47 protein-coding genes are annotated in these 44,238 nt (G+C 67.9%); 26 read left to right on the top strand and 21 right to left on the bottom strand.

Translation table 11 applies throughout. The features are described 5' to 3' along the window. The 5 genes from Pth03_RS38145 to Pth03_RS38125 all read left to right on the top strand — a co-directional run. Nucleotides 1-921, top strand: a 921-nt coding sequence (locus tag Pth03_RS38145; protein WP_203949378.1) for an HNH endonuclease signature motif containing protein, incomplete at its 5' end; no start/stop codon positions are given. A 121-nt stretch (nucleotides 922-1,042) separates the two neighbouring features. After that, on the top strand, nucleotides 1,043-1,273 hold the full coding sequence (locus Pth03_RS38140; protein ID WP_203949377.1) for a hypothetical protein: 231 nt from the start codon (nucleotides 1,043-1,045) through the stop codon (nucleotides 1,271-1,273). 687 nt (nucleotides 1,274-1,960) lie between these two features. Next, a complete protein-coding gene (locus Pth03_RS38135; protein WP_203949376.1) occupies nucleotides 1,961-3,004 on the top strand; it encodes a vanadium-dependent haloperoxidase in 1,044 nt (347 codons plus the stop codon). Between the two features lie 52 nt (nucleotides 3,005-3,056). Next, on the top strand, nucleotides 3,057-3,419 hold the full coding sequence (locus Pth03_RS38130; protein WP_203949375.1) for a hypothetical protein: 363 nt from the start codon (nucleotides 3,057-3,059) through the stop codon (nucleotides 3,417-3,419). 39 nt (nucleotides 3,420-3,458) lie between these two features. After that, nucleotides 3,459-3,887: a DUF6086 family protein gene (locus Pth03_RS38125; protein ID WP_203949374.1), complete on the top strand. Its 429-nt coding sequence runs from the start codon at nucleotides 3,459-3,461 to the stop codon at nucleotides 3,885-3,887. Between the two features lie 11 nt (nucleotides 3,888-3,898). Here Pth03_RS38125 and Pth03_RS38120 read toward each other — a convergent pair whose 3' ends face one another. From Pth03_RS38120 to Pth03_RS38095, 6 genes are read right to left on the bottom strand one after another with little or no spacing between them, the layout of a single operon-like run. Next, on the bottom strand, nucleotides 3,899-4,384 hold the full coding sequence (locus Pth03_RS38120) for an RDD family protein (protein WP_203949373.1): 486 nt from the start codon (nucleotides 4,382-4,384) through the stop codon (nucleotides 3,899-3,901). 23 nt (nucleotides 4,385-4,407) lie between these two features. Then, nucleotides 4,408-5,583, bottom strand: coding sequence for an ABC transporter permease (locus tag Pth03_RS38115; RefSeq protein WP_203949380.1), 1,176 nt, complete (start codon nucleotides 5,581-5,583; stop codon nucleotides 4,408-4,410). Between the two features lie 44 nt (nucleotides 5,584-5,627). Continuing rightward, on the bottom strand, nucleotides 5,628-6,296 hold the full coding sequence (locus Pth03_RS38110) for an ABC transporter ATP-binding protein (protein ID WP_203949372.1): 669 nt from the start codon (nucleotides 6,294-6,296) through the stop codon (nucleotides 5,628-5,630). Beyond that, a complete protein-coding gene (locus Pth03_RS38105; RefSeq protein WP_203949371.1) occupies nucleotides 6,293-7,375 on the bottom strand; it encodes a peptidoglycan-binding protein in 1,083 nt (360 codons plus the stop codon). Before Pth03_RS38105 ends, Pth03_RS38110 begins: the two co-directional genes overlap by 4 nt. Then, on the bottom strand, nucleotides 7,372-7,902 hold the full coding sequence (locus tag Pth03_RS38100; RefSeq protein WP_203949370.1) for a hypothetical protein: 531 nt from the start codon (nucleotides 7,900-7,902) through the stop codon (nucleotides 7,372-7,374). The genes Pth03_RS38105 and Pth03_RS38100 overlap by 4 nt, the downstream gene beginning before the upstream one ends. An 8-nt stretch (nucleotides 7,903-7,910) precedes the next feature. Further along, complete coding sequence (locus tag Pth03_RS38095; RefSeq protein ID WP_203949369.1) at nucleotides 7,911-8,447, bottom strand: hypothetical protein; 537 nt, start codon at nucleotides 8,445-8,447, stop codon at nucleotides 7,911-7,913. A gap of 125 nt (nucleotides 8,448-8,572) precedes the next feature. On the opposite strand from Pth03_RS38095, the gene Pth03_RS38090 reads away from it, so the two are divergent. Next, nucleotides 8,573-9,223, top strand: a complete 651-nt coding sequence (locus tag Pth03_RS38090) for a response regulator transcription factor (RefSeq protein WP_203949368.1) — start codon at nucleotides 8,573-8,575, stop codon at nucleotides 9,221-9,223. Further along, nucleotides 9,220-10,431: a sensor histidine kinase gene (locus Pth03_RS38085; RefSeq protein ID WP_203949367.1), complete on the top strand. Its 1,212-nt coding sequence runs from the start codon at nucleotides 9,220-9,222 to the stop codon at nucleotides 10,429-10,431. The genes Pth03_RS38090 and Pth03_RS38085 overlap by 4 nt, the downstream gene beginning before the upstream one ends. Before the next feature lie 3 nt (nucleotides 10,432-10,434). Here the strand turns inward: Pth03_RS38085 and Pth03_RS38080 are convergent, their stop codons facing one another. After that, on the bottom strand, nucleotides 10,435-11,115 hold the full coding sequence (locus Pth03_RS38080) for a type 1 periplasmic-binding domain-containing protein (RefSeq protein ID WP_203949366.1): 681 nt from the start codon (nucleotides 11,113-11,115) through the stop codon (nucleotides 10,435-10,437). A 173-nt stretch (nucleotides 11,116-11,288) separates the two neighbouring features. Here Pth03_RS38080 and Pth03_RS38075 point away from each other — a divergent pair, with 173 nt between their 5' ends. The 3 genes from Pth03_RS38075 (at nucleotide 11,289) to Pth03_RS38065 (ending at nucleotide 15,768) form a co-directional block, all read left to right on the top strand. Next, nucleotides 11,289-12,494 carry a HupE/UreJ family protein gene (locus Pth03_RS38075; protein ID WP_203949365.1) on the top strand — a complete coding sequence of 402 codons (1,206 nt, stop codon included), beginning with the start codon at nucleotides 11,289-11,291 and terminating at the stop codon, nucleotides 12,492-12,494. Nucleotides 12,495-12,616: 122 nt separating this feature from the next. After that, complete coding sequence (locus tag Pth03_RS38070) at nucleotides 12,617-14,590, top strand: purple acid phosphatase family protein (protein WP_203949364.1); 1,974 nt, start codon at nucleotides 12,617-12,619, stop codon at nucleotides 14,588-14,590. A 92-nt stretch (nucleotides 14,591-14,682) separates the two neighbouring features. Then, nucleotides 14,683-15,768, top strand: a complete 1,086-nt coding sequence (locus tag Pth03_RS38065; RefSeq protein WP_203949363.1) for a WxL protein peptidoglycan domain-containing protein — start codon at nucleotides 14,683-14,685, stop codon at nucleotides 15,766-15,768. 34 nt (nucleotides 15,769-15,802) lie between these two features. On the opposite strand, the gene Pth03_RS38060 is transcribed toward Pth03_RS38065, so the two are convergent. Next, nucleotides 15,803-17,218 carry a sensor histidine kinase gene (locus Pth03_RS38060; RefSeq protein WP_203949362.1) on the bottom strand — a complete coding sequence of 472 codons (1,416 nt, stop codon included), beginning with the start codon at nucleotides 17,216-17,218 and terminating at the stop codon, nucleotides 15,803-15,805. Between the two features lie 207 nt (nucleotides 17,219-17,425). Beyond that, nucleotides 17,426-18,475 (bottom strand): SLAC1 family transporter, encoded by a 1,050-nt coding sequence (locus tag Pth03_RS38055; RefSeq protein WP_203949361.1) that lies wholly within the window; start codon nucleotides 18,473-18,475, stop codon nucleotides 17,426-17,428. Nucleotides 18,476-18,739: 264 nt separating this feature from the next. Between Pth03_RS38055 and Pth03_RS38050 the strand changes: the two genes are divergently transcribed. Then, nucleotides 18,740-19,747, top strand: coding sequence for an NAD-dependent epimerase/dehydratase family protein (locus Pth03_RS38050; protein ID WP_203949360.1), 1,008 nt, complete (start codon nucleotides 18,740-18,742; stop codon nucleotides 19,745-19,747). Between the two features lie 22 nt (nucleotides 19,748-19,769). Here Pth03_RS38050 and Pth03_RS38045 read toward each other — a convergent pair whose 3' ends face one another. The 3 genes from Pth03_RS38045 to Pth03_RS38035 all read right to left on the bottom strand — a co-directional run bounded on the left by Pth03_RS38045 (nucleotide 19,770) and on the right by Pth03_RS38035 (nucleotide 21,763). Further along, nucleotides 19,770-21,029, bottom strand: a complete 1,260-nt coding sequence (locus tag Pth03_RS38045; RefSeq protein WP_203949359.1) for an RNA polymerase sigma factor — start codon at nucleotides 21,027-21,029, stop codon at nucleotides 19,770-19,772. Next, nucleotides 21,026-21,388, bottom strand: a complete 363-nt coding sequence (locus tag Pth03_RS38040; protein ID WP_203949358.1) for a YciI family protein — start codon at nucleotides 21,386-21,388, stop codon at nucleotides 21,026-21,028. Before Pth03_RS38040 ends, Pth03_RS38045 begins: the two co-directional genes overlap by 4 nt. 99 nt (nucleotides 21,389-21,487) lie before the next feature. Then, complete coding sequence (locus Pth03_RS38035) at nucleotides 21,488-21,763, bottom strand: hypothetical protein (RefSeq protein ID WP_203949357.1); 276 nt, start codon at nucleotides 21,761-21,763, stop codon at nucleotides 21,488-21,490. A 48-nt stretch (nucleotides 21,764-21,811) separates the two neighbouring features. Between Pth03_RS38035 and Pth03_RS38030 the strand changes: the two genes are divergently transcribed. Beyond that, entirely contained in the window at nucleotides 21,812-22,555 is a 744-nt protein-coding gene (locus Pth03_RS38030) for a MerR family transcriptional regulator (protein WP_203949356.1), read from the top strand. Nucleotides 22,556-22,587: 32 nt separating this feature from the next. On the opposite strand, the gene Pth03_RS38025 is transcribed toward Pth03_RS38030, so the two are convergent. Next, nucleotides 22,588-23,484: an aminoglycoside phosphotransferase family protein gene (locus tag Pth03_RS38025; protein ID WP_239119692.1), complete on the bottom strand. Its 897-nt coding sequence runs from the start codon at nucleotides 23,482-23,484 to the stop codon at nucleotides 22,588-22,590. Between the two features lie 176 nt (nucleotides 23,485-23,660). Between Pth03_RS38025 and Pth03_RS38020 the strand changes: the two genes are divergently transcribed. Then, nucleotides 23,661-24,290 (top strand): SMI1/KNR4 family protein, encoded by a 630-nt coding sequence (locus tag Pth03_RS38020; protein ID WP_203949354.1) that lies wholly within the window; start codon nucleotides 23,661-23,663, stop codon nucleotides 24,288-24,290. Nucleotides 24,291-24,854: 564 nt separating this feature from the next. On the opposite strand, the gene Pth03_RS38015 is transcribed toward Pth03_RS38020, so the two are convergent. Next, entirely contained in the window at nucleotides 24,855-25,607 is a 753-nt protein-coding gene (locus Pth03_RS38015; RefSeq protein ID WP_505874713.1) for an MBL fold metallo-hydrolase, read from the bottom strand. A gap of 66 nt (nucleotides 25,608-25,673) precedes the next feature. Continuing rightward, the gene (locus Pth03_RS38010; RefSeq protein ID WP_203949352.1) at nucleotides 25,674-26,291 is read right to left on the bottom strand and encodes a TetR/AcrR family transcriptional regulator; all 618 of its coding nucleotides are present in this window, start codon (nucleotides 26,289-26,291) and stop codon (nucleotides 25,674-25,676) included. 36 nt (nucleotides 26,292-26,327) lie between these two features. Between Pth03_RS38010 and Pth03_RS38005 the strand changes: the two genes are divergently transcribed. From Pth03_RS38005 to Pth03_RS37990, 4 genes are all read left to right on the top strand, one after another. Then, nucleotides 26,328-26,654 carry a rhodanese-like domain-containing protein gene (locus Pth03_RS38005; RefSeq protein ID WP_203949351.1) on the top strand — a complete coding sequence of 109 codons (327 nt, stop codon included), beginning with the start codon at nucleotides 26,328-26,330 and terminating at the stop codon, nucleotides 26,652-26,654. Between the two features lie 111 nt (nucleotides 26,655-26,765). Further along, nucleotides 26,766-27,740, top strand: coding sequence for an NAD(P)H-dependent flavin oxidoreductase (locus Pth03_RS38000; protein WP_308442415.1), 975 nt, complete (start codon nucleotides 26,766-26,768; stop codon nucleotides 27,738-27,740). A 316-nt stretch (nucleotides 27,741-28,056) separates the two neighbouring features. Beyond that, nucleotides 28,057-29,259 (top strand): MFS transporter, encoded by a 1,203-nt coding sequence (locus Pth03_RS37995; protein WP_203949349.1) that lies wholly within the window; start codon nucleotides 28,057-28,059, stop codon nucleotides 29,257-29,259. Between the two features lie 38 nt (nucleotides 29,260-29,297). Next, nucleotides 29,298-30,278 (top strand): quinone oxidoreductase family protein, encoded by a 981-nt coding sequence (locus Pth03_RS37990; RefSeq protein WP_203949348.1) that lies wholly within the window; start codon nucleotides 29,298-29,300, stop codon nucleotides 30,276-30,278. A gap of 2 nt (nucleotides 30,279-30,280) precedes the next feature. On the opposite strand, the gene Pth03_RS37985 is transcribed toward Pth03_RS37990, so the two are convergent. Continuing rightward, nucleotides 30,281-30,661 carry a winged helix-turn-helix transcriptional regulator gene (locus Pth03_RS37985; RefSeq protein ID WP_203949347.1) on the bottom strand — a complete coding sequence of 127 codons (381 nt, stop codon included), beginning with the start codon at nucleotides 30,659-30,661 and terminating at the stop codon, nucleotides 30,281-30,283. 203 nt (nucleotides 30,662-30,864) lie between these two features. Further along, nucleotides 30,865-31,368 carry a nucleotidyltransferase domain-containing protein gene (locus Pth03_RS37980; protein ID WP_203949346.1) on the bottom strand — a complete coding sequence of 168 codons (504 nt, stop codon included), beginning with the start codon at nucleotides 31,366-31,368 and terminating at the stop codon, nucleotides 30,865-30,867. Between the two features lie 201 nt (nucleotides 31,369-31,569). Here Pth03_RS37980 and Pth03_RS37975 point away from each other — a divergent pair, with 201 nt between their 5' ends. The 8 genes from Pth03_RS37975 to Pth03_RS37940 all read left to right on the top strand — a co-directional run bounded on the left by Pth03_RS37975 (nucleotide 31,570) and on the right by Pth03_RS37940 (nucleotide 39,598). Beyond that, complete coding sequence (locus Pth03_RS37975; protein WP_203949345.1) at nucleotides 31,570-32,667, top strand: FecCD family ABC transporter permease; 1,098 nt, start codon at nucleotides 31,570-31,572, stop codon at nucleotides 32,665-32,667. Next, complete coding sequence (locus tag Pth03_RS37970; RefSeq protein WP_203949344.1) at nucleotides 32,664-33,452, top strand: ABC transporter ATP-binding protein; 789 nt, start codon at nucleotides 32,664-32,666, stop codon at nucleotides 33,450-33,452. Before Pth03_RS37975 ends, Pth03_RS37970 begins: the two co-directional genes overlap by 4 nt. Then, complete coding sequence (locus tag Pth03_RS37965) at nucleotides 33,449-34,486, top strand: ABC transporter substrate-binding protein (RefSeq protein ID WP_203949343.1); 1,038 nt, start codon at nucleotides 33,449-33,451, stop codon at nucleotides 34,484-34,486. Before Pth03_RS37970 ends, Pth03_RS37965 begins: the two co-directional genes overlap by 4 nt. Before the next feature lie 126 nt (nucleotides 34,487-34,612). Further along, a complete protein-coding gene (locus tag Pth03_RS37960) occupies nucleotides 34,613-35,080 on the top strand; it encodes a Fur family transcriptional regulator (RefSeq protein ID WP_203949342.1) in 468 nt (155 codons plus the stop codon). An 88-nt stretch (nucleotides 35,081-35,168) separates the two neighbouring features. Then, a complete protein-coding gene (locus Pth03_RS37955; protein ID WP_203949341.1) occupies nucleotides 35,169-36,224 on the top strand; it encodes a CobW family GTP-binding protein in 1,056 nt (351 codons plus the stop codon). Beyond that, nucleotides 36,221-37,249: a WD40 repeat domain-containing protein gene (locus Pth03_RS37950; RefSeq protein ID WP_203949340.1), complete on the top strand. Its 1,029-nt coding sequence runs from the start codon at nucleotides 36,221-36,223 to the stop codon at nucleotides 37,247-37,249. Before Pth03_RS37955 ends, Pth03_RS37950 begins: the two co-directional genes overlap by 4 nt. 91 nt (nucleotides 37,250-37,340) lie before the next feature. Continuing rightward, nucleotides 37,341-37,898: a hypothetical protein gene (locus Pth03_RS37945; RefSeq protein ID WP_203949339.1), complete on the top strand. Its 558-nt coding sequence runs from the start codon at nucleotides 37,341-37,343 to the stop codon at nucleotides 37,896-37,898. A 92-nt stretch (nucleotides 37,899-37,990) separates the two neighbouring features. Continuing rightward, the gene (locus tag Pth03_RS37940; RefSeq protein ID WP_239119691.1) at nucleotides 37,991-39,598 is read left to right on the top strand and encodes a serine/threonine-protein kinase; all 1,608 of its coding nucleotides are present in this window, start codon (nucleotides 37,991-37,993) and stop codon (nucleotides 39,596-39,598) included. Between the two features lie 69 nt (nucleotides 39,599-39,667). Here Pth03_RS37940 and Pth03_RS37935 read toward each other — a convergent pair whose 3' ends face one another. Next, entirely contained in the window at nucleotides 39,668-40,417 is a 750-nt protein-coding gene (locus tag Pth03_RS37935; protein WP_203949338.1) for an SDR family NAD(P)-dependent oxidoreductase, read from the bottom strand. A gap of 293 nt (nucleotides 40,418-40,710) precedes the next feature. Beyond that, the gene (locus tag Pth03_RS37930; protein WP_203949337.1) at nucleotides 40,711-41,559 is read right to left on the bottom strand and encodes a helix-turn-helix transcriptional regulator; all 849 of its coding nucleotides are present in this window, start codon (nucleotides 41,557-41,559) and stop codon (nucleotides 40,711-40,713) included. Nucleotides 41,560-42,064: 505 nt separating this feature from the next. On the opposite strand from Pth03_RS37930, the gene Pth03_RS37925 reads away from it, so the two are divergent. Further along, nucleotides 42,065-43,267 carry a PAS domain-containing sensor histidine kinase gene (locus tag Pth03_RS37925; protein WP_203949336.1) on the top strand — a complete coding sequence of 401 codons (1,203 nt, stop codon included), beginning with the start codon at nucleotides 42,065-42,067 and terminating at the stop codon, nucleotides 43,265-43,267. A 34-nt stretch (nucleotides 43,268-43,301) separates the two neighbouring features. Here Pth03_RS37925 and Pth03_RS37920 read toward each other — a convergent pair whose 3' ends face one another. Further along, complete coding sequence (locus Pth03_RS37920) at nucleotides 43,302-43,703, bottom strand: hypothetical protein (protein ID WP_203949335.1); 402 nt, start codon at nucleotides 43,701-43,703, stop codon at nucleotides 43,302-43,304. 61 nt (nucleotides 43,704-43,764) lie between these two features. Continuing rightward, complete coding sequence (locus Pth03_RS37915; protein WP_203949334.1) at nucleotides 43,765-44,172, bottom strand: hypothetical protein; 408 nt, start codon at nucleotides 44,170-44,172, stop codon at nucleotides 43,765-43,767. Nucleotides 44,173-44,238 lie beyond the last annotated feature (66 nt).

Here is a 44,238-nt window from a genome sequence, read left to right as displayed (position 1 = left end):
CCACGGCGGCAGCGCAACGCCGACGCGTTCGCCGATCTGCTCGCCAACAAGATCACCACTGAACTGCTCGTCCTGGTCAACGCTGAATCCCTGCCCACCGACCACCCCACCCCCGCCGACCACCCGGCCGACGAGGACGACACGAACGATGACGGCACGAACGACGACGTGGCCGACCTGGAGGGCCCCGACGGGGCGGACAGCCCGGTCGGGATGGACGGTGCTGGCGGCTCGGACGCCCCCACCGACGATGCCGAGGATCACGGCGCGAACGCCGGCCACCTCACGGACCACGGCGAAGCAAACGGCGCGAACGCCGGCCACCTCACGGACCACGGCAGCGATGACGCCGCCCGTCGGCCGCGTGAAGGATCCGCGCAGGCCTCCTCCGGGACCCGGAGCAGGCGCCATGAGCAAGCGGACACGGCAGAAGCGGCGCGCCGGTTGTTGCGGTGGAAGGTGCCCGGACTGTTGCTGTCTACCGGTCGTCTGCTGTCGCCTGCCGACGTTGAGCGGCTGGCCCGTACCTCCACGCTGGTGCGACTGGTGATGGACGCCGACGGTCAGGTCCTCGACATGGGCCGGGGTGTACGGCTGGCCACCAAGCCGCAGCGCAAAGCCGTGTTCGCCCGATACTCCACATGCTGGATCGACGGCTGCCCGCTCCCCGCCACCCTGTGCCAGATCGACCACGCCGACACCTGGGCAGACGGCGGACTGACCAACCTCAAACTCCTCGGCCCCGCCTGCCAGCACCACAACCGCGACCGCTACCGGCATCCCGAACGCTACCTACGCCGCCGGGAAGGCAAAGACCGCTGGGCCTACACCTACACCGGCCCCCGCTACCGAACCAGACACCGCCGGGCGACCACCACCGGCATGACCACAGGGCCGCCCACCAGCGGAGACCCACTCTGACACCCGCCGCGCATGCGCTGCCGGTGGTGGCGCGCTGTGTGACAGCCGCTCCTCCGCCTGGCTGACCGAGTTCCGCCGCCTCGTGCGCGACTGCGAGACCCTCCCAGCCACCCACGAAGCCATGATCTGGACCGCCGCCACCTGGCAGCTCAGCACAATCAGCGGGCACAAGCACGACCCGGCTCTTGTCACGTGGAACGTCTTCGTGGGCGACGAGAAGTACATGGACGTCAAGCGCTGGGTCTTCTCGGTGCCCGTGCGACTGCCAACGCCACTGGGCCGGGGCAGAACTCGACCGGGGTCCCTGGTCGGATGCCTGAACTCCTTCTTCCTGGTCTCCGTACGTGCTTGAACACGTCTCTCGTACGGCAACGCAACCAAAGGAGATGGCGTCTGAGATCCCGGCTTCCTTTCACAAGGAGCAATTGGCTCGTTCCATGGGCTGGACAAGCATCGTCGCGTCGGATAGTGGCGGGGCCAATTTGCCGGCGGCCACGGAAAGCTCCTGATTATCGGACAAGAAAATTCGAGGCTGACGGGCACCGACTGCGGGGGATCATGGTCGATGACCAGGCAGATCTCCTGATCGCGGTCGTGGCGGTTGACTCGGTGGGCAAACTCGAGACGGCCTTCAGGTAGCCGCTGAATGCCGTCCACGAGGCCAGAAGACGCGACCGGTCCGCGTATCGGCGGGGACCTTGTTTTCGGTTACGCCATTATCGACTTTTCGACCATTTGGTCACTGTAACGGCTGTGACGGGCATAGTAGTTTGCCCACATGCCTAAATCACCTAATACGGGCTGGACGGCTGTCGTGCGACGCAAGGCCGTTTGGTTAGCCGTCGCCGGAGTCGTCGTTGCCGGGGTGCCGGTTGGATCCGGCACGTCAGTCGCGTACGCGTCTGATTCGAAAAAGGCCGACAATGCCGTCATCGTCTGGGACCGCAATGCCCAGACAGCGATCTGGGACATCGCCGGTCAGCAGCCGCAGGTCCAGGCGCGTAGTTTCGCGATGGTCCACGGAGCCGTTTACGACGCGGTGAACGCAATCGCCGGCACTCCCTACCAGCCGTACCTGACTGCACCGGCCGTCAAGGGAAACACGTCGACGGACGCAGCCGTCGCGACTGCGGCCTTCCGCGTGCTGAACGAGTTGTTCCCGGCGCAGCAGGCGAGGTTGAAGACGCAGTACGACGAGTCGCTGGCCGAGATCCCCGACGGTCCCGCGAAGCGCCGCGGAATCACTGTGGGCGATCAGGCGGCCTCCGCCATGATCGCTGCGCGGAAGAACGACGGAGCGTTCGGAAGCCAGACCTGGCCCGTCGGCACCCAGCCTGGACAGTGGCGGCCGACGCCTCCCACGATGGCCAACGATGGGGCGTGGGTCGGTTACCTCAAACCGTTCCTCATCCCCAGCGCGTCCATGTTCCGCACGTCCGGCCCGCCGGCGCTCACCAGCAGCCAGTACGCCCGGGACTTCAACGAGGTCAAGACGATCGGCTCGGTGACCAGCACGGTCAGGACCGTCGACCAGACGCAAGCCGCGATCTGGTGGCATGACCGGCATCTGGCCGAATGGGAGATCAAGCGGCAGCTCGCGACGACGCAGCGACTGAACGCTCTCCAGACGTCGCGGATGTTCGCGATGGTCGATTTGGCTGAAGCCGATGCCACGATCGCCTGCTACAACGAGAAGGCGGCGTGGACCTTCTGGCGGCCGGTCACCGCGATCCAGCTGGCCGACACCGACGGCAATCCGGAGACGGTGGCCGACCCCACCTGGATGCCGTTGCTCGTCACGCCGCCGCACCCCGACTTCACGTCTGGGCACACCTGCTTCACCGCGGCGAGCATGTCGGCGTTGAGGAACTTCTTCGGCCGGGACGACATCCCCTTCAGCGGGTACAGCGCCGACTCGGGTACCACCAGGCACTTCAGCAGCTTCTCGCAGGCGGTCGACGAGGTCATCAACGCCCGCATCTGGGGCGGCATCCACACCCGCACGGCCGACATACAGGGCGCGAAGATCGGCAGGCAGGTCACCGACTACATGGTCACGCGCTATTTCAAGCCGAAGAGGTAATGATCCCCGGCATCACGCATCACCGGCCGAGCGTCGACCAGACGCTCGGCCGGTGTCGCCGCGTTCCGGCGGACTGGAAACTTCGGTCCTGAGTGAAATTGTTCGTCGCCATGACTTCCCGTTCCCGGGTGGGACGTTCCCTGTCGGTCTTGGAGCGGTCGTTAACCGTCGGGTGGCGAGTGGTCAGTCGCCGGCTCTCGTGGTGGTCCATGACGATGAGAACGATTGGCTGGTCGGCGATGGCGAGACGGACGGCGACGACAGCAACTTGATGGTCTTGCATATCAGCCACCTGGTCGCCCGAGACCCCTGCGTGGGTGAAACGGCCACGCTGCCTGCCGGCTTTGTCGCCTGGCGATCATCCATGTCCGATCCATGGATCATTGAGCCATGGATGTACCCGGACGACGAATAGCTCGTCCGACGTGTCGACAACGGATGCGTTGGGAGAACCATGAGCCAGTACTTCCAAGTTGGCGATCACGTCCTCTGGAATCCTTCGAACGGAGTGGCCGGCCTGTTCGTTCGTTCCGCGGAGGCGCTGGCACCCTTGGCGGGTTTGCCGACGGGGCTCGGCCCCATGGAAAACGACGAGTGCGAGGTCGACATGGTCGCCTTCACGTCGTTCGTGGGGGCACTTGTCGCGCGTTACGAGCGTTCGAACCATCCGATTCTGCATTCGCTCATGGATGGCTTCATCGCCACAGCTCTGGTGCTCATCGAACGTGGTGGTGGCGAGCTTCCCGTGGTCCAAGCAGGAGACGACGGCTGGAGGGACATGCAGGTGAGTGCGCATTCCCCGTGGCCACTTGGCGACCAGGCACGTGGCGTCAGCCGATGGGCGACCCTTTCCGAGCAGCACGCTCGGGCCATGCCCTGCTGACCCCGCGCGCCTCAAGGCTTCTTGATCACGATTGTCCGTACGAGCCTGTCGTGGAGGCACTGATGACGGCCGTCCAGGCCCATCCAGGTGAGGTCGACCAGGGCTAGCAGCCAGCCGACGTAAGGGACCAGCGGTGCGCCGAGAAAGAAGAGCGCCCGAATCGCGGCCTGGCCGAACGCCGGTACCTGTCCGGTGGAGACGGACACGACCTTGATCTTCACCACTCGCTTGCCGATCGTCTGTCCCCACTGTGCATGTGCCAGGCCGTAGTACAAGACGCCGAGGAGAATCTGAGCTGCGCCGATCGCCCAGACAATGGGATCGCTGCCCCATGGATTCGCGATTGAGGAGTCGTCGGCGAGCGCGGAGGAGCTCGCGATGAAGATCGCGGCAACGAAGGTGAGCAGGAGCACGACGACCGTGTCGATGACTCCGGCCGTGAGCCGGCGAAGAGGACGTGCTGTCTGACGGACGAGTTGGGGGGAGGGCTCGGTCACGTGGAAAGTGTGCCGTATCAAGATCACGGTGTGGCCAGTGCTTCGGTCGGGGACAGCCGGGCCGCGCGGACCGCGGGGTAGAGCCCGGCGACGCCGCCGATGAGTACGGTGGCGGCGAGTGCGCCCCCTGTCGCCCAGGCCGGTACGACGGCCGGCCAGCTCTGGTAGGTGGCGTATCCGGTGGTGACTGCGACGCCCAGCAGCACCCCGCCCACGCCGCCGAGCGTGGCCAGCAGGAGCGATTCGGCGAGGAACTGGATCCGGATCTGCCCTCGGGTGGCGCCGAGCGAACGGCGCAGGCCGATTTCGGCCCGGCGTTCCAGCACCGAGATGACCATCGTGTTGGCCACGCCGACACCGCCGACGAGCAATGCCACCGCACCCAGGCCGAGCAGCAACCCGTTCAGGGTGCCCTCGGCCGCCTGCTTCGCGGCAAGCGCGTCCGAAGGGCGGGACACCGCCACGTCGCCGGGCGCCTGTGGATTGGCTGTGGCGGCCAGGACGGCGCGTACGGCCTCGACCTGACTGTCCCGCGACCGGGTGTACACGGTCGTCGCCCGCCCGTCGAAGCGGAACGCGTCGGCGGCCATCTGCCAGCCGATCATGACTCCCGTGTCCAGTTCGGGTGCGAGGGCGACCGGGTTGAGCACGCCGATCACGGTGAACCGTTCGCCGCCGACGAGGATCTCCACCTGTGGACTGACCCGGCCGATGCCGAGGCGGTCGGCCGCGTCGGCGCCGAGCACCGCCGCCGGGTACCGGCCGGTCAGGCCGTTCAGCCAGGCTCCGCTGCGCAGGGTCGCGCCGACGGTCTGCGGGAGGCTCACCCGGGCGGCCACCACGGCCAGCCCGTTGGTCTCCACCTTGGGGATCTTGTCCGAGCGGTACACCTTTGCGTTGCCGACCGCCCCGGTCGCCGAGACGGCCGTGACCGGGCCGATCCGCGCGATCATCGCCTCGGCTTCGGCGGGCAGCTGGGCGTTCCGGCCCTCGAAGGTCTGTCCGGGGGAGACGGTGAGCAGGTTCGTGCCGAGTGCGGCGAGCCGACGGTCCAATTCCTCGCGGGAGGAGGACGAGATGCCCACCACGGCGACCATCGCGGCGATGCCGATCGCGATACCGAGTGCGGACAGCAGCGCCCGGGCCGGCCGGGTGCGCAGGCCGGCCGCGCCGACCCGGGCCACGTCACGTGGCGCCATGCGGGCGGGCGAGAGCCGGGGGCGGCCCTGGTACGTGGTCACGGTCACGCCACCCCCGTGTCGCCGACGACTCGGCCGTCGCGCATGAGCACCTGCCGGTCGAGGCCCGCGGCGACCTCCCGGTCGTGGGTGATGACCACCACCGTGGTGCCGGCGGCGTGCAGTTCCCGCAGTACGGCCATGACGCCATCGCCTGAGGCGGAGTCGAGGTTGCCGGTCGGCTCGTCGGCCAGCAGCAGGGCGGGTTCGCCGACCACCGCCCGGGCGATCGCGACCCGCTGCTTCTCCCCGCCGGACAGCTCGTGCGGCTCGTGGCCGAGCCGGTGGCCGAGCCCGACCCGCTCCAAGGCCTCCGATGCCCGCCGCCTGCGCTCTTTGATCGGAACGCCCGCGTAGAGCAGCCCGTCGGCCACGTCGTCCAGCGCTGGTACGCCGGCGGCGAGGTGGAACTGCTGGAACACGAAGCCGATCCGGCTCCCGCGCAGCGCCGACAGCTGCCGGTCAGGCAGCCGCGACACGTCGTAGCCGTCGACCACCACCCGTCCGTAGGTGGGCCGGTCGAGCGTGCCCAGCATGTGCAACATGGTGGACTTGCCCGAGCCGGACGGGCCGACCACGGCGACCAGCTCGCCGGGGCCGATGGTCAGGGTGACGCCGGCGAGCGCGTGGACGTCGCCGGGGTACACCTTCGTCACGTCGGTCAACTCGATCATCGCGGCATCCCCACGGTCATGCCCTCCGTCAATCCGCCGCCGGTGACCTCGACCCGGCCGTTCGCGAACAGGCCGGTCTGCACCTTGATGTAGTGCGTGGTGGACCCCTCGACGACCTCGAGGCCGTAGCCGCCCTCGGCCAACGCCACCAGCGCCGCGACGGGCACGGTCAGAACGTCCTTGCGCTCGGACGCGGTGAAGACCACGTTGACCACGGCCGCCTCGATTCCCGCGGCCGCCCTGGGGTCGGTCAGCGAGACGACGGTCTCGATCCAGGTCTCCGGGTCGCTGCCCGCGTCGACCGGCTGCTCGACCACCGAGTAGACCCGTTCCACGCGGCCGGCCACCTTCGTGCCGTCGGGCATCTGGACCTGCACCTTGACGCCTTTGCGGGCCAGCCGTTGCTTGGACACCTCGAGCCGGGCCGTCACCTCGCGGCTGATCCCGGTGTACTGCAACACTTCCGCTCCGCCTCCGGTGGACTGGTTCACCCCGGCCGTGACGGTGTCGATCCGGATCACGCCGGGCGCGAACAACACTCGTCCCTGCTCGACCTGGCCGGTCTGCGGCAGACCCAGATCCTTCTGCCATTGCTTCACCGCAGTCGCGGTGCTCCAGGTGTAGGTCTTGTCCACCGTGAACCCGCCGTAGCCGAGGGCCTTCAAGTTGGCTTCCAGTTGCCGTACGTCCGTGCCGACGACACCCGAGCCGAGTGTCCGGTACGCGGCGACCGCGCCGTACATCAACACCACCGGCCGGTTGTCCACGCGGTAGATCGGCCGGCCCCGGCGGATGAGGTCGCCGGCCTGCGGCATCTTGGTCACGACGCCCGCGATCCGGCCGGCCAGCGTGGTTGTGACGCCGTAGCCGAGATCGCCGGACACCTCGTCGGTGTCCAGCATCGTCTGCCGGGTCACCTGAGCGGTGGCCGGCGGCAGGTCCGCCACGGTCGGCATGTCCGTGCCATCGCCGCCGAACCCGACCGCGGCTACGGTCGCCGCCCCCGCCGCGAGCGCGACCGTCCCGGCCACCGCCACGGCCCGGCCACGACGGCGGCGGGCTCCAGATCGGTTCGTCACCTCGGCACCGCTTCCGCGCTCGGGCGGTACGACCGGATGTACTCCCTGCAGAAGGCCTTCGCCTGGTCGTACTGCGGATCCTTGCGGACCTGCTCGGAGACGTCGACATGGGCTTCGGCGTCAGGGTCGGGGAAGTTCTCCACCCCGTGCTCCCGCATGCACCGCGACTCCTCGCGGGCCAACTCCGCCTTCACCGCGGCCAGGCCGGCGGGCACGACGGGCTCGTACTGCTTGCACGCCTCTTGCGCCCTGGCCCCCACGTCCGGGCCCAGCGAGTCCTTGTCGAACCCTCCCCCCATCCGGACGTTGCCGTTGACGACCTGCGGGTCGGGCATCGGTACGCCGTGCTCCCGCATGCACCGCGAGTACCTGATTGCCTGCTCCAACTCGCTGAGGCTCGGCGTCGCGCTCGGTGCGACGGAGCCGTCCACCGAGGCCACGCCCCTGCCGTCGTCCGATTTCGAGCAGGCGGCCGCCGTGACCAGCCCCAGTGACAGCAGGCAGACGACCAGGAGTCTTTTCCTCATTGTCGTCGTCATCGTGTGGCTCCAGGGCTCGGCGCGAGCGACGCAGACTTCGCCTCCGACTGCGCCCGACAGAACTCCCTCGCGTCCATGAAGTCCGGGTCGGACCCGACCTCGTCGCTGATCCGGGTAGGGCCGTCGGGGTTCGGGTCGGGGAAGTTCTCCACCCCGTGCTCCCGCATGCAGCGCGCCTCCTGGAGCGCCAACTCCTTTTTGAGGTCCATCATTGGGCCGGTCTCCTGGGCGGGGAGGTACTGCTTGCACGCGTCCTCCGCAGGGAACAGTTTGTCTCCGGCGGCCCCCTTGTCGGCGCGTCCTCTTCTGACGATGTCGCCGTCGACCTCCGGGTCCGTCATCGGCACGCCGTGCTCCCGCATGCACTGCGAAAATCTGGTCAGTAGATCGAGCCGGCTCAGGCTCGTTGTCGCGCTCGGTGTGGCGGAGCCGTCCACCGAGGCCACGTCCTTGCCGTCATCCGATTTCGAGCAGGCGGCCGCCGTGACCAGCACGAGTGGTAGCAGGCAGGCGACCAGGAATCTCTTTCTCATCAGCGATCTCCTCTGGTCCGGTGGGTCCAGTGGAGCAGCGAGCCCGCAACGGCACCGTCACAGCGCTTGTAACGCCGGTGTAATGCCCCATTGCCGAGACTGCTGGGGCAGGGAGGATTGTCAGGGTGCGAGTGCTACTGATCGAGGACGAAGCGCTGCTGGCCGAACAGGTCGCCGATGGCCTGCGCGACCAGGGCATCGCCGTGGACCTCGCGGCCGACGGGGTCGAGGGCCTGCACAAGGCCGGCACGAACCGGTACGACGTGGTCGTGCTCGACCGCGACCTGCCGCTCGTCCACGGAGACCAGGTGTGCACCGCCTTGGCCGCGGGAGGCAACCACGCCCGGATCCTCATGCTGACCGCCGCCGGGGAGGCGGCCGACCGGGTCGCCGGCCTGACGCTCGGCGCCGACGACTACCTGCCCAAGCCGTTCGTCTTCGCGGAACTGGTGTTGCGGATACGCGCGCTGGCCCGCCGGGCCGACAACGCCCCACGGGTCCTGCGGCGCGCCGGGCTGACCTTCGACACCGCCCGGCGCGTCGTCACCCGCGACGGCCGCGTCATCCCGCTGACCACGAAGGAGCTGGCCGTGCTGGAGATTCTGATGGGCGCCGACGGCGCCGTCGTCAGCGCCGAGGACCTGCTGGAACGCGCGTGGGACGAGCACGCGGATCCGTTCACCGCCACCGTACGGGTCACCATCGCCAGAATGCGCCGCAAGCTGGGCGACCCTCCGCTGATCGAGACCGTCGTCGGCGCGGGGTACCGGCTGTGAGGCCGCGCTGGAAGCACCCGTCGATCCGGCTGCGGCTCACCCTGGTTTACTCGGTCGTGCTCGTGGCGACCTGCGCGGCGCTTCTCGGGCTCAACTACGCGCTGCTGTACCAGAGCCTCTACAGGAACATCCATGGCCCGACCCCGGATGAGGTGAAGGCGGCTTTCATCGAACAGCCCGCAGGCGACCCGAAGGTCAGGGCATTGCACCGCGATGATGCCGAGATTGCCCGGTTGCGCGCCGAGACGCTGCTCAACACCGCCGGAACCTCGGCGATCGCGCTGGGGATCACAGCGATGGTGGGGCTTGGTGTCTCCTGGGTCGTCACCGGCCGCATGCTCCGGCCCCTGCGAACACTCACCTCCGCCACCCGGCGGATCTCCCAGGACCGGTTGGACGAGCGTGTCGCGCTCACCGGGCCGAGCGACGAGCTCAAGGAGCTGGCCGACACCTTCGACGAGATGGTGGCCAGGCTGGAGGCCTCCTTCAACAGCCAGCGGAGGTTCGTCGCCGACGCCTCACACGAACTGCGGACCCCGCTCGCGATCGTCCGTACCGGCACCGAGGTGCTGCTGGCCAAGCGGCAGGCCACGCCCGATCAGTGGGAGGCCATGGGCCGGCGTGTGCTGACCGCGACCGGCCGGGCCGAACGCCTGCTGGACGGCCTGCTGGCGCTGGCCCGCAGCGACAGCGGCGTCATCGCCCACGAGGCGCACGATCTGGCCGTCGCCGCGGCCGGTGCGCTGAGCGAGGCGGACGGGGAAGCCGAGAGCGCCGGTCTGTCGATGACCAGCGACCTGCGCTCCGCCCCGGTCGTCGGCGATCCGGTGCTGCTCGATCGCTTGGTACGCAACCTGGTGGACAACGCGATCCGGCACAACCATCCGGGCGGCTGGATCGAGGTGGTCACCGGTCGCCGCGACGGGGAGGCGGTCGTCACGGTACGCAACAGCGGTGAAGCCATTCCCCCGGCGGAGGTCGACCGGCTGTTCGAGCCGTTCCAGCGGCTGACGTCCGACCGTACGGCGGGCTCCAGGTCGACAGGTCTGGGCCTCGCCATCGTCAGGTCCATCGTGCACGCGCACGGCGGTACGGTCACGGCGGCGCCGAACGCCGGGGGCGGGCTGGCCGTCACGGTCACGCTGCCGGCCGGAGACGCTCTTGCCGTGCCTACCGAGCCGAGCGGTCATTCTGCGAACCGGACATGATCGTTAATGCTCGTCGAGCCAGAGCACGATCCCGGTCCGGTTGTTGAGCACAGCCGCGACGCCCGCCCTGATGGCGTCCGCGCAGCGTTCGGCCGTGAACGAGTTGGCGTCGTACGTCGAGGACATGCCGAGCCCTTCGCCACGGAACGACGCGCCGGACCAGTCGACCGCCGTGACGTTGTGGGTGGGCTCGGCCAGCTCCGCGCCCACGACGAGGAACTGCTGCGACAAGTGGTTCGCCGTGACCAGGGCGAGGGGGTCGATGAGGTCGTTGCCCGCGCTGACGATGAGGTCCGGCCCCATGTCGAGGGCCCTGGTGATGGTGGGAACGAGGTCGGAATGGCCCTTGGCGACGACCGTTCTGAGGTCGACGTCCTCCTTGTCGGCCCAGTCCTGGACCGCTGTCACCAGGGCCTTGGTCGGGCGGTCGTCACCAGTGGTGAGCAGCACCACCCGGTAGCCCTCCGAGGGGCGGACCTCGTCCCAGGAGTTGGGCTGCGGCGTGATGGTCGACTCCGGGGCGGGCGTGACGGAGGGGTCGATGAACCCCGGGCCGAGAGCGCCGACGGCGGAGGGCTTGGGATGCGGCCCTGACCAGTCGTGGCCGGAGCCGCATCCGGTGACCAGCGCGGTCACGGCGGCGAGCAGGGCCAGGATGGAGGCGGTCCGAAACGGGGGGCGCAAGATGATCGTCCTCCGAGTGATGGCGAGTGGTGCGCGTACATCCTCCTATCCCAGGTCACGCCTCCATCAATCCGCGGGTGCCGTTCTGGAGTTTGTTTTTCCGCGGTTCGCCAACGCGCCTGATCGTGTTCACCCGTGACGTGCAGCGTGCACTGGCAAACTGAAGGAGCCCCATGTCACAACTGGTCCGCCGCACTTTCATCGGGATCACCGCGGCGGTGATCGTATTGCTGAGCGCCGCACCGGCGTTCGCCCACGGTTTCACCTCGACCGTGTACGTCCACATCACCGGGGGCGGCGTCGGTCACGTAAGGACGGCGCTTGAGCTCGAGTACGACCTCTACGTCGTGTCCACCGCCGACTACGAGAAGGACGATCCGCTCTTCAAGGCGGGAACCGCCGCGTTCGACGACGGCGACACCGAAGCCCAGGCCGCGGCGCTCAACGCCCATGCCGAGTCGGCCGTCAAGTACGTCACCGAACGCTTCACCGTCACCTCGGACGGCAAGGCCTGCACGCCGACACGGGTCGGCGGCTTCACGATGGGCGCGCGGGAAGGCGCGCCGTACGCCGATCTGCTGCTCGACTGGGCCTGTTCTGAGCAGGGCGACGACCACGAGGTGCGCAGCGGGCTGTTCCCCGACGCCGAGGGGTACGTCAAGGGCACCAAGACGATCGTCACCTACGATCTCGACGGCCGCTCGGGCAGCGCCGCGCTCGACGCCGAGCATCCGTCCTTCTCGATCGGTCAGTCGTGGTACGAGCGGTTCTGGGAGTTCTTCCGCCTGGGCGCCGAGCACCTGCTGACCGGGATCGACCACATCCTGTTCCTGCTCGCGCTCATCGCCGGGTCGCGGCGCCTGCGGGAGATCGTGCTCGCGGCCACGAGCTTCACGCTGGCGCACTCGGTCACGTTCATGCTCGCCGCCCTCGGTCTGGTCGACGTGCCATCGAGCCTCGTGGAGCCCGTCATCGCGCTGTCGATCGCCGCGGTCGCCGGCTGGCATCTGTGGCAGATCTGGCGCCGCGGCGGCCAGGCCACCGAGATCGCGACGCTCGGACGCGGTCACTTCAGCCTGGACCGTGCAGGCTGGACCCGCCTCGGGGTCGTGTTCTGCTTCGGCCTCGTGCACGGCCTGGGCTTCGCGGGCGCGCTGGGGATCAACGAGGCGTGGTCGTGGACCCTGCTGTGGTCCCTGCTGGTGTTCAACGTGGGCATCGAGGCCGTGCAGCTGGGGATCATCGCCCTCGTATTCCCCCTCCTGGCCGTGCTGCGTCACCGTGCGCCGAGGGCCGGCCTCTGGGCGACGGGTGTGATCGCCGCGGGTGTGTCCGTCATGGGGCTGATCTGGTTCGTGGAACGCGTGTTCGGATTCTGAGACCGCTCAGTTTTCTTGGAGCTTCACCTCAGCCGCTAGATCGCATTAACGGTCGGTTTACCCAGGGGCGAGACCTTGATGGGCGTTTCTCTCCAAACCCATCGGCAAAAGGAACAACACCGATGACATCGAGCAACTCCGCGCAGGCCCCCGGGCTTGTGCGGCGCCGTGTGGCCGCAGGGGCCACCGCGGCACTCCTGGGCCTGGCTGTGGCCGTCGGCAGCGGTCTGGCGTCCCCCGCCAGCGCTGACGAGCCCGCCACCCTCACCGGCATCATCCTTGGGGTGGGCGCCAACGAGTCCCAGCGCACCGTGACGTGGTACTCCTCGGCCGACACCGCGCAGAAGGTGCAGCTCGTCCCGACGACGCAGATCGTCAATGGCGAGTTCCCCGCTGACGCGGCCACCTTCGACGCCACCGGCGCCGCGAACATCGCGACGAGCGGCGGCTTCAACCGCCACGCGACGATCAGCAGCCTGAAGGAGGACACGGCGTACTCCTACCGTGTCGGCTCCGAGGGCAACTGGTCCCCGACCTACTCCTTCAAGACGCAGGACTTCGAGGGCGACTACGACTTCCTGTTCTTCGGCGACCCGCAGATCGGTTCGTCCGGCGACGTGGCGAAGGACGGGGCCGGTTGGGTCGACACCCTGAACGTCGCTACCGCGGCCAACCCGAACGCCGAGCTTCTGGTGTCGGGCGGCGACCAGGTCGAGACGGCCAACACTGAGACCCAGTGGAACGCCTTCCTCGCCTCGGACAAGCTGCGCCAGTACCCGTGGGCCGCCACCATCGGCAACCACGACGTCGGCGGCAAGGCCTACGAGCAGCACTTCACCACCCCGAACACCGACCGCACGGCCCCGTACTACGACAACGGGAACCCGGCGGGCACCAAGTCCGGCGGTGACTACTGGTACATCTACAAGGATGTGCTGTTCATCGACCTGAACAGCAACAGCTACAACTCCGCCAACGGCGGCGGCGACGCGGCGCACATCGGCTTCGTCACCGACGTCATCAACAAGCACGGCAACGAGGCCAAGTGGAAGGTACTCACCTACCACCACGCGATCTACTCGCCGGCCGACCACGCCAAGGACAGCGACAACAAGGTCCGTCGTGTCGACTTCCCGACCGTCTTCTCGAAGCTCGGCGTCGACCTGGTGCTGCAGGGCCACGACCACAGCTACTCCCGTAGCTACCTGATCAAGAACGGCGAGAAGCAGAACCCGGAGGAGCAGCCCGGCGCCGCCGACGTCTACCCCGGTCCGGGTGGCGTGCTCTACGTGACGGGTAACTCGGCCTCGGGCTCGAAGTACTACGACATCACGGCTCCGGACAACAGCGGCACGAGCGGCGCCGGCAACGGTGCCGACCCGCTGAACCCGAACAGCTACTGGTACAACTCGGTTCAGAACCAGGAGCACGTCCGCACCTACGTCAAGGTTCAGGTGCGCGACGACAAGCTCGTGGTCGAGAACGTCCGCAGCGGCACCTGTGCGGCCCCGAACGCGTCGGTCGAAAAGGGCAACTGGTGCAACAACACCCCCGAGAACCAGCCGGTGGGTTCGCTCGTCGACAAGGTCACGGTTCACCCGTACCACGGCGACGGCCAGGCTCTGCAGGTCAACGTGCCGAACGTTGCCCCGGGTGAGTTCGGCTGGACGATCGACGGCTACAACGGCCTCGTCGACCTCGGCACCGCCAAGGAGACCAACGGCGACCACTTCGAGGCGGCCGGCTTCATCAACCCGATCACCGTGTCGGACAGCCGTCGCTCGCTCTCGCCGTGGTCGGTCTCGGCCAGCGTGAGCGACTTCCAGGACGCCGACAAGAAGTTCTCCGGCTCGCTCCTCGGCTGGACGCCGAAGGTGCTCGACTCGGGCGCCGGCGCCAAGGCCAGCGACTCGGTGGCTTCGGGCTACGACGACCAGGGCCAGGGTCTGTCCGTCTCGCGCGGTCTCGGTTACGGCGAGCAGGGCCACCCCCGTGGTGACGCCAAGCTCGGCGCCGACCTGCACCTGAAGATGCCGGACACCGTCCAGAAGGGTGGATACCGCGCCACCCTCACGATCACTGCGCTGAGCAGCTGATCGGACCAGTTTGACCTGGCGGGGTAGGCACCTTCGGGTGGCCTACCCCGCCTCTCTTTCCAGACTTGTTCAGAATCGCCCGAGGACCCGAAATGAACGCGCCCGTAACGCGCCGGAAGACCACCATCGCCTCCCTCGTTCGCACCGCCGCCCTGTCCCTGGTCGCCGCCTTCGCGGTCGCAGGCCTGCATGCCGGCCCCGCTCTGGCAGACGACGGCAACGTCACCTGGACGGTCAGGACGGCCTCGAACGCGTACGGCACCGACCGGTCCAGCTTCAGTTATGCCGTCAACCCCGGTGGCCAGGTCAAGGACGCCATGGCCGTCGCCAACCACGGCAAGGCTCCGCTCAAACTCTCCGTGTACGCCGCCGACGGCTTCACGACGGACGTGGGCCAGCTCGACCTGCTCACCAAGGACAAGAAGTCCGTCGGAATCGGCGCCTGGGTCCACGCCGGCAGTGACAGCGTCACGATCCAGCCCGGCAAGACCCTCGAGGTCCCCTTCACGGTCACCATTCCGGCCAACGCCACGCCCGGCGACTACGTGGGCGGCGTCCTCACTTCCCTGACGCAGTCCGACGAGGCCGACGGCATCAACGTGGATCGGCGCCTCGGCATCCGGGTCAAACTGCGGGTGAGCGGCGCGCTCAAGCCGAACCTGGCGATCGAAGACCTCCACGTGGACTACTCCGGCTCGTTCAACCCGTTCTCCTCTGGTGACGCCACCATCACCTACACGATTCACAACACGGGCAACGCCGTACTGTCCGCCCAGCAGGCGGCGTCGGTCTCGGGTCCGTTCGGGTGGCTGCGCGCCGAAGCGGGCAAGATCGCCGCTCCGCCGGAGCTGCTGCCGGGTGAGAGCTGGAAGGTGAAGGTGCCCGTCCACGGCGCGGCGCCCGCGGTCAGCCTGTCGGCGACCGCGACCCTCACGCCCCTGCTCACCGACGTGTCGGGCACCACCACCCCGCTTGAGCCGATTCAGGCCACGACGCACGGCTGGGCCGTTCCGTGGACCCTGTTGGTGCTGGTCGTCGTGCTGATCGCCGTCATCGTCGGGGCGATCCTCCTCACGTGCCGCGGCCGCGTACAGCGCAAGCTGCGTGAGGACGCCCGCGTACAGGAAGCCGTCGAGCAGGCGCTCCGCGAGCAGAAGGCGGAGGCGCGCCAGGAGTGACCGTGCGAGCCGCTGACCGGTCGAGATCGACAGGTTACGGCCGTGCGGGCTCGCGGCCCACGTTCACCGTCGGCAGACGAAGCACGAACCGCGCTCCCATCGGAGAGTCCTCGATCGCGAGAGACCCGTGGTGAGCGTTGACCGTCTCGCGGGAAAGGGCCAGGCCGAGCCCGCCCCCGCCGGGATCCAGGCGCCTCCCCTCCGCCAAGCGGACAAAGGGTTCGAACACCCGCTCGCGGTCCTCTGGGGCGATGCCCCCGCCGTCGTCCTGGACGGTCACGACGGCCTGCTCGTCGGCGCATTCCACTGAGACGTCGACGAGAGAGCGGGCATGCCGCTGCGCGTTCGTCAGAAGGTTTCGCAGCACGCCCGCCAGTTGTACCTCGGTGCTGAGGACGGTGGGGTGGCACGTCGTATTGAGCCGTATCGGCGTGCCGAAGGACAGGGCGTTCGTCTCCACCTGCACAAGAGCTGCGAGGTCGAGCGGTTCGGGCGCGGATGTGCGGCTCTCCTTGACCCGGGTGTAGGCCAACAGCTCGTCGATGAGCGCTTGGAAGCGTTCCGTGGTGTGCAGGGCCGTCTGAATGGTGTCGTGCGCGTCCACTTCCTTGGGATAGGTCAGCGCCTCATCCAGTTGGGCGTGCAGAGCGGCGACCGGAGACCTGAGCTCGTGAGAGGCCATGGAGGCGAAACGCCGCTGGGAGGTCACCGCCTCCTCCAGCCGCTCGAGGTACGTGTTCGAATTCCGCGCGAGCTGAGCGATCTCGTCATCGCCGGGCGGTGTCGGAACTCGCAGGGTCAGGTCGCCCGCCGTGGCCTCGCCCATCCTCTCGCTGATCTCCTTCACCGGGCGCAGGGTCCGGCCCACCACCACCCAGGTGGCCCATATCGCCGTCGCGGAGGCGAACAGGACGGCGGCCCCGATGCCGATCTCCAAGTAGTGATTCGCCAGGCCGGCGGGTTGCTCGACGCCGACGTAGACGAAGTGGGGCTGACCTTTCCACACCAGGTAGGACGCCTGCGGACTGAGCCGCATGGCCGTGATCAGGATGTACCTGTCGTTCCACGGCGGGTATTCGGTGAGGTTCACGATCCGGTCCACAGCGGGGGGACGGACCGAGCTCAGCGGGGGCTTGCCCGCCGCCGCCGCGTTGGCCGCGACCACTCGCCCCCGATCATCGACGAGCTGGAGATAGTCGACGTGACCCACCGAACCCGGCGGTGGTACATAGCCGGGCCGCATCGCGTCAGCCCATTCGAAGGTGGCCCGGCGTGTGTCGCGGAAGACGTCCCCGTCGATCTTGCTACGGATCCAGCCGTCGACGAAGGCGCCGACGACCGTGAGGACGGTCAGAAAGGACAACCCCACGATGAGGGCGTAACGAGCACGGATAGAGCGCGGGAACGACCGACGCTGGCGCAGAACCGGCCCCCACCGTCGGCCAGCCATTGTTCCTCCTTGGTGTTGCATTTCCCACCATGAGAGGCTTTACAGTGAAAGACAAGGTTCGTTACATGTAATTTGACGGCAAATGAGGGGATGTATACGGGGTCTTGAAGCAGGTCGTGCCCTGGTCGTATGTGCCGTTCCATGCCCGTGCCCGCCAAGCCGTACGGCATCGCCGCGCACGAACGTTCTACCGAATCCCTTCGTCCTTCACGCCGTCACCGTCCGGCCCGTGGTGGGGCTTGTCGAGGACGTACGGGTCGACAGCAGCCAGCGGATGGCGATCGCGGCGATGAAGGCGGTGATGAGGGCGACGACGAGCCACGCCCACAGCCGCCACAGCACGGGATGCGTGATGGTGAGCCAGTCGACCGTCTGCCGGGCCACCGCGGCATACGGGAAGGTGAACGACCAGAATCCGGTCGAGAAGGTCAACCGGCGGTAGGCCGGGATGAGTCCGACCTGCATCAGGGTGAGCACCACGGTGAGCCCGGCGAGGGCGGACGCGACGAGATCCGCCCTGCCTCCGTTCAGGCTGAACCACGCGAGCCCGCCCACCGCGGGAGGCGCGACGTAGATCGCGAGAGTGGAGACCAGCGGCACCGGAAGCGGCCCCTTGACGGCGATGCGGGCGAGGATGAGCACGCTGACGACGATCCAGAAGAAGACACCGACGGCGAAGGCGCCGAGCGCGAACCCGTGCAGCCCGACTTTCGCGGCCGAGTTGGCGGCGATGAACGCGGCGGCGACCGTCGGGAGGAAGTATCCGCCGTGGACGTCCTCAATGTGGAACAGCCCCTGCGACCACTGGGCCAGCAGCCAACCGGCGAACAGCGCGGCGATGACGATGAAGGCGATCACGAGTCCGGTCCCTAGCGCGGGAGAGAACTCGTACACCTCGCCGCCGACGAGCATGCCCACGACCGGGACGAGAGCGGCGACCGGCCCCTGCGCGGGATTCCGCAACTGGTCGACGAGACGTTGGGCCGAGCGGCGCCCGGCGACGGCGTGGGTGACGATGAGCCAGACCCATGCGATCGCGGTGAGCGCCCAGAGCGCGATCGCGAGGGCCGCGGGTGCGCCGAGCGCGCCGTCCGCGAGGGACCAGGTGGCCGCCAGTCCGGCGAGCCCGAATGCGATGCCGAACGTATTCATCGGGACGCGGGTCGGGGGCGTGGCCACGGGAACGTCGGCCGGGGGCTTCTCCCGATTCGGCGGATCGATGCTCACCAGGTGGCTGCCCTCGGGTGCGGGGGACATGTCTTGCCTTTCAGATGGAAATATACGCAAAATGCTCAAAGCCGCCCACAGGTGGACCTATTTCTCATTTCTGTATATGAGGGGCAGGTCGTCTCGGGCTGCCGGAGCCTAACACTGCTGCTTGTCACGAGCGTGACGGCGTGAAGGCGAGCGGCCGACGACGGGCGGACGCGGTAGGCAGACGACCGGCCGGTCACGATCAGCTGCGATCTCGGCGCCCAACCCCTGCCAATACGCTGTCCGTTCCGGTGCGACAATCACCCGATGCGAATCCTTGTGCTCGGTGGGACTTCGTTCGTGGGGCGCTGGGTTGTGACGAAGGCCGTCGAACGGGGATGGCAGGTCACGACGTTCAACCGAGGGCTGGGCGGCTGGGCGCATCCGCGGGCCGAGCGGGTGACGGGGGACCGGCTCCGCCCGGATGACCTGGCCCGGCTCGCCGAAGGCCGGTGGGACGCCGTCGTCGACACCTGGGCGGGTGCGCCTCGGGTGGTCCGTGACAGTGCGCGGGCCCTGGCCGGCCAGGTGGGGCGTTACGTGTACGTGTCGAGCCGGGCCGTGTACGCGACGCCCGTGCCCCGCGGCCTGGACGAGACCTGGCCAACGGTCGAGGCGTCCGCCCACAGCGACAGCGCCGACTACGCGCCGGACAAGTGGGGTGGGGAGATGGCCGTGGAGGAGGTGTTCGGAGACCGTGCCGTGCTGGCGCGGGCAGGACTGATTCTCGGGCCGTACGAGAACATGGGCCGTCTGCCGTACTGGCTGCTCCGGATCGAGCGGGGCGGCGAAGTGCTGGCGCCGGGGCCGTCTGATCTGCCGCTGCGGTACGTCGACGTCCGGGATCTGGCCGATTGGCTTCTCAACGCGGCTCAAGGGGGCGTATCGGGGCCGGTCAACCTGGTCAATCCCGAGGGGCACACGACGATGCGCGGCCTGCTGGAGGCCGTCGTGGGCGCGACCGGGAGTGACGCGAGGCTTGTCTGGGCCGACTGGCCGGTCATCGAGGCGGCGGGCGTCAATCGGTGGACCGAGCTGCCTGGATGGGTCCCTCCCGAGCCTGACCTCGCCGGGCTCGTCTGGACCGGTACGGAACGGGCCCGGGCGACCGGCCTGCGCTGCCGTCCGGTGGAGGAGACCGTGACGGACACCTGGCGGTGGGTGGTCGAGGCGGGCCGGGTGATCCCGTCCCATCCTGAGTGGCCGCCCCTGGGCATCGAACCCACCAAGGAACAGGCCGTCATCGCCGCGTGGCGCCAGGCCTCCGCGCCCTGACGACGTATCCGGCGGACAGAGGTCAGGGGGCCGATCTGCCGGCGAGCCGCGTGGCTCGGGAGATCAGGTGGCGGCGCTCGGGCAAGCTGGTGGCCAGCGCGGCGGCCTCCCGGTAGCAGGCCGCCGCCGCGGAGTGTTCGCCCGCCAGTTCCAGCAGGTGCGCCCGGGTCGCGAGCAGGCGGTGGTGGCGTGCCATCCGTCGATCCGACTCCAGTACGGCGAGCAGTTCCAGCCCAGCGGCCGGTCCGCGCACCATGGCGACGGCGACCGCACGGTTGAGGGTCACCATCGGGTTCGGCGTTATCTGTTCCAGGAGTTCGTACAGAGCGAGGATCTGCGGCCAGTCCGTCGCGTCGAGGTGCTCTGCCTCGTCATGGACCGCGGCGATCGCCGCCTGCAGCTGGTACGGGCCGACCTGGCCGCGGGGCAGGGTCTCGGTGATCAGCGCAACCCCCTCGGTGATGCGCCGGCGATCCCATTTGCTCCGGTCCTGTTCCTCCAGCGGCACCAGACTCCCATCGGGCCGGGTACGCGCGGGCCGGCGAGCGTCGGTGAGCAGCATCAAGGCGAGCAGCCCGGCGACCTCGCCGTCGTCCGGCAGCAGCCGCCGCAACAGGCGGGTGAGCCGGATCGCCTCGTCCGACAGCTGTGGCGCGGTGAGCTCCGGTCCGGTGGTGGCGGTGTAGCCCTCGTTGAAGACGAGGTACAGCACGTGCAGCACGGCACGGACCCGCACGGCCTGGTCGGCGGCCTCCGGCATCGCGAATGACGCCCCGCTCGCCTTGATGTTCTGCTTGGCCCGGCTGATGCGCTGGGCCATGGTGGCCTCCGGGACCAGGAAGGCCGCCGCGATCTGCGCCGTGGTGAGACCGCCGACCGCGCGCAGCGTCAGCGCGATCTGGCTGGGTGCGGACAGGGCGGGGTGGCAGCACAGGAACAGCAGGGTCAGCGTTTCGTCCCGGTCCGTCTCCAGCCCGGCGTCCGCGGGTGCGCTCAGTAGCGCGGACTGCGGGGTCGCCGCCATGAAAACGGCGTCCTCCCGCCGTCGCCGCGACTGGTCACTGCGGAACTCGTCCAGCAACCGATGGGACGCGACGGTGACCAGCCAACCGCGGGGATTGTCCGGTACTCCCTGGGTGGGCCACAACGTCGCAGCCTTCAGCAGGGCTTCCTGGGTGGCGTCCTCGCACGCGTCGAACTGCCCGTACCGGCGGACCAGCGCGCCGAGGACCTGCGGCGCCAGCTCGCGCAGCAGGTCCTCGACGCCCCGATCCGGGTTCACAGGTCGGCCGCGGCCTCGTGCAGGATCGGCCACACCTCGACCGGCTCGACGTCGGCCCAGGGCATGTCCGCCGCGATCTCCTGCGCCCGCTCCTCGCTTTCGCAGTCCAGCAGGCAGAAGCTGGCGATGTACTCCTTGGTCTCCAGGTACGGGCCGTCGGTGACGGCCGGGGCCCCGTCCTTGCGAAGCACCAGCCGGGCGGCGGCCGCGTCGGCCAGGCCGTACGCGCCCAGCAGCTCGCCGGTTTCCTGGTACTTCTTGTTGAACGCGTCCTGCTTGGCGATGGCCTCCGGCCATTCTTCCGCCGGGATCGAGCTCCACTTCTCCTGGTTGCCGTAGATCAGCATCAGGTACTTCATCTCGGGAATCCCTTCCGGTCCGCGCACCCCGTCGGCGCGCTGTCACCCTGCAGACGGAGCGGTACGCGCCGTTCTCGACATCCCTCCGACATTCTTCCGCTAGTCGATTGGCGCGGCGATCATCCGTTCCAGCTCGTGGCCGGCCTCGTCGCAGCCGGCGTCCCACAGCCGCTGCAGTTCACGCAGGTCACCCGCCGTGACCGCGCGTCGCGTGAGCAGGTGCCCCGCCCACATGCAGCCCTCGTCCAGCAGGTCGCTCAGCTCTTCGAGGTCACCGCGAGCATCGGCAAGGTCGGCCAGGCGGTCCAGGGCCGTCTCGTTGCCCTCGTCGGCCAGTGCGCGGAGGGTGTCTCGGTCAGGGTCTATGTTCGCCATGGCCACATGCTGCAACCCTGCCCTTAGGGCAAGGTCAAGCGGGAGGACATGGACGCGATGATCACCATCGGCCGGCTGGCCAAGTACGCCGGCGTTTCGATCAAGACGATTCGGGTCTACCACGACAAGGGGCTGCTTCCTGAGCCCGACCGTGACTCCTCCGGTTACCGGCGTTACACCGCCCAGCACGCCATAGACCTGATCAAGATCCGCACCTTGGCCGAAGCCGGGGTCCCACTGGCCCGCATCAGGGAACTTCGCGCAGCCTCCGATGAGGGCTTCCGAGAAGCTCTCCATCAGGTGGACACCGACCTCACCGCCCGAATTCGAGGCTTACGAGAAACCCAGCGGCGGCTGCGAGGGCTCGCGGCAGGGCGCCTCCAGATGCTTCCACCCGAAGTCGCCGGCCACCTCGAGCGGCTGCCCGAACTCGGGTTCAGCCCGCGATGGGTCGCCCTTGAGACCGACCTGTGGATTCTGGTCTTCGCCACCCACCCCGACACCGCTGTCGAGTTGTTCCACGACCAGGCCCAGGCCCTCACCGATCCCGCGCTACGTCAGATGTACCTCGACTACGACCGCGCCCATGACCTCGATCCGCATGACCCCCGCATCGACGACCTCGCCCGACGCGTCGTCCGTGCGACCCTGGAACGATACGGATCCGCCGATCTTCCTGGGCAGAACACCAACTCTGAGATCCCGGCACTGATCCAAGGAGCGGTGAACGCCTCATCCCCGGCGTGGCGACGACTCGACGCCTTGATCCGAGATCAGCTCTCCCGTACCTGACGTTCATCGCCGCTGCGATCCGGTGCTTGGGCTCAGGAGAACGATTCGTCTGCCAGGATGCGTTCCAGGGTGCGGCGGCCCATCCGGCTCATAGCCGGGTTGGTTTCGAGGTAGTACCAGACGAGCCCCATCGCCTGTTCGAAGGCCCAGGCTTTGCCTCGCTCCCATTCGAGGTCGTCGCACTCGAGGTCGAAGCGGAGCACCTGCCGGGGCGCAGCCTCAAGCAGATGCCAGGCACTGACAAGATCGAGAGCAGGGTCGGCCGGTCCGAAGCCGCCGACGTCAAGAATCCCGGCCAGCCGACCGGCGGACACGAGCACGTTGCCGGGAATGAGATCACCGTGGGTCATCACGTCGGCAGCTTCGCGCGGCAGACTTCGAAGGTTTTTCCACACCTGGCGAAGCCGGCGAACGTCCAGGAGTCGTTCGCTGTGCTTGAAACAGGTCTCCATCCACGCGTCATGGGAGTGAAGGTCGCCTCCCCGCCCCTTGCCGGCAAACGTACGGCCACGCGTCCCGACAGCGCGCAGGTCATTGATGAGATCGGCCAGGTCGTGGGCGAACGCGATGGATTCGCCCGGGTCCTCATCGGTGGCCATGGCGCCGGGCAACCACGTCTGAACCGCCCATGGAAGCGGGTATCCCGCGCCCGGTTCACCAAGCACGACCGGCTCAGGCGTGGGAAACCGCGTGCGACCTATCAGCTCGCGGGCCGCCTCCGCTTCGGATTCCAGCCAGCGCCGCGTCGAGTCGACATTCCCGGGCTGCAGAGGGAACCGAGCCGTGAAGTGGGTGCCTATGCGGAAGATGGCGTTGACCGTCCCATGGGGAGCGATGCCCGTGATGGGCAGACTCCGCCACTCAGGGAACTGCGCATCTACCAATGTGCGCACTGTCTCCGGTGACACCGTCAGCTGGTCGGCATGCATCTTCACGCCGGGCAGCGTTACGCGTCGCGGTCTGCTCCTGCAACATGTTTACGGCTCCGTAAGGAGGCTTCGGGCCATGCCGCCGCTGAGATCGAACAGCCCGGAAACCATCAGGGCCCGAAATCATGTATCCGGTCATCTTTGCCCTGTCCGCATATAGGCCCCACCATGGCCGCATGAGTGAGGGCACGGTGTCGTCGTCGTGGCGCCGAATCGACGACTGGCTGGCGGCGCATGCGCCGGCCGCTCTGGCGATGCTCAATCCTCCGGTGACCGCAGAAGCGTTGGAGTCTGCGCAGCATGTGCTTGGCATACGGCTCCCCGATGAGCTGAAGGAGTCGTTGAAGTGTCATGACGGGCTGAGCGGTTGGAGCAGCTTGTTGCCGGAGTCGGCACCGCTGTCCGCGTCGGGTATTGCGGAGCACTGGCAGATCTGTATGGAGACCGCAGCGGACAACGATGGCTTTGTGGTGCCGCCTTGGGACGACGAGCCGTGGTGGCATCCTCTGTGGATTCCCTGGGCGGAGAGCGCCGACGGCAAAGCCCACATCATCGATCTGCGTCCGGGACCCGATCACGGTCGGCTCGGTTGGGCAGGCCACGGTGGCGGTGGCGACTTCTCCGATTCGTGGGCGAGCTTGGCTTCGTACCTGGGCGACGTCTCTCATGCCCTGCACTTCGGAGGCGGTGTCCGCGGGGAGTTTCCCTACCTGACCTTGGACGGGCAACTGTGGTGGGACCTCGGTGAGGACTGCCGTTCGCTCAACGGTAGGCCGCTTATTCCGGCGCCAGTGGGCCTACGGTGACTCCCGATCATCCCGCGAGTTATCGTCGGAGCCCGTCGGACCGATCAGGGCTCTCAGGTGTCTTCGGAGGCGTCCACGTGAAGACCAGGATGCGGGCACTGCGAATTGGGCAACAAATGTTCGTCTGGTCGGCGCAGGTCGGCCACACCACAGGCGATGACACTTGTCGGCGATATATACGTCTTCGGGTCTGGGGTGGAGGAAAGAACAGCCGAAGGCTCCAGGCGGATCTACTTTCGACCTACGAGGGCGGACCGTGGGGCTACTGCACAACCGATACGGCGTTCCCGACACCAAGGGACGTACGCGCGGTCGTTGATCACGCCCTCGCAAATGGATGGAACCCGGCCGTTCGTGGCGGTGTCTTTCTCGTACAAGATAGCCCTTTGACTCTTCCAGGCTTCGTGATCACTGACCAACTAGCCGCCCTGCGCTGAGAGGCGCGGTCGAGGGCAGCCTGGGTCGGTCGCAACGCGCATTACGCTGAAGATCACCCCATGATCTATATGCACCCGCGGGCGAACACCATCTCTGGCTGGGCCGCGCGACGGTGCGAATAGCCTTTCAGTGATCCGGTGTCCCGAGCATGACGACGAGGTCTTCTTCGGCGGCAAGCACGTCGCCGTCGAACGCCAGTTGGGCGGCGGCCAGTGAGGCTGCTCGGTCGTTGCCTGGCCAAAAGTGGGTGAGCATCAGCCGGCGGGCGCCCGCTCGGCGGGCCCAGTGACCGGCCTCGGTGGAGGTCAGGAGATTGCGTGTGGGGCGGCCGGTCTCGCCGTCGCGGTCGGTGGCCTCGACGATGAACAAGTCGGCCTCGCGGCCCAGTTCGGCCAGCACGGGGGTCGGGCCGGTGTCGCCCGAGTAGGCCACGGTGATCCCGTCGGCCTGGAGGCGGATGCCCGCGTTCGGCACGTAATGCGGGAGCGACAGTCCTGTCAGGTCGAACGGCCCCACCCGATAACTGCCGGGCAGCGGATGCACTTCGAAGACCGCGTGCAGGTCGACGTCGGGTTCGAGGCCGCTGATGCGGTCGAGCACGCCTGGCGGGCAGTACAACGGCAGTCGCGGTCCACCAGAGTGACCGTAGAACCGCATCCGGAACAGCCCATGCAGGTCGATGCAGTGATCGGGGTGCTCGTGGGTGATGACGACGGCGTCGACGGCACCGTCCGGCCAGTGCGTGAGCAGCCGCGGCAGCGTGGCGTATCCGAGGTCGAGCACCAAGCGGTAGCCGTCCCAGTCCACTGTGAAACCGCTGCAGGCACGGCCTGGTTCCGGAAAAGCGCCACAACTACCGAGTACGGTGACCTGCCGCATTCGCACAGGATGTCAGATCGTGGACTTACGACAGACCGGGATGATCCGGATTCCCGTGGCGCGCCGTCAGGAGATCGCCTGCCGCCAGAGTCGGGCGATTCCGGCGCGGATGCGCTCTTCGCCGAGTTCCGGCAGGACCGCGGTGAGGTGTTCGGCGGCGAGTGACGCGAGCAGGGCGTGGGCGGTGTGTTCGGCGTCGGGCGTGCCGTGGAGCAGGACCGCCACGTGGCGGTGCCAGAAGCGGTAGGCGCCGATGCGGTACCTCGCGCCAGGGGCGGCGGTCTCCGACATGCGCACCAGAGGCAGGTGTTTGAGCAGGTAGTCGAGGTAGGCGTCGGCGAATGCGGCGAGGCGTTCGACGTCCGGTGCGCCGGGCCCCAGGGGCGGCGGCCCGTGCAGGATCGCCTCCTGCAGCGTCCGCTCGCGGTCGTCCAGCAAGGCGACAGCCAGCCCGGCCTTGTCGCCGAAGCGGCGGAACACGGTTCCCTTGCCGACGCCTGCGGCCGCCGCCACCTGGTCCATGGACACCCCGTCGACGCCGTGTTCGGCGAAGAGGCCGGCGGCCGCATCGAGGATGGCGGTCCGGTTGCGGGCGGCGTCCGCGCGTTCCTTGGGCGGTGGCGTGCGGAGCAGTTCGATCGGTATTGCAGAACCGGACTGTGGTCCGGTAACGTCTTCAGGCATATCCGGACTATAGTCCGATTGACTGGAGGTAGCCACATGGCCGTACTCATCACCCGCGATGAGCTGAAGACCGCGATCGACTCGGGCACCGTGACGGTGGTCGACGCACTGGGCGGCGACTACCACGCCAAGCAGCACCTGCCCGGCGCCGTCGCCCTGCACCCGGCCGAGGTCGACGTACGGGCATCGGCCGTACTGCCCGACCGCGATGCCGCGATCGTCACGTACTGCTCCAACCCCGCCTGCCCCAACAGTGGGCAGGTCGCCGATCGGCTCACCGCCCTCGGCTACGCCAACGTCCGCAAGTACAAGGAGGGCATCGAGGACTGGGTGGACGCAGGCCTGCCCACCGAGTCGGCCTGATACGTCGACGGGGGAGAGGCGGCCGAGCAAGAGTGCCGGCCGCCTCTCACTCCGTACGCCTGAGCTTGCCGCCCATTCGCTCGCGACTCCGGTGGAGGATGTGCCTGGGTCATGATGGCGGTTATGGCGTTGTCGACGGCGTTTACGAGGTTGTTCGGTGTGGCCCACCCGATCGCGTTGGCGCCGATGGGCGGGTCGGCAGGTGGCGCACTCGCGGCGGCTGTCTCGCGCGGCGGCGGGCTCGGGTTGCTGGGCGCCGGGAGCGGGGATCGGGAGTGGCTGGCCCGCGAGCTGCCGATCCTCGCGGCGGGCACCGGGAATCCGTGGGGGGTCGGTCTGCTCACCTGGGCCATCGATATCGCCACGGTAGAGCGGGTGCTGGACTGCAACCCCAGGGCGGTGATGTTGTCCTTCGGCGACCCGAGCCCCTTCGCCGAGCGCGTCCGTCAGGCAGGTGCTGCCCTGATCATTCAGGTCACCGACCTGGAGGAGGCCAGGCGGGCGGTGGACCTCGGCGCCGACGTCATCGTGGCGCAGGGCACTGAGAGCGGCGGGCACGGGGCCCGGAACGGGAGATCCACGCTGCCGTTCGTGCCGGTCGTGGTGGACCTGGCGGCACCGGTGCCGGTGCTGGCCGCCGGCGGGATCGCCGATGGCCGCGGCGTGGCCGCCGCGCTCGCTCTGGGCGCCGCCGGCGCGCTCGTCGGCACCCGTTTCCAGGCCACGGCCGAGGCTCTGGTCGACCCTTCGATCGCCACGGCGATCGTGGCGGGACGCGGGCAGGACACCGAGCGTAGCCGCGTCCTGGACATCGCCCGGGGCTCGCGATGGCCCGCGAAATACACCGCTCGCACCCTCGGCCACCCTTATCTCGACCGTTGGCGCGGACGAGAGGCGGAGCTCGCCGCCGACCACGAAGCCAGGCAGGCCTATCAGGACGACGTGGCACGGGGCGAGGTGCCTCCGCTACCGGTGTGGGCGGGCGAGGCCGTCGACCTCATCACCGACCTGCCGGCCGCAGCCGATCTTGTTGCCACGCTGGCCGCGCAGGCCGAGGACGCCCTGAACCGAGCGGGAAGGCGCTGACTGGAACGGCTGCCAGAAGCGGTCCGCCGGCAAGGGCCGGAGCCCGGCACCACCGCCCGTACGACAGTGAGACGTGACGAGGCGATCGCCATAGTCGTCGTGGGCCAGGCGTCGGTACGGATCATTCACGGCTATTCGTCTCGGAGTCGTGATTCGCCGGTGCCACGCACCTTTTAGTGCCTAACGGTGCCACCAGATTTCTTCCTTTTTTGTTCGTGACGAACAAAAACGTGCGGCGACGCGGAGAGGAATTCGAGCCGAAAGCGCGTGTTCCCCATGAGGTCAAACAGTCGTCGTAAACCCGAGGAACCGTCCTTTGAGCAAGTCAGACCTCGCAGCGACTCACGCCGTCGGCACACCGTCACCCAGTAGCCCGTCGATCCGTGCCTGGCTGGGGGTGTTCTCCCTCGCACTCGGCGCCGCACTCATCGTGACCACGGAGTTCACGCCCGTGGGCTTCCTTCCCAACGTCTCCCGCGACCTGGACGTGTCACTCGGGACGGCAGGGCTCATGGTGCTCGTCCCCGGGCTGAGCGCGACCATCGCGGTGCCACTGGTCATCGTCGGCGCGGGCCGCCTCGATCGCCGCCTTCTGATCGTCACCCTCGGCGTGCTCGTCCTGCTGTCGAACGCCATCGCGGCTGTATCGCCGAACTTCGCCGTCGTCGTTTTGGCTCGCGTGTTTCTCGGCGTCGCGATCGGCGGGTTCTGGGCCGTGGTGCCTCCACTCGGATTCCGCCTGGCCGGTCAGCAAGCCGGAACACGAGCGACGTCGATCATCCTGGCGGGCCTGTCCGCGGGCACCGTCATCGGCCTTCCCGCCGGGCAGTTCTTCGGCAACCTCATCGGGTGGCGCCTCACGTTCGCCGCCGCGGCCGCGCTCGCAGTTTTGATCGTCATCGGGCAACTGGCGGTCCTGCCGGAAATCCCGCCTGCCGGCCGGATGACCTTCGCCCATCTCGGCGCGGTCTTCCGCGTCCCGATCGGCCGGACAGTCCTCATCGCCGGCGGAATCGCCACCACCGGGCAGTTTGCCGCTTCCACGTTCGTGACACCGTTCCTGCTGCAGAACGCGCGACTGAGCTCCGATTTCGCCACCCTGCTCTTCATCGGTTACGGACTCGCCGGCATCGTCGGCACGCTGGTCGGCCCGGTCCTGGTGGAACGCGACCGCATGCTGACCTTCGTCGGCGCGGCAGCCGCCTTCGGCGTCGTCCTCGCCGTCCTTCCCGCCGTCGCCGGGGCGCCGGTCGTCGTCAGCATCCTCATCGGGACGTGGGGCGTCCTCTGGGGCCTCGTCCCGCTCGCACTCCAGACCCACATGCTGACGGTGACGCCGGACGCTCCTGAAGCCGCCTCCGCCATCTTCATCACCGTGATGCAGCTGGCCATCGCTGTCGGCTCGGGTCTCGGCGGCGTCCTCGTCGACTCGGCGGGACTCACCGCCGTCTTCGTCATCAGCGGGCTGACCGCGATCGTGTCGGCATGCTTCGCCGTACTCGCCCGGCACGGCGTGTGACCCGCAGAGATCCCTCACCATTAGAAAGGAGTGCTCCCATGAGCCTCGTCATCCACCAGTACGCCTACGGCGACCCCGGCACCTTCACCGCGGAGCAGGAAAACGTCGGCGAGCCCGGGCCGGGAGAAGTACGCCTTCGCCAGCGAGCAGTCGGCGTGAACTACATCGACCTCGCGTTCCGTGCCGGCGCCATCGGCGGAAACGATTTCCCTGTCACCATCGGACTCGAAGCAGCCGGTGACGTGGAGGCCGTGGGTCCCGGCGTCACCGCCTTCAAGGTCGAGGATCGTGTGACGTACACGTCGGTGCCGGGCGCCAATGCCGAGAAGCGGCTGATCCCGGCGTCATCGATTCTCCACCTGGCCGAAGGGGTCACCTACGAGCAGGCCGCGGCCATCACGGCCAAGGGCCTCACCGCCGGCGCGCTGGTCACGAAGGGTTACCCGGTCGGCGCGGGAGACGTCGTCCTGATCCATGCGGCGGCGGGCGGTGTCGGCTCGCTGCTGGTCCGATTGGCCAAGGCAAGAGGGGCGGTCGTCATCGGCACGGTCGGCTCCGCGGCCAAGGTCGCCGCAGCCGCGGCGAACGGAGCCGATCATGTCTACGCCCTGGATTCCGGCGAGGACATCGTTGCCGAGATCGAGCGGATCACCAGCGGAAAGGGGGTGAATGCCGTCTTCGACGGCGTCGGACGCGACACCGTCGACCTTTCCCTCCACGTGGTGGCCGAGAGCGGTGCCGTTCTGTTGTTCGGCGCATCCTCCGGCCAGCCCGCTCCGGACAGAGAACTGATCTCCGCCAAGCGCGTCGCGCTGAGCCGGCCGAGCCTCGATGCGCTCGTGCCCGATCAGAAGGAGCGCCAGTCGCTGGCCGACGAGCTGTTCGAGCTCGTGGCCGGAGGCGAGCTAGCAGATCTGGCCATCACTGTGTATCCACTCGAGGACATCGCCCGCGCGCACCGGGACCTGGAATCGAGGCGCAGCACGGGCTCGCTCGTTCTCACAGTCCAGCCGGGGTGAGCTCAGCGACGATTGGCCCTGTTGGCCTCGATCTCCCGCTGATGGTCCTGCGCCCAGGCGACCATCGAGAGGGCGCGGCACACAAAGCTCTCGCCCAGCGGCGTGAGCGCGTACTCGACTCGCGGGGGTGTCTCCGGATAAGCCGTCCGGCTCACCATGCCGTCGGTCTCCAACGTGCGCAGCGTGACGGTGAGAATGCGATGCGAGATCCCCGGAAGCACATTCATGAGCGCGGTGAAACGCAGAGGGCCGTGAGCCAGCTCGTCCAGGGTCCGCATCGACCACTTCTCGCCCAGCCGTCCGAAGAGGTCACGGACGAACGCGACCTTGCTCTCCTCCGGGTCGCATATGTCGCTGATCGCACTCACCAGGGGCTTGTCCATGCTCACCAGCTTCCGGGTTTCAGAAATGGCCATTGGTTCTACAAGTTGAAGGCTTTCGGCCGTATTCCCGCTGGACAGAGCGCTGAACTCGTGAGCCGGCCGAAGGTCGCCGAACCAGGACTCCCGATCCCGCCCACCGTGTTCAGGGCGTAGGACGGCCGGTCTCCCTCCCGTCTGCTGTCGGTGCTCAGGACCGACAGGAATCAGAAGTGGGTGGCGATGCCGTACACCCTGCGCAGCTGTGCCATGTCGTGCCGGTCCCGGTCGGTCGGCTCGTAGCCCTGGTGGAAGTGGACCTGCTGCCCGGCCGACAGACAGGCGATGGTCATGCCGAGGATCGTGCCGGTGGTGAAGGCGTCGGCGGGATAGGGGAAGACGTCCCCTTGGTCGTTGGCCGGCTGTACGGCGGAGCCGTCGGGCCGGAAGGTCAGCGGGTGCAGGTCCAGGTCTCGCCCGTCGGGATGGCGCATGACGAACCGGGCAGGCCGTCCGGGGACGATGTCGTGCCGTTCGGCGAACCCGGCGTTCTCCAGGAGCTTGATCAGGGTGGGCTCCTGGGTGGCGTCGTGCATCAGGTCCAGGTCCCGGTGGGGGCGGGTGACCTCGCCGACGAGCGCGTCGATGCCCCAGCCGCCGCCGACCCAGACCCGGCATCCACCGTCGTGGAGCAGCTTGACAATCTCGGTGACCTCGGTGGCTTCGAACACGGCGCATGACCCTACCTGCCGGCGCTCCGCTCGGGCGAGCCGTTTCTGCGGGGCGCGGCGTCACGTGAGCCCCCCGCCTCATCTCCTGCCGGGCGGGCACCCGTCATTTGAAAATGAAAACCATTTTCGTTAGGGTCGGTGCCCTCCCTACGAAGGACCGGAGCCGCTCCCGCCTGGTCCCGTAAGCCCGAGGAGGCTGCTGTGTCATCGGTGAAACTCGCGCTGGCTCGATCCAGCCCTCCGCGACCGACTACGGTGACGGGCAGGCACCGGCTCCGCACCCCACTGGCCTTCTTCCTCGTCACACTCGCCCTGCTGGCCAGTCTTGTGCTGTCGACCGCGTTCGGAGCGGAGTCACTGTCGCCGAGCACGGTGCTGGGCGTGCTTGTCGGCCGGGTGACCGACGGCCCAGTCACGGACCTCGCCTACGACACCATCGTGTGGCAACTGCGGGTGCCCCGCGCATTGCTCGCGGCCCTTGTCGGCGCAGGTCTCGCGCTGGCCGGAGCCGGAATGCAGACGCTCGTACGCAACCCCCTCGCGGATCCGTACCTGCTGGGCGTCTCCTCGGGCGCGAGCGTCGGCGCCACCGCGGTGATCACCTTGGGCCTGTTCGCCGGCGCCGGGGAGTTGGCGTTGTCCGGGGGTGCGCTCATCGGTGCGCTCGGTGCCGCGGTGTTGGTTTTCGTCGTCGCCACCGGCCAAGGTGGGCTGACCCCGTTGCGGTTGGTCCTCACGGGCACCGTCCTCGGCTCGGCGTTCTCGGCGATCGCGAGCTACCTGGTCTTTCGCAGTCCCGATCCGGCCGCGGCGCAATCCGTACTGTTCTGGTTGCTCGGCAGCCTGGCCGGCGCGGACTGGCACCAACTCGCGATACCGGCGGTCACGGTCGGGGTTGTCGGCGCGGCGCTGCTCGCCGGCAGCGGCTGGCTCGACGCGCTGGCGACGGGTTCTGATACGGCGGCATCGCTCGGCGTTCCCGTCCGCGCGGCGCGCACCACCCTGTTCGTCCTCCTGGCGATCCTGGTCGGCGTACTGGTCGCGGCCTCGGGCGGCATCGGTTTCGTCGGGTTGGTCGTGCCGCACGCGGCGCGGCTGATGGTCGGAGCCCGGCATCGGGTCCTGCTGCCGGCTTCGGCGATGTGCGGCGCCCTGTTCCTGCTGTGGGTCGACGTGGTCACCCGGATCCTCGTACGGCCCACCGAGATTCCGCTCAGTGTCGTATCAGGGCTGGTCGGCGCACCGGCGTTTCTCGTTCTGCTCGGACGCCGGCGTTATCGCTTCGGGGGGAACGGGTGACCGCCCACCTCCATGCCGAGGGGCTTGCCTGCTCGGTGGGGCAACGCGTCATCCTCCGGGATATCGAGCTCGACATCGCCGAGGGGGAGACGGTCGGGATCGTCGGGCCGAACGGATGCGGGAAATCCACGCTGCTGCGGATCCTCGCCGGGATCCGCCCCCCTTCAGCCGGTCGCGTGCTCGTCGACGGTGTCCGGCTGCACCGCCTCGGCGCCCGGCAGCGAGCACGTACGGTCGCGCTGGTCGGCCAGGAGCAGGACCTGCCCTCGGACCTGCTCGTCGGCGAACTCGTCGCGCTGGGCCTGACCCCCTACCGCCCCCCGTGGAGCGGCGGCGGGCCCCACGAGCGTGCCGCCGTCGTGGCCGCGCTCGCCGCGGTCGATCTCGACGACTTCCTGGACCGGCCCGTGGACCAACTGTCCGGCGGCGAACGCCGCAGGGTCCTCCTGGCCAGGGGATTGATACAGGAGACTCCGCTGCTCCTGCTCGATGAGCCGACCAATCACCTCGACGTACGGCATCAGCTGCACCTGATGCGCCTCGTGCGCCGGCTCGACCGCACCGTGGTGGTGGCGCTACACGACCTCACCCTGGCGACCACCACCTGTGATCGCGTACTCGTCCTGCACGAAGGCGGCGCCCTGCCCCTCGCGCCACCCCGCGAGGCGCTGACTCCCGATGTCGTCAACGCCGTCTTCGGCGTCGACGCCACCCCGATTCGCCATCCGGTCACCGGTGACACGCACCTGCTGATCACCCCCCTCCGTACCGAGGACACGCCATGAGACGAACCATTTCCGGCGTCGCCGCCCTGGCAGCGGCCGTCTCGCTCGCCGCATGCGGCACGAGCATCCCCACGCAGTCGGCCGGCGCGGCAATCACGATCACCAACTGCGGTGAGCCCGCGCAGTTCCCCTCTCCCGCCCGGCGGCTCTTCGTCAATGACGGCAACATGATCGCCATGGCCCTCGCCATCGGGGCTGTCGACCAGGTCGCCGCGGTGTCGAGCCTGCAACGTGACGCCGACACGCTGCGTCGCCACTACGGCGACGTCGTGGACCGGCTGAACGTCGTCGCGCCGCAGTATCCGTCCAGTGAGACCGTGCTCGCGCAACGGCCGGATGTCATGGTCGCCGGCTGGAACTACGGTTACAGCGAAGAGACGCGGCTCACCCCGGCTTCCCTGCGGGCACAGGGAATCGCGCCCTACGTGCTCACCGAGAGCTGCCGGCAGCACGGCGGGCAGCGGCGCGGGATCGTCGAACCGTGGCAGGCGCTGCGCGACGACCTGAGCAATCTCGGCACGATCACCGGCCACACTCAGCAGGCGCAACAGGTCGTCGACGACATCACTCGACGGCTGGACGCGCTCCAGTACGCACCACGCCCCGAAAAGCCGCCCACGATCTTCCTGTTCGACAGCGCGAGCGACACGGTGTTCTCCAGCGGCCGGTTCGGCGCGCCGGAGGCGATCATCGACAGCGCGGGGGGCCGCAATGCGATCGAGGACGTCGACGACAGCTGGACCAAGGTGTCCTGGGAACGGGTCGCCGCAAGCAAGCCCGACGCGTTCGTTTTCGTCGACTATCCACCGCAGACCTTCCAGCAGAAGGTCCGCCTGCTCAAGTCACGGCCGGGCATCAACCGCCTGCCCGCGGTGACCGAGGAAAGATTCCTCAACCTGCCCTATGCCCTGTGGACCAGCAGTCCCCTGAACATCGACGCCGCCGAACAGATACGCAAGGCGCTCGAACGCTGGAATCTGGTGCCGGAGTCCACGATCGTCCCGCGCTTCGACGACCGTGTCGCCGGCGATTGAAGCGTGATCGGAGCCCACACCTTGCGGGCGGGTATGGGCTTCCAGCCGAATGGAAATGGTATTCATTTTCATATATTGTGCTGCGGTCGGATCTGGTGATCAATGTCCAGTTGGGGTGATACCGCTATGAGCTGCCGGAACGCCGAGCAACTGGCGCGCGCCCTGCCGGCGGGACGCCAGACGCGGCAGCGAGGCGCAGTCCTGCATGTCCTGGTGGACTGCCCCGACTTCGTCTCAGCCCAGCAACTGCACGCCCTGATCACCGCCGACGGGATCGGGGTGGGGTTGACCACCGTCTATCGCCTGCTCCGAGAGCTGGAGACATACGGCCAGGTCGATGTCGTACGCGACGACGTCGGCGAACGGCTGTACCGGATACGGCCGTTCGGCAGGCACCGCCACTACCTGGTCTGCCGATCCTGCGGCCGTAGCGAGCCGGTGGATGCGGACGCGGTGGAGGCCTGGGTCGACCGGATCGGCGAGGCCGCCGGATTCGACGCGATCGAGCACACCGTCGAACTCAGCGGAATCTGCGCCGCCTGCCGTACCACCACACCACCCGTCGCCGACGAAGGAGAGCCGTCATGCCGCTAGGCGACCACCGTGCACCGTCCCGTCGAGCAGGTCACCAAGGACGACCTGCGCGTACTGTTCGCTTCCACCCCCGAAGGAGTCTGACCTCATGAGCGAACCCACCTCCGCTCCGCAAACCGCCGATGCCGCCGACGCGGAGGATGGCCGCGTTCCCGTCACCGTCCTGACCGGCTTTCTCGGCTCGGGCAAGACGACGCTGGTGAACCGCATCCTCACCGAGCAGCACGGCCTGCGGATCGCCGTCATCGAGAACGAGTTCGGTGAAGTCGGTATCGATGACGCCCTCGTGCTGGACGCCGAGGAAGAGATCTTCGAGATGAACAACGGATGCATCTGCTGCACGGTTCGCGGCGATCTCATCCGCATCCTCGGTGCTCTCATGCGTAAGCGCGACAGGTTCGACCACATCCTGATCGAGACCACCGGTCTGGCCGACCCGGCGCCCGTCGCCCAGACCTTCTTCATGGACGACGAGATCGCCGCCCAGCTGCGCCTGGACGCCATCGTCACGCTGGTCGACGCGGCCCACCTGCTGCAGCACCTGGACGAGGTCAAACCCGAGGGGGTGGAGAACGAGGCCGTCGAGCAGATCGCCTTCGCCGACCGCGTCGTGCTGAACAAGACCGACCTCGTACGCCAGGAGACCATCGACGAGGTCGTGTCCCGCATCCGCGCCGTCAACGCCCTGGTCGAGATCATCCCTGCCCAGCACGCCGAGATCGACCTTCGCCGGGTCCTGGACGTCGGCGCGTTCGACCTGGACCGGGTGCTGAAGGACGACCCGGCCTTCCTCACCGAGACCGAGCACCAGCACGACGCCACCGTCACCTCGGTCGGCATCGACGTGCCGGGCGAGCTGGATGAGGACCGGCTCAACGGGTGGCTGGGAAACCTGCTGCGCACCAAGGGCGCCGACATCTTCCGCTCCAAGGGCATCGTCGCCATCGCGGGGGAATCCCGGCAGTACGTCTTCCAGGGAGTGCACATGCTGCTGGACGGAGAGTTCGGCCGCGACTGGCGGGAGGATGAGACCCGCCGCAACCGGCTGGTGTTCATCGGCCGCAACCTCGACCGGGAGGCCTTGGAGCGTGCCTTCGCCGACTGCCTGACCACCGCCGGGACCACCGCCGGGACCGCCGCATGAGCGGCATCACATCCGCCGATCTCGACACCGCCTGGGACGTCGCCGTCGACGACGCTCCCGTCGCCCTCAGCGCCCAGGGCGACCTCGTCGCCGTCGCCGGGGCCGAAGGCACGGTCTGGGTGCTGGACATCGCCACCGGCGCCACGACCAGGGCCCTCGACCTGCCGGGAGGGCTGCTGGACGTGGCCCTGGCCCCCGATGCGCGGCATCTGGCGGCCACCGGTCCCTTCGGATACGCGCTGTGGAGGCGCGACGACGGACTTACGACCGTCTCCCAAACCGGCGCTTGGTCATCGAGGGCGATATGGGCCGACGAGGGGCGGGTCGCGATCGCGTCAGGCCGACGTGCCCTGGTGCTCGATCCGGACGGCGGGGAACTGTGGTCCACCGAAACCGCTGCCAGCACCGTCACCGATGTGGCGTGGATGCGCAACGGCCGCCGTCTGGCCGTGGCCGCCTACGGCGCGGTGTGCTGCTACGAACGGCACAGCCGTACGCCGGTGGTCACCTACCCCTACGTCGGCTCGCACCTGGCGCTGGCCATCTCCTCCACCGGCCGGTGGATCTGCAGCGGCAACCAGGATGCCTCCATCCACATCTGGCGTACCCGTGACGGATCCGAGCTGACGATGTCCGGCTACCCGGAGAAGGTCTCCCGCCTCGCCTTCGACGACACCGGTACCTGGCTCGCCGCCGACGGCGCTCCGGACGTGACCGTGTGGGACTTCTCCGGCAAGGGCCCGGCCGGCACCGCGCCCCGTTCGCTGAGCGCCCACGAGACCATCACCGCCCTGACCTGGCGTCCCGGCTCGGCCGGGCATCTGGCCAGCGGCGGCGAGGACGGCACCATCGCCCTGTGGCATGCCACGTCGGGTCTGCCCCAGGCACGGTTGAGCCCCGCCCGTACCCTCGACGGCGGTGGCGCCGTGACCGCGCTGGCCTGGGCCGGCCCCGACCTGCTGATCGCCGCCCACCGAGACGGCCGAGTCCGGGCCCACCGGCTGCCCCAGCGGACCCGCCTGTGACGCCCTCCAGTCGGGTCCGTGTCACCAGCGCCGGGGCTAGGGTCGGACGCAGGTTTCGGTCAACGACACCTTCCGAAAGACACTGTCGGGTATGACGACTGCGGACCTCGAGCAGCAGGTCGCCTCGATCGCTGATTTTCTGCGGGATACGGCGGAGACCGTCGGGCACCCAGACATTCTGGAGCGGCTGGTGACGCCGCTGCGGACCACCATGGAGGACTTGGCTGCGTTGCCGCGGTCGGACGACTTCTGGGCGGAGCAGGCCAACGACCGATCCACGATCTTCAAACTCGACGAGTACGCCAGGCGGCGGATCGATCGCGACCCGAACGACCGTCGCGCCAGTCGTACGCTGGTGGCGCTCGCGTTGCGGTATGGCGCCAACGACGGGGGGTTGCCGTATCTCACTGCAGAGGTCGCCGCAGACTCTGAGGCCGTTGGTGACGCGGTGATCGTGGCGCACTGGATCTGGTCGGAGGTCGGCCTTGATACCGCCCAGGAGTTGCGTCGGACTCTTTCCGCTGCTGATCCCGTCGCTCTAGCCGGCTTGGCGGAAAACCACCAAGGATGGGTAGGGGTTGCCGCCCGGGTCGCTCTCGACGTCATGGCCGGAGCCAGCCTTTACGAGGCATACGCCCGTCGCTGCTGACGAAGGTGGCCGCGATGACTGCCGGTGCGTGAGCTGCCGCCGCTTGATGAACCCCGATAAATCGGCGGATTACAAGGACAACACGTACGTCGTTGGAGATCGCCTGGCAATGGGTGAATGGCGCATTATGTTGCTGCGTGTTCTTACCGAGCGATGGGGGAGCCCACGTGCAGCCGGCATGGTCCGAACCGCCGTTCCAACCCCTTGCCGCAGATGATCCGCGCGAGATCGGCGGTTACCGCATTCTCGCCCGGCTGGGCGCCGGCGGCATGGGCAGGGTGTACCTGGGCAGCACCCAAAGCGGGCGGCGGCTGGCGATCAAGGTCATACGCCCTGACTACACGGAAGATCCTGAGTTCCGCCGACGCTTCCAGCAGGAGATCGATGCGGCGCAACGGGTGCAGAGCATCTACACTGCCGCGGTCGTCGACGCCGACACCCGGGCTGCGCAGCCATGGTTGGCCACGGCCTGTATCCCCGGCCCTTCGCTCGCCCTGGCGGTGAGGGAACTCGGGCCGTTGCCGGTCGACACCGTGCGCGTGCTGGTCGCCGGTATCGCCGAGGCCTTGCAGGCCATTCACCGCGCCGGAATCGTGCACCGCGACCTCAAGCCCGCCAACGTCCTTCTTGCCCCGGACGGGCCACGGGTCATCGACTTCGGCATCGCTCGTGCGGCCGACAGCACCCCGCTCACCCGTTCCGGGCTGCGCATCGGGTCGCCGCGGTTCATGTCACCGGAGCAGGCCCGGGGAGAAACGGCGGGCCCCGCCAGCGATCTCTTCGCCTTGGGCTCCACGGCCTATTTCGCGGCCACGGGTCGTACTCCTTTCGGAGAGGGCCCGGACGCCACGGTGCTCTACCGGATCGTGCATGAGGAGCCCACGCTCACGGATTGCCCGGAGCCGATCCTCTCGCTGGTGAGCCGATGCCTCGCCAAAGACCCAGAGGCTCGCCCCTCGGTCAAACAGGTCATCGAGACCATGATGATGAGTGACACTGACCCGACGGTCGACTGGCTGCCGGCGACGCTGGTCACCCGCCTGGACATGTACACCGCCCCGTTGGACACCGACACCGCCCCAGCGGAGACGCCGGATCCACCCCGGCAGTCGTGGGCCCGCCGCCTCCAGATCGCCGGAGTTGTCGGCGGCGTCGTGCTCGCGGCCGGCGGCGTGGCCACTGTGGTGCGGAATGCGCAGGAGCCGGAAGCCAAGGCCGCAGCGACGAGTTCGGCAGCCCCACAGAAGGCGGTAGCCAGCGTGAGCGCGTCCGCGTCCACGCCCGCGGTCAAAGCGACTCCGGCAGATACGAAGACGCCGGCTCCCGGCCGATATCGCATCAACCGCCAGTTCTACACCGGGAGCGACTGGATTCTCGTCCTGAACTACTTTGAGGTGGGCAAAAGCACTCTAACGGCGTATGTCGACTATCGCCCTCGGGGACGGACGCGAGAACTCACCTGCAAGGACGAACTTCCCACCGCCAGTGTGCTCATGCTCGCCGGCGGCCAGGCCGTCCCTTCGAAGGGGACCTTCTGTTCCGCCCATCCGCACCGGAAGAACTGGACGGTGAAGGCCGGCAAGAAGTTCACCGACCACGCGGTCTTCCCGATGCCCGACGATCTACGCAAACCGTTCACTCTGGAGTGGCAGCCCGGCCTGAGCCTCAGTGGAAAGGTCAGGGGAATAGTCCTTCGCTGACACGGCCGGCGCTGCGGTCTGCCGTCCGGACCGGGCGCCCGGGCTTACAACCCGGGCTCTGCCGCGTTGCTACACATGCCAGCCCCCGTCCACATGGACATCGGCGCCGGTCACGTACGAGGCATCCGGGCTTGCGAGGAAGCCGACAGTCGCGGCCACTTCCGCGGGGGCGGCGTAACGGTGGAAGGGCAGGGTCCCCAGAATCGCCTTTCCTGCATCACTGTCCGCAGGGATCACCATGTCGGTCTGGGCGAACCCGACCACCACGGTGTTGACCGTGATGCCGCGCGGAGCGAGTTCGTGGGCCCAGGACCGGCTGTACATGCCCAGGGCGGCTTTGGTCGCGCTGTAGTCGCCGAACCCGGGAAAGTAGGCGCGATCTCCGGCGACAGAACCGAGGTTGATGATGCGGCCGCCGTCGGGCATGTGCGCGACGGCTTCCTGTGTGGTCGTCACCGCCCCTTGCACGTTGACCGCCCACTGGTACTCGGCATCCTGGGGCGAAAGCGATCCCATCGGGCCGTACATGAAGACGGCCGCGCTGTTCACCAGGATGTCAATGCGTCCGTAGTGGTCCGCGACCTCACCCACCATGCGTACCACGTCGTCACGCTGCGCCTGATCGGCCTTGAAGGCAGTGGCCCGCGCACCGTGGCTCTTCAGCTCGTCGACGACGGCCCCCGCCTTGTCGGCTGACCGCACATAGGCGATGGCGACATCGGCGCCCGCTGCGGCGAGACGGCGCGCGGAGGCTGCTCCGAGGCCCCGACTGCCGCCTGTCACCAGCGCGACCTTGCCCTGAAGACTCTTCTCGGACATCGATTCTCCCTGAGGAAATGCAATTACGTCTGACTGATTCGGGGTGCCACGAATAGCGATTCACAACTTCGCGTGTGGTTCGCGACCACGAGGGCGCCGGGAAATCGCCCTTCCACCATGGGCGCCGCACAGGAAGCCCACTTCAATGGGCGGCGACAATCGTGCGGATCCTAGTGAGCCGTCCGCGCGGGAGTTCGCCGGGAATTTCGATATTCGGCATGGCGACAGTCTTGTACGGCGTCGGGGCCCCGGTCTTTCAACGGGGCGCACAGCGTTTTCGCCTGAACGCGCACTCAGGGATGGCGGGCTTCGCTGGGCGTCATGCCGAACTCCGCGCGGAACGCGGTGCTGAACGCGGAATGGCTGCTGAAGCCGCACGAGGCCGCGATCTGGGCGATCGACATCGCGCCCCAAGCGCCACTGCCGAGCCGGGCCCGCGCGAGTCGCAGCCGCTCGGAACGGATGAGGTCACGGGGAGTCGTGCCGGCCGCCTGCAGGACCTGCTGGACGTACCGCGGCGACCAGCCCAGCGTTGCGGCGATGGCGCGCACATCGAGTGAATCCTCGTGCGCATGCGCGCGGACATATCGCCGGATCGATGCCTCGACCGCTGCCCGATGCCCTACCGGGGTCGTGCCGGTCTGCCCCTCCGCCGCGAGACACACCAGGTCGAGCAACCGGTCGCAGGCGCCGTCGAAGGTCGGCTGTGTGAGCTGCTCGCGTTCTTCGTGCAGGGTGGTGACCATTTGCCGGATGAGGCGCCCCAGGCCGCCGGAGGCCTCGATCAGATGAGGGCCACGTACGGCGACCCTGCTGCGCTGTGCGACACGCTGCTCCGGCACGATCAGGGAGACGGACAGGAGGCCTTCGTCGTGTGCGAACCGGAAAGGCCTGTCGACGTCACACAGCGCCATCAGACCAGGCGTCAGGCGGATCGATTCGGAGCCCTGCTCGACCCATGCCTCACCGGCCAGCGGCGCGAGCAATTCGAAGGTGCCGCGAGGGTCCGTACGGATATGTTTGGCCTCCCGGCTCATCGACTCTTCCCTGCCGGAGCACCGCGCAATACAGAATGCGTCGGACTCCTGCCACACCAGCCGGCCGGTCCACGGGGCGGTGGCATCATCGGTCGCGAATTTCATCGCACCGTGCAGATCGGCGAAGGTTCTGTCCCAGCTGCCCGCCAACTCGCGTGCGCGGAAATCCTGGTGGGAATACACCCCGTGCCCCAACCTCGATAATCGACGATCTGTTCAGAGTCGTGTCGCTGCCTCGTCGAGTTCTTCGTGACGCATGACGGCCGGTTTCGCCCGGCGGGACAGGACGGGGAGTGCGCCCTCTCGATGGTACGCACCTCATCGGTGGCCCTCACCGTAGGAGAACGTGGACAGCCAGACCGACCGCGTTCGACGGCACCAGTGGTGGGCCCACAGCGGCGGTAACCCGGCATAGATCACATAACCCCATATGGCGAAGACCTTGCTTTTCTTAAAGATTCCAGTCTAGGGCTATCGTTGTGCCGCATATGCGGCATAGGGTGACAAAATGGACATAGATCGACTCCTCGACCACCAGGGCCCGCCGCTCCGGGGACGCTCTGGCCCTGGGGGCGGCCGGGCCGCCAGTGGGCATCGAGGTGAGGCGCGGGTGACGAGCCCGGCGGTCGACTACGGAGCGGTGTTCAAGGCCCTCGTGGCCCCGTTGCTGGTACTGACGCCGGACTTCGTCATCGCGGCGGCCAGTGACTCCTACCTGACGGTGACCGGGCGGGACCGGGCGGACCTGCTCGGCCGGCACTTCTTCGCCGTCTTCCCCGGCAATCCCGACGCTCCCGGCACGCATGGTCCGGAGTGCCTGCGTGCGTCGCTGGAACGAGTTCTCGCCACCGGCGAACGGGACACCATGGCGCTGAAGCGGTACGACATGGAGGCGAGTGGCAGACCGGGGGTGTTCGAGGAGCGGTACTGGAACACGATCAATACCCCCGTCCTGGGTCCGGACGGTGAAGTGGAACTGATCATTCACCGCACCGAGGAAGTCACCGACTTCCTTCACCAGTTGGCGAGGTCCGGCGGACACGGTGGCACGGGGACGAGGGCGGGACTGGAGGCGATGAGCGCCGACGTCTACGCTCGAGCCCGCGAACTCCAGGACCTCAACGAACGACTCAAGCTCACCACGTCGGGGTTGCAAGAGGCCATCGAACGGCAGCGGCGGTTCGTCTTCGACGCCTCCCACGACCTGCGCAACCCGATCACCGGGCTGCTGACCGAACTGGAGGTCGCGCTCTCGGAATCCGACACCGACCTGCACCCGGCCCTGCGCAAATCACTGCGAGATGTCGAGCGACTCAATGACATCGTCGCCGATCTGCTGGAACTCGCCCGCCTGGACATCGCGACGCCCGTCGCCACCGAACCGGTCGACCTCGCTCAGCTGGTCGCGGACGAACTGGACCGCCGCGCTCCGAGCGCCGCCGCCGTCCTCACCCGGCTCGATCAGCAGGTGGTGGTGCACGCCTCCAGAATCCGGCTGGCCCGGCTCCTGGGCAATCTGCTCGACAACGCCGAGCGGCACACCACCACCACGATCGAGATCATCGTCACCGCTGCCCTGCCCCATGCGGTCGTTGAAGTCATCGATGACGGCCCTGGCATTGCCCCAGCTGACCGTGAAAGGGTCTTCGAACGGCACCGCCGCCTGGATGATGCCCGTCGCCTGGATCCCGGCGGCTCCGGGCTCGGTCTGCCCATCGCCCGCGAGATCGCCCAGGCCTACAGTGGGCACCTGTACGTCGACGAGCACCCCACCGGTGCCCGCTTCGTCCTCCGACTTCCCCTCGCCGCCTGAAGGTCGTGATGCTGTGCTCACGATTTCTCCGTGGCTACAACTCGCACCACTCACCCAGATCGCTGGGCGCCCCTGTCTGGATAAAGTTGTGCACAAGGCTCCACGCCCGATCGACACTCATGACAAAGTCACCAGTGAACGCCGCCAGGTCGTCCATGATCGGGACGTCGACCACGGCACCAGATGGGACGGTGCCATCTCCCACGACAAGAGCCGTCCCCTCGGCGTCATTGGTCAGATGGATGACCGCATGATCACCGCGGAAGCCGAAGTTCAAATGAGGAAACTCAGTGTCCGGGAACCGAACTTCGAGGTAGCCCTGACCACGGGAACGCAGTTCGTTGAAGCGGTCCGACAGATCCTTCACGTCTGAACGTCTCTCACCTTCCGAGAACCGTCCCGATTCCGGTGACGTCGTCGCCCACACCACGCTCATCTCTCCACCTCCGGAATGCACCCTGAGTTGTGCCCGGAGGCGTTGCACGGCGCGTACGTGTTCAGCCTCCGGGACAATCGTTGCCTCCGCCGCTGTGCTCAACGCAATAGCCGGGAGGCAGTGGCTCCCGAGTGGGGGTGGAGCCGGCCTCACGTTGCCCGATGACGTTGATCGCTGTGACGAGGAGGAGGCAGAGGGCCGTCGAGACTCCGAAGACCCATGTAGCACTCTTCCTCCGAGTCATCCCGGCGACGATGGCCGCGAGCGCGGGCGCAGCAACCCCGACAACCGCTGCGGCGATGAGGAACCGCGTGGCACGGTCGTCATCGGAAGGACCTCCGAGCGAGCCTCGCAACCCTTCTCCGAACGCCACCATGAACAGGTACGGGGTTCCTATCAGCCAGATCAGGGTCAAGACGACGAGGGCAAGACCGCTCCATGTCCCCGGCTCGGTGGTTTCTGAGTCCATGATCCGAATTATCCGCAACCATGATCAGTTGCAAATCTGGTCGAAATACTCAATTCGGTCTGAGTA

It is taken from the genome of Planotetraspora thailandica (genome assembly GCF_016863335.1).
GTDB lineage: Bacteria > Actinomycetota > Actinomycetes > Streptosporangiales > Streptosporangiaceae > Planotetraspora > Planotetraspora thailandica.
The sequence above is the reverse complement of the archived record's forward strand: the minus strand, read 5'-3'. Positions and strand labels throughout refer to the sequence as shown.

Coding starts and splice junctions, on each gene's coding strand:
- Pth03_RS38040 (WP_203949358.1), bottom strand. CDS start 21,388: ATGAAGTACCTGATGCTGATCTACGGCAACCAGGAGAAGTGGAGCTCG.
- Pth03_RS38010 (WP_203949352.1), bottom strand. CDS start 26,291: ATGCCTGAAGACGTTACCGGACCACAGTCCGGTTCTGCAATACCGATC.
- Pth03_RS37955 (WP_203949341.1), top strand. CDS start 35,169: ATGAGCGAACCCACCTCCGCTCCGCAAACCGCCGATGCCGCCGACGCG.
- Pth03_RS37945 (WP_203949339.1), top strand. CDS start 37,341: ATGACGACTGCGGACCTCGAGCAGCAGGTCGCCTCGATCGCTGATTTT.
- Pth03_RS38050 (WP_203949360.1), top strand. CDS start 18,740: ATGCGAATCCTTGTGCTCGGTGGGACTTCGTTCGTGGGGCGCTGGGTT.
- Pth03_RS38060 (WP_203949362.1), bottom strand. CDS start 17,218: ATGGCTGGCCGACGGTGGGGGCCGGTTCTGCGCCAGCGTCGGTCGTTC.
- Pth03_RS37990 (WP_203949348.1), top strand. CDS start 29,298: ATGAGCCTCGTCATCCACCAGTACGCCTACGGCGACCCCGGCACCTTC.
- Pth03_RS38065 (WP_203949363.1), top strand. CDS start 14,683: ATGAACGCGCCCGTAACGCGCCGGAAGACCACCATCGCCTCCCTCGTT.
- Pth03_RS37935 (WP_203949338.1), bottom strand. CDS start 40,417: ATGTCCGAGAAGAGTCTTCAGGGCAAGGTCGCGCTGGTGACAGGCGGC.
- Pth03_RS38115 (WP_203949380.1), bottom strand. CDS start 5,583: ATGGCGCCACGTGACGTGGCCCGGGTCGGCGCGGCCGGCCTGCGCACC.
- Pth03_RS38070 (WP_203949364.1), top strand. CDS start 12,617: ATGACATCGAGCAACTCCGCGCAGGCCCCCGGGCTTGTGCGGCGCCGT.
- Pth03_RS38125 (WP_203949374.1), top strand. CDS start 3,459: ATGAGCCAGTACTTCCAAGTTGGCGATCACGTCCTCTGGAATCCTTCG.
- Pth03_RS38140 (WP_203949377.1), top strand. CDS start 1,043: ATGATCTGGACCGCCGCCACCTGGCAGCTCAGCACAATCAGCGGGCAC.
- Pth03_RS37930 (WP_203949337.1), bottom strand. CDS start 41,559: ATGAAATTCGCGACCGATGATGCCACCGCCCCGTGGACCGGCCGGCTG.
- Pth03_RS38005 (WP_203949351.1), top strand. CDS start 26,328: ATGGCCGTACTCATCACCCGCGATGAGCTGAAGACCGCGATCGACTCG.
- Pth03_RS37960 (WP_203949342.1), top strand. CDS start 34,613: ATGAGCTGCCGGAACGCCGAGCAACTGGCGCGCGCCCTGCCGGCGGGA.
- Pth03_RS38110 (WP_203949372.1), bottom strand. CDS start 6,296: ATGATCGAGTTGACCGACGTGACGAAGGTGTACCCCGGCGACGTCCAC.
- Pth03_RS38075 (WP_203949365.1), top strand. CDS start 11,289: ATGTCACAACTGGTCCGCCGCACTTTCATCGGGATCACCGCGGCGGTG.
- Pth03_RS37915 (WP_203949334.1), bottom strand. CDS start 44,172: ATGGACTCAGAAACCACCGAGCCGGGGACATGGAGCGGTCTTGCCCTC.
- Pth03_RS38000 (WP_308442415.1), top strand. CDS start 26,766: ATGATGGCGGTTATGGCGTTGTCGACGGCGTTTACGAGGTTGTTCGGT.
- Pth03_RS38020 (WP_203949354.1), top strand. CDS start 23,661: ATGAGTGAGGGCACGGTGTCGTCGTCGTGGCGCCGAATCGACGACTGG.
- Pth03_RS37950 (WP_203949340.1), top strand. CDS start 36,221: ATGAGCGGCATCACATCCGCCGATCTCGACACCGCCTGGGACGTCGCC.
- Pth03_RS38100 (WP_203949370.1), bottom strand. CDS start 7,902: ATGAGGAAAAGACTCCTGGTCGTCTGCCTGCTGTCACTGGGGCTGGTC.
- Pth03_RS38030 (WP_203949356.1), top strand. CDS start 21,812: ATGGACGCGATGATCACCATCGGCCGGCTGGCCAAGTACGCCGGCGTT.
- Pth03_RS37985 (WP_203949347.1), bottom strand. CDS start 30,661: ATGGACAAGCCCCTGGTGAGTGCGATCAGCGACATATGCGACCCGGAG.
- Pth03_RS37965 (WP_203949343.1), top strand. CDS start 33,449: ATGAGACGAACCATTTCCGGCGTCGCCGCCCTGGCAGCGGCCGTCTCG.
- Pth03_RS37920 (WP_203949335.1), bottom strand. CDS start 43,703: ATGAGCGTGGTGTGGGCGACGACGTCACCGGAATCGGGACGGTTCTCG.
- Pth03_RS38035 (WP_203949357.1), bottom strand. CDS start 21,763: ATGGCGAACATAGACCCTGACCGAGACACCCTCCGCGCACTGGCCGAC.
- Pth03_RS38055 (WP_203949361.1), bottom strand. CDS start 18,475: ATGTCCCCCGCACCCGAGGGCAGCCACCTGGTGAGCATCGATCCGCCG.
- Pth03_RS38095 (WP_203949369.1), bottom strand. CDS start 8,447: ATGAGAAAGAGATTCCTGGTCGCCTGCCTGCTACCACTCGTGCTGGTC.
- Pth03_RS38025 (WP_239119692.1), bottom strand. CDS start 23,484: ATGCATGCCGACCAGCTGACGGTGTCACCGGAGACAGTGCGCACATTG.
- Pth03_RS38015 (WP_505874713.1), bottom strand. CDS start 25,607: ATGCGGCAGGTCACCGTACTCGGTAGTTGTGGCGCTTTTCCGGAACCA.